Consider the following 57005-nt stretch of genomic DNA (forward strand, 5'->3'; position numbering starts at 1 on the left):
TTGCTTTAAGGCTTGTTTTACGGGGATATCATTAAAAGTTACCTTACCTCGGGTTGGGCGAACCATTCCCATAATACTTTTAAATAAAGTCGACTTGCCACTACCATTAACGCCGACTAAAGCACAGATAGTACCGCCATTTAAGCAAAAACTGGCATCATAAATTGCAGTGTGACCATTATTATAAGTCACGGTGATATCATCAACATTTAAGCAAATTTGAGTCATTATTGTTCGAATCCTTTAGCGATAGTTTCAACAGTCACTTTTAACAAATCAATATAAGTTGGCACGGGACCATTTTGTGTGGAAAGTGAATCAACATATAAAACTCCGCCATATTTAGCGCCAGTCTCTTTACTCACTTGTTTGGCGGGTTTGTCGGAAATGGTGCTTTCACTAAATATAACAGGAATACTATTTTTTCGTACAAGATCGATCAGGTTTTTAACTTGCTTTGGTGTGCCTTGTTGTTCTGCATTAATTGGCCATAAGTAAGCCTCTTTCAAATGATAATCTCTGGCTAAATAACTAAACGCGCCTTCACTTGTCACCAACCAACGTTTGCTTTCAGGGATCTTCGCTAAACGTTCACGCAGTGGGGCATCAAGTGCTTTAATTTTGGCAATATAATTGGCAGCATTTTTATTATAAATTTCTGCATTTTTAGGGTCATATTTAACAAACGCAGCACGAATATTTTCAATATAGGTTAATGCAAGCGTCGGTGACATCCAAGCATGAGGGTTTGGATTCCCTTTATAACTACCTTCTTGAATTGGCATGGGCTCAATGCCCTCAGTGACGATAACTGACGGAACATGTTTTACATCTTCAAAAAAACGCTTAAACCATAGTTCTAAATTTAACCCATTCCATAAAACTAAATCGGCTGAAAGCACTTTGGTAATATCTTGAGGTGTGGGATCGTATTCATGGATTTCAGCCCCTACTTTGGTAATAGATTCAACTATAGCTGCATCCCCAGCGATATTTTGCGCGATATCTTGAATCACAGTAAAGGTGGTAACCGCTTTGAATTTTTTTTCTTCTGCGTGAGCCGATTTAGACAGAGTGAGCAAAGCGATAAATGAAGTTAAAACAACCTTTAATAATGTTGTCTGTTTTTTCGATAACTTGAACTTCATTAGCGACTCCTTGGGATTAACAAATAATAAAATTGTCTAATTTTGTAAAAGTGATTCGTAAATCAAGAGCATTTTTAGTATTTGAATTAGTTGTATTACAAAACAAACATTAATGATAATTATTATCATTAACAAATGGAAGTCAAATTTTTAAAAAATCCACAGTACTTATCGTCATTGATTACTTATAGAACTATATTATTAGTTTATTCTATATAAAACTTAATTAAATAGTAGATACTTCCATCTATTTAAATAATAGCTAGAGCAAAAGATATAATTGATTAAATCACAACAATGTTGCTTTATTGAACATATCGAAAGGTATATTATTAAAAGAACCTTTGTTGTTATACCTTACCTTATTTTTAAAATCAAGCGAGGGGTTAGTATGAAATTACGTAAAGTGATGATTATCGGTGTGGGGAATGTGGGCTCAACCACTGCTTATACCTTTGTTAACCGAGGCATTTGTGAAGAAATTGCGCTTGTTGATCTCAATAAAGAGTTAGCCTATGGGCATGCGCAAGATTTGTTAGATGCTGCGGCTTATCGACAAAATATGGTTAAAGTGAGTTTGCGTGAATCAACGGATTGTGCTGATATTGATATCGCAATTATTACTGTTACATCAGGCATTGCGCAAAAAAGTCGATCCGAAGAACTCGCTGGCACCTCCAAAATTGTTGCCAGTATCGTGCCTAATATGATGAAAAACGGCTTTAAAGGTATTTTTGTCATTGCGACTAACCCTTGTGATGCCATAACCTATCAAGTTTGGAAACTCTCTGGCTTACCACGCCACCGCGTGATTGGCACTGGGGTGTGGCTTGATACGGTGCGATTGCGTCGCTTATTGGGCGAACAAATGGATATTGGTCCGCAAAGCATCGACGCATTTATTGTTGGTGAACATGGTGATTCACAATTTCCGGTCTGGTCACATTCATCCGTTTATGGAATAAACCTTAATCATCTAGAAAAAAATAAAATTGATTTTGCAGCAATAGGAACGCAAGCAAGAAAAATGGGGTTTGAAATTGCTAACCGAAAGCACTGTACTGAATATGGTATTGCTAGCACCATCACCGAAATTTGCCAGCACATATTCACTAATAGCCACCGTGCATTAGCACTTAGCTGTGTTTTAAATGGAGAATATGGTTATAAAAATGTCGCTATTGGTGTGCCTGCTATTTTAGATCAGCATGGAATAAAAAAAGTCATTGAACTTGATTTTACTGACAACGAAAAACAACTCTTTGAAAAAAGTATCAATATTGTAAAAGGGTATATTGATCATATCAAATTACCGTAGCAGCACTTATTTTTATTATTGCTCAATTAGAGTACTTGCTTATCGTCATCCATTCGTAGCGAAATTCTCATTCACGCCACGAATAGGAGGGAATTGTGATCATAAAATAAATAGATTTAGATCATAATGACTAATCTTTTAAGATGATGTTAAGTTGGTTTTCAAGTTTGTAGTATTCAGCATCACTTAAAAAGTGATAATGAGTATTTCTAATATAGTGAGCAATCTTTTTATAGGTATCCAGGTTTTCGGATACTGGATAACAAGCAATATAATCATTAAACGCTGCAACATCAGCAATATCTGCAAGCTGTGTTTTTATAAGTTGGTTTAAATAGTTTTTAAGGTCAAGGGTTTGGCAGTTTGGCGCATGTTCTTCTCGCCAAAATTGATTGTTTTTAAACTGGTAAGTTAAATTTATATCTTTTTCACGATGATAATTATTATCCTTAACATCAATAAAATACGGCAATGAATAATGGCTTTTTATATAGACATGAAATAAATTATCGAGAGCTAAAGCCGAATACAAAAACATATGATCTTCATGCCCAGTTTTCCCAGTTAAAATAAGCTCATCTAAATATTTTCCATTTTCATCAAAAGCATTTAATATAGTCAAATCTTCCATAATTCCTTCACCTTCACTATCAAAGGTAAAGCGATAGATCACAAATCGAATATTATCAATTTCAAAGCGTCCAATAGCGGTAAGCTTTTCTAAAGTAAAATAACGTCGTTCCTTATCAGAAGAATTATCATAATAACGATAATCTTCGTCATTAAAATGAAAAAACTTGCTATCTACAAATTTATCTTTCGCCAAAGCATGAGTATCAAATGGTAAGGTTAAGATGGGTAAACTTTGGTAAAAATCATCAAAAGTATCAAAGTGCTCTCTATGTTTATATTGAGATGATGCTTTTTGGGTATCGGCTAAAGAATAATGAGCATTAAACCAGTTAAATAACAATAGTGCTAATAACAATATTAATTTTTGCATGGCAAACGGTTTTCCAAGTTAATTTTTTTACCCGCAGGATATTACACGGTTTTTCTTATTTTAATATTGATTATATCAATGACTTGCATAATATAGCGTTAATAAAAGCAATTGCAAGCAGTGTATAACGTATAACCATTGATTGACATTGGGCAAGTGGTGCTTTCAATGTAAGCAGCATATTATGGTAAGCCTAGCGGAAAGTGGTGTTGATTCTCGCTGGAATGATGGCAATGGGTATTCCATATGTACCTAACCCTAACGTTGAGTATTGATAAAATACCCTAAGTTTGCAAAAAGTAATATAAAGTGAGTTTAAGTCAAGCAAGTAAAGCATCCTGTAGTAAGGTGGCGATTGAATTATGCTCCTTTAGTTAAAGGCTTTTGTAATAGCAATAAAAACGATTTTTAATCAAGAAGTTAACTTTAGTACTATGGATAAAAATCACGTTAAAAACACCAAGAAAAAATTCAATAAAATCAATGGGTTTTCTGAACTGTTTTTAAATACAAAAATATGCTTATTTCTAAAGCGTCTAACCTTTATAAATCTTAGCAAAAAAGTAGCGGTGCTATTAATTAACATTAAGCAAGTAAAAAGCTGCTAGCCGCTATATAGCAATTATTTCGATAAATTATATGACCCATATCACATAAATTATAAAAAAAGATTTGTTGGATACTAAATCAATATAATATCTATTGAATAGGTAAAGAAAAGGAAGGAATATTGTTATGAATAAAAGTAAATTAAAATTTGCCGCGATTATAAGTGGTATAATGCTCAGTACTTCAACGGCTTTTGCTGCACTTGATGATGTAAAACAATTAAAGATGATTAGCTATAATGCCTATAATGGCATGCAATTAGATCAATCAGAAGGAAAACAAAAGTTTATTCAATGGGCAAAAGCACAAGATGCCGATATTATTGCTTGGCAAGAAATGAATTTTTTTACTCGTGAAAAGCTTGAGAAATTTGCTGCCAGTTATGGACATAAATATGCTGTATTATTGAAAGAATCCCCCAAGGATGCTGCATTTTTCCCTGTTGCAATTACATCAAAATACCCAATTATTAATGTAAATAAAGTGATTGATAATATGTGGCATGGTGCTTTATATGCTGATATTGGCAAATATCATTTTGTTGTTACGCATATGAACCCATTTTGGACAGCAAAAAGAATAGATGAAATAAATCTTATTATTGATTCAATAAAATATAGCCATGATCCTCATGGCAAATGGATTATAGCGGGAGATTTAAATTCATTTTCACCTGCGGATAAAACCGAATATGACAAAAGTAATTTGCTTGAAGATATAAAAGAAAAACAAAAAAAGCGCCCAATTTTAGAAAACCTAGTTGATGGTCAGTTAAGTTATACCGTTCAGCAAAATCTTTTAGATGCTGGGTTTATTGATGCTTTGAAGTTAAAAAATAAAAATTTTGTTGCTACCGCGCCAACTAAAGTGTTTTATGATCAAGCATCAACACCATTACGCTATGATTATATTTATATTTCACCAATGCTTAAAAATGATGTCATGGATGTAAAAGTGTTAAAAGATGAGTTTACCGATAACTATTCTGATCACTACCCAGTACAAATGATTATAAAAAATAATTAGTTTTACATTAACCTTAACATAAAACTTTTTAATATAGTGCCGTTTTTTAGCTATCTTATTTTTGCTTATTGAACAATAACGAGCTTAGTTGTTTTGCCTTTATTTTAGCGAATAGCTTTGGCTAAATCACTATCCGACCTGATGGGGGGATAGTGATTATTGATTTTAATCTTGATTGATCAAAAATAGCTTAAGTGATGGATTATGCGTTTCGTTGTGAAAGCCATAACCCAGCTCGGCTAGGTGTTGATTGAATTGGTTAATGGTTGATTCGTCGATTTCGAATGCAGCAAGCACACGTCCGTAATCGGTGCCATGGCTACGATAATGGAACATTGAGATATTCCAATTGGTACCTAGCATTTGTAAAAATTTAAGTAATGCACCTTGTGATTCTGGAAATTCAAAACTGTAAACTTGCTCTTGAATAGGCTTGCAAGGTTTGCCACCAATCATGTAGCGCACATGTAGTTTTGCCATCTCATCTTCGGTTAAATCTACAACGGCATAATTTGCTGCAGTTAATTCTTGTATGATTTCGTCCTTTTCATTGCTTTGGGCAATTTTTACACCAACAAAAACACAAGCCGATTGGTCATCGTGATAGCGGTAATTAAATTCGGTTACCACCCGCCCACCTAGTAATTGGCAAAATTTTAAAAAACTGCCTTTCTTTTCGGGAATGGTGACTGCGAAAAGCGCTTCTCGTTTTTCACCTAGCTCACAACGCTCTGATACATAACGTAAATTGTGGAAGTTTAAATTAGCACCAGATAGTATATGCGCAAGGTTTTCACCACAGATGTTATGTTGATCTACATATTTTTTTAAACCAGCAAGAGCCACAGCGCCAGAGGGCTCGGCGATTGCCCGCACGTCATCAAATAAGTCTTTAACAGCAGCGCAAATTTCATCACTATCAACGGTGATGATGTCATCAATATATTGTTGACAAAGTCTAAATGTTTCATCGCCAATTCGTTTAACAGCGACACCTTCAGCAAATAGCCCAACACGTCTTAAATCAACGGGCTTACCTGCATCAAGTGCGGCCTTTAAGCAAGCGGCATCGGCTGGCTCAACGGCGATGACTTTTATTGTTGGCATGATTTGTTTAATTAATACCGCAATACCAGCAGCAAGCCCTCCACCGCCAACAGGTACAAAGATGCGATCAAGTTTAGCATTTTGTTGTAATAACTCCATGGCTATACTGCCTTGTCCTGCAATGACGAGTGGATGATCAAATGGTGGAATAAAAATGCGGTTTTGTTGGTTGGCAAGCTCCATTGCTTTGGTTTTGGCTTCGTCAAAATTGGCACCATAAAGGAGTACTTCACCACCAAAACTTTTAACGGCCTCGACTTTTATATCGGCGGTGGTTAATGGCATTACGATTAATGAATTTATACCAAGCTTACTTGCCGAAAATGCAACGCCTTGAGCATGATTACCTGCTGATGCAGCAATAACACCGCATTGGCGTTCTTCTTCGCTCAGGCTAGCTATCATGGCTTGGGCGCCACGAATTTTAAAGCTGTGGACTAATTGGCGATCTTCTCGTTTTACAAAAATTTGGTTTTTTAATCTGGTTGAGATTTTTTCCATTTTTTCAAGAGGCGTGACATCGGCCACATCGTATACGGCGCTACATAGTGTTGCTTTTAAGTAATCGGCACCAGTGAGCTTGTTGTTGTGTTGTTTCATATTAACCCCCTAGTTTGCTTTTATCACGAACAGCGCCTTTATCGGCACTCGTCGCTAAACTGGCGTAAGCTTTAAGCGCGTATGATACATAGCGATTGCGGTTATGCGGAGTAAAGGCTTTGTCGCCACGGGCAAGTTCGGCTACGCGACGGCGCTCAAGTTCATCAGCAGGCACATCTAATACTAATTTGCGATTTGGGATATCAATATCAATCATGTCGCCATCTCGTACCAGAGCGATTAATCCACCATTTGCCGCTTCTGGCGAGATATGACCAATGGATAAGCCCGATGAACCACCCGAAAATCTGCCATCGGTAATTAGTGCACAGGATTTGCCAAGCCCCATTGATTTTAAGTAGCTTGTTGGGTAGAGCATTTCTTGCATACCAGGTCCCCCTTTTGGACCTTCGTAAATAATGACAACCACATCGCCAGCTACGACTTTGCCACCTAAAATCGCATCGACGGCGTCTTCTTGGCTTTCAAACACTTTTGCTGGTCCTTTAAAAATGAGATTTTCAGCGGCAACCCCTGCGGTTTTTACAATAGCGCCATCAAGCGCAACGTTACCATAGAGTGTGGCAAGCCCGCCATCTTGGCTATAGGCATGCGCTTTGTTACGAATGCAACCATTTTGGCGATCATCATCAAGCGTATCCCAGTAGCAATCTTGTGAAAATGCTTTGGTGGTTCGAATGCCAGCAGGTCCACTACGATACATTTTTTTTATGGATTCATCGGTGGTTTGTGTGATGTCATATTTAGCAAAAGTTTCCTCTAACGAAAGCCCAAGTACATTATGAACATTACGGTTGAGTAACCCGGCTTTGTTTAATTCTGACATAATAGCTACAACGCCACCCGCACGGTGCACATCTTCCATATGATATAATTGCGTGCTTGGTGCCACTTTACATAAGTGAGGGACTTTGCGTGATAGTCTGTCAATGTCAGACATGGTAAAGTCAATTTCGCCTTCTTGCGCAGTTGCCAATAAATGTAATACTGTATTGGTTGAACCGCCCATGGCTATGTCAAGTGACATGGCGTTTTCGTATGCGGCTTTGGTGGCAATGGAACGAGGAAGATAAGATTCATCATCTTGTTCATAATAACGTTTGGTGATTTCAACAATACGTTTAGCTGCGTTTAAAAAGAGTTGCTCACGTTGTTTGTGTGTCGCAACCAGCGAGCCATTACCAGGTAGTGAAAGCCCTAAAGCTTCGGTTAAGCAGTTCATGGAATTGGCGGTAAACATGCCGGAGCAAGAGCCACAGGTAGGGCAGGCTGACTCTTCAATGGCTTTGCTATCCTCATCGCTAACATTGGGATTGGCACTTTGGATCATGGCATCGACTAAGTCTAATTTGATGATTTGGTCAGATAATTTGGTTTTACCAGCCTCCATTGGTCCACCTGATACAAATACCGTTGGAATATTTAAGCGAAGTGAGGCCATTAACATACCCGGCGTGATTTTGTCGCAGTTTGAAATGCAGATCATGGCGTCAGCACAATGTGCGTTAACCATATATTCCACTGAATCAGCAATCAGTTCCCGTGATGGTAAGGAGTAAAGCATCCCACCATGCCCCATAGCGATGCCATCATCAACGGCAATAGTATTAAATTCTTTGGCAATGCCACCAGATGCTTCAATTTGCTTGGCGACCAGTTGTCCAATATCTTTTAAATGGACATGCCCAGGTACAAATTGTGTGAATGAGTTAACCACCGCAATGATGGGTTTACCAAAGTCTTCATTTTTAACGCCAGTTGCACGCCATAATGCGCGGGCGCCAGCCATATTTCGACCTTCGACCGAGGTTGCTGAACGATATTTAGGCATTTCTTGCTCCCAATTTTTATGCAAGTAACCGTGTGTAACGGTTTATAGTTCTTTAAAATCTATCATCAAGTTAACAGCTATCCGCCAAATGAATTGGCGGATTTTGTTTTTATAGTTTATTTAATTGGATCTAACCAACCGTATTTATCTTCAGTGCTACCATTAAATAACCCAAAAAATGCTTGTTGAATTTGTTTGGTAATTGGACCACAACGACCAATGCCAATTTGAATGCGGTCAACACTGCGCACAGGGGTGATTTCGGCAGCAGTACCTGTCATAAACACTTCGTCGGCTAGATAAAGTGATTCACGTGATAGTATTTGTTCGCGAACTTCAATACCAATATCACGTGCTAGCGTTAATACCGCGTCGCGCGTAATACCCGGTAGTGCTGAAGATGATAAAACAGGCGTATATAAAATACCGTCTTTAATAATAAATAGGTTTTCACCAGCCCCCTCAGATAAGTGACCATGCACATCTAATGCAATACCTTCTTGGAAGCCATTAGCGCGCGCTTCTGAGCCGATTAATAATGATGATAAATAGTTACCACCTGCTTTAGCGGCTGCTGGAATGGTATTTGATGCAACACGATTCCAAGAAGATACCATAGCATCAATACCTTGATCTAATGCTTCTTCACCTAAATAGGCGCCCCATGGAAATGCGGCAATCATAACATCAGTTTTATAGCCAGCAGGTGGGTTAACGCCCATGCCTACATCACCAATAAATACGAGTGGGCGAATGTAAGCGCTTTCTAAATTGTTTTTCTTGATGACTTGGCGAGTCGCTTCCATGATTTCTTCAAGTGAATAAGGAACAGGAAAACGATAAATTTTGGCTGAATTTAATAATCTTTGTGCGTGTTCTTTATGACGAAATATTGCAGGTCCTTTATGTGTATTATAACAACGAACACCTTCAAATACCGATGTACCATAATGTAAGGCATGCGACATCACATGTACTTTGGCGTCTGCCCATGGAACCATTTCACCATTTAACCAAATATAATCAGATTTTGTTGTCGAACTCATTGTGTTTTCCTCTTCAATTTTACTATTTGATAAGCATGTATTTTGCTTTAGATATTTTTGCTTTAACGGTCAAGCATTATACTATACTTTTTTGTTTATTTAACGGCTAAAATGTTTGCTACTTTATTTTAACTTATTGTTTAGTAATAAGTTGTTGTTGAAAGCTTTTATTCAATCGTTATCACATCCTCTAATTTTTCGACTTGCTTTTGTAATGTCGAAAGCCATCTTTCAGTTGTTAAAGTGATGTTTAGAATCAATAGGTTATTTTCAATAGTTTGCATTTGCATTGATGTAATGTGCCCACCACGATGACGGAGCACCCGTAATATACGCTCAAGCGATCCCAATTTGTCATAAGCTTTTATGGTCAATTGATGTTGTATTTGTTCGTTCATCACTTACTCCTTACCACTTTTATCTAACATGTTTTCGTTAGCCGCTCCTGGTGGTACTAAAGGCCATACGTTTTCTAATTCGTCTATGCATACATGCAAAAGGTAAGCACCGGTTGAATTGAACAAGTTATCAAGTGCTGTATTGATTTGTGATTTTTTACTGATACTTTGCCCCGGTATGTCAAACGCTTTGGCTAACATTAAAAAGTCTGGATTGTCTGATAAATTGGTTTCACTATATCTTTCGTTAAAAAATAACTCTTGCCACTGGCGAACCATGCCTAAGCGTTGGTTATCAATTAATACAATTTTTATTGGTAATTTTTTACGTTTAATCGTGGTTAATTCTTGGACATTCATCATAAAAGATCCATCACCTGATACGCAAATCACACAATCAGTTGGTCTTGCCATTTGTGCGCCAACTGCCGCAGGTAAACCAAAGCCCATTGTGCCAAGCCCACTTGATGTAATAAAGTTTTGTGGATGATTAAAACGCATATGCTGGGCTGTCCACATTTGGTGTTGCCCAACATCTGTTGTGATAATGGTGTTGGCCAATTTACGTTCCGAAATCATTTTTAATAATGTTGGGGCGTAAATAGCTTCACCTGGGTGATCGTAACGAGTTGGGTGTTGAGCTTTTAGTTCTTCAATCTTTTGGTGCCAAGCCTGTATCGATACGCTTTGATTAAGCAATGGTAATACCTGCTTTATGTCACCTTGTAATCCTAAGTGGCTTTGGCGTAATTTATTGATTTCGGCTTGATCAATATCGATATGAAGCACTTTAGCATGCCGCGCAAATTCATTAAGATTACCAGTCACCCTGTCATCAAATCGAACGCCTAGGGCAATTAATAAATCGCACTCTTGCACTGCTAAGTTCGCCGCTTTAGCTCCGTGCATACCAATTAATCCTAAATAATAAGGATTATTAATATCCGCAACACCAAGCCCTTTTAATGTTGATACACTTGGGATTTGTGTAAACGTCATAAAGTCTCTTAGCTCAGATATTGCACCAGACAGCCCAACACCGCCACCAATGTAAAGTACTGGCTTTTTGGCTTGGACAATCATTTCTTTAGCGTGTTTTATATCACTAGGCCAGATTGGGTATAGTTGAGTTTTATCTTGAGTGGTTTTTAATGAGTATGGTGTTAAATATTGTTGATAGTCAAGGTTGGCAAGCTGTATATCTTTGGGAATATCAATCAATATTGGCCCAGGCCTGCCTGAGCAGGCTAAATTAAACGCCTGTTCTAAGGTATTTGGTAAGTCTTTGGCGTCGTCAATTAAGTAACTGTGCTTGGTGCAGGCTAGCGATAATCCTAAAACATCAACTTCTTGAAAGGCATCGGTGCCAATTAATTTGGTCGGTACTTGTCCTGTTATAGCAACAACAGGAACCGAATCAATTAAGGCATCAGCAAGGCCTGTAATGATGTTAGTTGCACCAGGTCCCGATGTAGCGATGCAAACCCCGATTTTGCCAGTTGCACGCGCATAGCCAATGGCGGCCATAGCAGCTCCTTGCTCATGCCGACACAGTACATGTTCAATGCCGCCATCATAAAGTGCATCGTAAAGAGGCATAATTTGTCCACCAGGATACCCAAAAACGGTGGTTACGCCTTTTTCTTTTAAGGTTTTTACTATCCACTGTGTTCCTAACATTTATTCCTCACTTGTGCTTTTTTTGTTCAGTTGTTATTCATAAAAAAACCCCCGCTTTTGGGGAGCGGGGGTTTTTGAGTTATGTACGAACATATTTTTAATTCAAAAAACGCCCCCGCGTTGGAATAATGACCACGCTGACAATAATAATGTTGATGAGGACGAGTTTGAGTGAAAATTTCATAATGTTGTATAATTAACTTTTTTGGTCATTTTTAAAAACTATTTCTAACAAAATACTCGTTTTAAAAAAAAGTGCAACAGTTTTTTTAGCTTTTGTAATATGAAATGAAGAATTGATAAAAAAGTTTCAGTATTGAAAACAGCGATAGAGTAAAAGCGCTAAAAACATTTTCTTGATGGTGTTAACTATTGCTACGATATTAATTATAATAAAATCATTATAATTTAATTTAAATCAATTTGTTATCAATAAAAATAATTTGCTGTACTAAGCCTGTTATCACTAGCTTAATATATCGTAATTTGCTACACTTAATCAGGTGCAAGATTATGCAGCATTTATGGCTTTGGTATTAATGCTTTTATTGACCTCCACCAAGCCAATCATGGAAAGTCACCTTTTATCATTTAGTCGCCTAAAATTTTTATTCATTTAGTTTTTATGCATTTTGTTTTTATGCATTTAGTTTAAAAGTTTGGAGCAATGATATTGAGAAATACTATTAAGCTTTAAGAAATAAATATTCTAATTTTTTAGTATCGGTAAATATAATTTATTGAATTAGTTAGGTATTTTAAAGATATAAAATATGCTTAGCAATAGGATTTTGTGATCATTAATTAATTTTATTTAAGTTATATTGAATTTGTTTTCAAATACATGGTTAACTTAGGAGAAAATTATGAGCAAACACATCTATAATCCACTTACCAAATATCATCATACTAATTTCCCAAAACAAACACAGGCTGCCCCAGCTTTACAGTGCGAAATGACCCCAACTCCAGATTGTGGCGAAAAAAGTTATCAAGGTCACGGGCGCTTAGAGGGACGTAAGATACTTGTTACTGGTGGCGATTCAGGTATTGGTCGTGCAGCGGCAATTGCTTATGCTAAAGAAGGCGCTGATGTGGCAATAAACTACCTTCCAATTGAGCAAAAAGATGCAGAAGAAGTCGCCAAAGTTATTCAAGCATCTGGACGTAAAGCGGTGCTAATTCCTGGTGATTTAAGCGATGAAGCTTTTTGCAAAAAATTAGTTGATGAAGCGCACCATCAATTAGGTGGATTAGATAATTTAACCTTGGTTGCGGGTAAGCAAACTGCGGTTGAAGATATTATGGATCTCACAACTGAGCAAATTAAGAAAACCTTTGAAATTAATGTGTTTTCGCTTTTTTGGGTTACTAAAGCGGCGTTGGGTTATTTAAAACCAGGTTCAACAATTATTACTACTTCGTCCGTTCAAGCTTATCAGCCGAGTGGTAATTTATTAGATTATGCCGCCACCAAAACGGCCATTATCGCTTTTACTCGTGGTTTAGCTAAGCAATTAGCGCATAAGGGCATTCGTGTAAATAGCGTGGCACCAGGGCCTGTCTGGACTCCATTACAAATTTGTGGTGGTCAACCAAGTGATGTCATTCCAGAGTTTGGTCAACAAACCCCATTACAAAGAGCAGGTCAGCCAGTTGAACTTGCTGGTGTTTATGTACATTTAGCATCGGAAGAGTCAAGTTATACCACTGGCGAAACCTATGGCGTTACAGGTGGTATGCATATTAACTAATTGATATTTTTTACTGCAAAAGGGCGGACTTAAGTCCTTTTGCTATTAATGCTATATAATTAATGATTTAAAATCAACAGACTATTATGTATAAAATCATTATAGTCACAATATAAAAATAGAAAACCAAAAGGGAAATAAAATGAAAATTTTAAAAGTGATTACGCTAGCAATGTTAGGCTTTTTTTTAGTTAATTGTGATAATTCAAACTCAACAACTGATGATGTTAAACAAAAAAGTGAGCAAACAGGCTCAGAAATGAGTGATAAGGCAGGGCAATTAGGCAGTGAAATGAGTGATAAAGCTGGGCAATTAGGTAGTGAAATTAGTGATAAAGCTAGTAAATTAGGTTCGCAAATTGAAGAGAAAGCCGAGCAATTAAGCTCACAAGTTAGTGATAAGACCAGCCAATTAAGTTCAAAAGTAAGCGAGCAAGCTAAGCAAGTTAGTTCAGCAGTTATTGATAAAGCTCAAGATTTGTATGAACAAACAAAATCTGAAAAAGATGATATGCTCAATAAGGTAAGAGACGGTCATTATGGCGTTGCTCAAGATTTAATGCTTAAAGCGATCAAAACAAAATTACCGGCCACTATTGATACAAGTACCACTTTAGTTGATGTATCAGCTGAGAATAATACCATTAATTATAAATATAATGTGAATAATATCACTAAGGATGCATTACAAAATGAAAGCAATCAAAAAGAGGTAAAAAATAACTTAATTGAGTTTTATTGTGGTGATAGTGCAAGTATGAAGACACTACGATTAGTCTTTCCACGAGGCGCTAACCATAATTACTATATCAATAATGATAAAGTTTTTTCAGTAGATGTAAAACCAAGTGATTGTGAAGATGATTAAATATACTCTGATTAAATAAAAATATAGTAAAAATTGATACATCATAAAAGGGCTAACCAAGCCCTTTTTAAAATTCTTCACTAATTTCAAGATAATTCAGAATATAGCAAAAATAGCGCGCTAACAGGCGGCTATGGTAGAGTTGAAAAGCAGTATTATCTTAATCTTAATAACGTATTTATAGCATTTATAGTGACGAGTATTGTCTAATATTTTGACAAGAATCAATCACTCAAAAAAGTGAGTATTATGGATGATATGAGCAACTATCAATAGATTGCATTCTTTAGCTATGCATGGGGGAGTTCATCTGTTGCGTTATATCTGCTTTTATTCATTTATTATTTAATTTATTTTAGAATAAAAAAATCCAGTAATTTGATACTGGATTTGTAATTGTTTTAATATTTTTATAAGTTAATCAGTTAATTAACTGGGTAAAAATCATTTGTAACACCGCTGTTATCGTCACTTTCGTGATCGTGGCTACTTGATCCTGGTATCGCTCTAGAGCGTTCGATAGGCACATAACTACCGCTTGGTGTTTCAACTTGGCATTCCCCCAAAAAGATAGAATATTTGGTGTTGGCATGCATACTTTCACCTCTAAAATAGCAATGAGTTGCATTGTATAAATCAGTTCGGCAAAGCACAGCAATGGTTAACCAAACAATGAGTACAGCTAAAGATACCCATTTTAATTGTTTCCATATTAAAGACCAAAATCCAATTCCTCTAAAACGGCAGTAGCCTAAAATAAGTAATAGCGTTGCAATAAATCCTAAAAATTCGTATAACCAAAATAGCCACATAGTTGTCTCCCCACACTTTAGTGTGGTTGTTATTTTATACTAACTTTTCTTATACATCTATACACTTGCAATGATGTTTATTGTTACATCCATGATCCGTTACGGATGATACCAACAGCAAGTCCTTCAATGGCAAAGTTTTGTTGTTCTAAATCAACTTCAATTGGTGAAAACTCTTCATTTTCGGCAATTAAACGGACATGCTTACCTTTGCAAGATAAACGTTTAACGGTGACTTCGTCATCAATGCGAGCAACAACGATTTGACCATTTTTAACGTCTTGAGTTTTGTGTACAGCTAACAAGTCACCATCTAATATTCCGATATCTTTCATTGACATGCCATGCACTCTTAATAAAAAGTCGGCATGAGGTTTAAACAGTGAAGGATCGACTTGGTAATGGCTTTCGATATGCTCTTGCGCTAGTATTGGTGATCCTGCGGCAACTTGACCAATAAGCGGTAAACCTTCAAAATCATTTTGTTCAACAGGACTTTCAAGCAAAAGGCGGATACCTCGTGAAGATCCTGCAATCATTTCAATAGCTCCTTTTTTAGCTAAAGCTTTAAGGTGTTCTTCGGCCGCATTAGCGGATCGAAACCCTAATTTTTTAGCGATTTCGGCACGCGTTGGTGGCATACCTGTGGTTTGAATGTTGTCTTTTATTAGATCATAAATTTGTTGCTGACGTGCGGTTAGTGGCCTCATTATTTTTTCCTGTTTTTATATACAGATATATGTAATTATATACAGCTAGTGATATAAAACAACTGTTTTATTTAATTTATTTTATAATCGTGGATAAATTTTTCGAATTATAGCTATTATGTGCTATTTGGGTGAATAATTTTGTTAATTGAATTATTAACTCAAGCTTATGGTTTGAGTTACATAATCAATCTACTTGTATGCTATAATAACTTAATATTTTTGTTGGATTGGAATTGACTTTATGCCTTATGTTGTTGCTTTAAGTGGCGGTATTGCCAGTGGTAAAAGTACTATTGCCAATTTGTTTGCCAAATTAGGTGTGCCTGTTATCGATGCAGACATTATTGCAAGGCAAGTTGTGCAAGTTGGTAGCGATGCGCTTAACCAAATTGTTAAGCACTTTAGCCAAGAAATTTTGCTTGCCAATGGCGAACTCGATCGCAGTCAGTTACGTGAGATTATTTTTAATAATGATCATGAACGCCTTTGGCTTAATCATTTACTGCACCCCATAATTCAACAAGAAACTCAAAAACAAATTGCTAGGCAAAATTCAACATATGTTATTTGGGTTGTGCCACTATTGATTGAAAACAATTTACACACATTAGCAGACCGCGTATTAATAATCGATGCCCCAATCTCGTTACAATTGGCGCGATTAATAGAAAGGGATAATATTAGTCAATCACTAGCTAAAAAGATGATAGGATCGCAAGTATCTTTGCAAAAACGCTTATCTTATGCTGATGATATCATCGTTAATGATGATAATTTTACGTCGCTAACTGTGCAAGTTGATCAATTGCATCAACAATATTTACATAACTTTAATGGTAAGATTTAGATAGATGAATGACATTATTTTTGAACATCCATTAAATGAAAAAATGCGTACTTGGCTCCGTATTGAATTTTTATTAAATCAATTAAATACACATTGTCATTTTGATCAGAATAACGCATTGCTTTTTTTTCATGCATTGTCCGAACTGTTAGAAATTATTGAGCGTAATGATGTTAAAGGCGATTTGACTAAAGAACTTGAATCGCAAAAACAAAAGTTAACTTTGTGGCTAACTTTTGATTGTGTTGATCATGATCTCATTAATGAATTGATCCACCAGTTTGATTGTTTTTCAGCTAAATTTAATGAGATAGGACGCTTGGGACAGCCATTAAGAGATGATCGTTTTATTACTGCTATTCGCCAACGTTTGATGATTCCAGGTGGGTGTTGTAGTTTTGATTTGCCTTCGTTCCATTTGTGGCTCAAAATTTCACAAGAAAAGCGCGATATTCAAGTTAAAAGTTGGTTAGAGCACTTGTCAACGCTGGATAAATCTCTAACATGCTATATGCAACTAATTAGGCAAATGGGCGAATTTAAGCGATTTGTTTGTTTTAACAATTTTTTTCAAGAGACTAATGGTGATGTAAACTTGGTTCGGATTCGAATTTCGTTAGATAAAAATGTGTATCCACAAGTATCAGGTCATATGTCGCGCTTTAGTATTCGTTTTTTATCGCTAGATGTTTGCGATAACGTCAACACCGATGAGCTTGAATTTGAATTAGCTTGCTGTTAGTACTATTAAATACTGATTATTGAAAAAGAAAGAGTCGAAATGAATAAAAATACAGCTATATTTGTTAATTGCCCAACTTGTCAAAAAAAAGTGGAATGGAATAATGATAGTCTTTATCGCCCATTTTGCAGTAAACGCTGCCAGCTTATTGATTTAGGCGATTGGGCAACCGAAGAACATCGTATTGCCGATAAAGACATCACCGAACAAGATCTTTGGAGTGAAGAAGATCTTACCAATTTTGCAGGTAAACATTGATGAAGATTTTAGGTATTGAAACCTCGTGCGATGAAACTGGTATTGCCATTTATGATGATGCCAATGGTTTGCTTGCAAACCAGCTTTATTCGCAAATTAAGTTACATGCTGATTATGGTGGTGTAGTGCCTGAGCTTGCATCACGCGATCATATTCGTAAAACCGTACCCTTAATTCAAGCGGCATTAAAAGAAGCAAATTTGCTGCCAGCAGATATTGATGGTGTGGCTTATACAGCAGGTCCAGGCTTAATTGGTGCTTTAATGGTTGGTGCATCGATTGGGCGTTCGCTGGCTTATGCTTGGGACGTCCCCGCAGTTGCAGTCCATCATATGGAGGGGCATTTGTTAGCTCCTATGCTTGAAGATAATCCACCCGAATTTCCCTTTGTGGCATTATTAGTTTCGGGCGGACATACACAGCTTATTAGCGTTACAGGTATTGGTCAATATGAACTTATTGGTGAATCTATTGACGATGCAGCAGGAGAAGCTTTTGATAAAACAGCAAAATTGCTTGGTTTAGATTATCCCGGAGGAGCCAAATTGTCGAAATTAGCTGAGCAGGGTAATGGGAATCGGTTCCATTTTCCTCGGCCAATGACCGATCGTCCTGGGCTGGATTTTAGTTTTTCAGGTCTTAAAACAGCCGCTGCCAATATCATTCATCAACATAGTGATAATCATATGATTGATACGCAAACTCAAGCCGATATTGCTAGAGCCTTTGAAGATGCTTTGGTTGATACGTTAGTGATTAAATCGCGGCGAGCTCTTGATCAAACTGGATTTAAAAATTTAGTGATAGCTGGTGGAGTAAGCGCCAATCAAACACTGCGTAATAGGTTAACTGAGCTGATGCGTCAGCGTAAAGGACAAGTTTATTATCCACGACTCGAATTTTGTACCGATAATGGGGCTATGATTGCCTATGCGGGTATGATTCATTTAAAAGCGAGGCAGTATTCAGATTTAGCAATCAATGTTAGACCAAGGTGGCCAATTAGCGAGCTTAATGCTGGTTAACCGATATTTTGATTTAAAAACATGTTGATTAAAACAAAAGTAAAAAAATGCGGGACTCAGTTCCCGCTTTTTTAGCCTATATAGTTAAATCAATGATATTAATTAACAGTATTGGAGCTAGACGATTCTTCTTGTTTTTCGCAATCTGTGTTTTCGTTAGCTAATTTTTGAATATTGTGATTAATGTTAAATAGTACACAAATCAATTCAAAACCAATACGAGTTAAAATAAAGCCTACAATCAAGTTAATAATGCTAGTAAAAAAAGCAACTAAACCCATAGTGAAACTATGAGGAAATGCAGCAAAACTATCTAATATCATAGCGAGCGCATTAATGCCAATAAGAACTGATGCGATCCAATACGCGATAGTGATAAAAGAAGGTGTTAACATTTTATTAAAGAAGAAAAAATCTTTAATGGTAAGATCTTTAAAATCTATTTTTTTATATTTGCGTATAAAGTGATAAATTCTTGAAAGCGGTAAAGCGCAACAATTATAACATAAAATTATTTTGAGATTAACTTATGAAAACTTATATTCCGGGCAAAGATGCTGCCCTTGAAGATTCCATTAACTATTTTCAGCAACAATTAGCAAAATATGATTTAGACGTGAAAGAAGCTTCTTGGCTCAATCCTGTGCCCAATGTGTGGTCAGTACATATTCAAAATACAAAGTGCCCACTCTGTTTTGCTAATGGTAAAGGAGCAAGTAAAAAAGCGGCGTTAGCATCGGCCTTGGGAGAGTATTTTGAGCGATTATCAACCAATTACTTTTTTTCAGATTTTTATTTAGGTAAAAAGGCTGCAAATGCTGATTTTGTGCATTATCCGTCCGAAAAATGGTTTTCTATTCCTGAAGATAATTCCTTACCTAAAGGATTATTAACCCCAAACTTGCTGAAGTTTTATGATCCTGATAATGATCTATGTGCAACCGATTTAGTCGATTTACAATCGAGTCATAGTGAGCGGGGTATTTGTGCCTTACCATTTGAGCAACAATCTGATAAGCAAACGGTTTATGTGCCAGTTAATTTAATTGCTAATTTATATGCGTCTAACGGTATGTCAGCGGGCAATACTCGAAATGAAGCACGCGTGCAAGGGTTATCAGAAATTTTTGAACGTTATACCAAAAACAAAATCATAGCCGAAGCAATTAGCTTACCTCTAATTCCAACCGAAGTGATTAACCGATACCCAGCTGTTTTGGCAGCCATCAGCGCACTTGAAAGTGAAGGTTTTCCGCTTTATTGCTTTGACGCCTCATTGGGTGGTGAATTTCCCGTTATTTGTGTTGTGTTGTTTAATCCGCAAAATGGAACGTGTTATGCCTCATTTGGTGCACATCCTAATTTTGGGGTTGCCTTTGAACGAACCGTCACCGAGCTATTACAAGGGCGCAGTTTAAAAGATCTTGATGTGTTTTCTCCGCCAAGTTTTGATAATGATGAGATAGCGGATCTTAGTAATTTAGAAACACACTTTATCGATTCAAGTGGCTTGATTTCATGGGATCTATTTAAAGAGCAAGCCGATTATGAATTTGTGTATTGGGATTTTTCGGGTACCACAGATCAAGAGTTCACTAATTTAATGTCTATTTTCAATCGCCACAATACAGAAGTACTAATCATGGACTATGAGCATCTGGGCGTTTACGCTTGTCGTATTTTAGCTGTTGGCATGTCCGAAATTTACCCTCCTGAAGATCTATTACTTGCCAATAGCAACATGGCAATTGGCCTACGCGATCTTATTTTGTCATTACCTCATAAGAAATTTAGCACAAAACAGTATTTGGCAATGATTGAACAGCTTGATGATGAAGGTCTTGATGATTATGCACGCGTTCGTGAACTGCTTGGCATTGCAACGGGTAGCGATAATGCTTGGTTAACATTGCGAATTGGCGAATTAAAGGCGATGCTGGCCTTGGCAGGTAAAGACTTAGTGCAAGCACAACAATGGATTGATTGGACGGTTGAAATGAATGGTTCGATATTTACACCAGCACGTAATCATGCCTATCGTTGCTTGCAAACACTGGTTAATTTTATGATTGAGCGTGATCCTCAAGCATTTACTCAATACCAAAATGCATTTAGCAAAATGTATGGAAAAGATTGTGTTGATGAAATGTGGCAATATGCCAATGGTGAAAAAACATTTTTTGGCTTGGCGGATTTTGTCTCAGCCGATGAACTAGCCAATAACAATTTAGAGCAATTTGCAATGCATCAAAAGTTGTTAGCCGTGTATCATAAATTACATCAAGCGATGTTATAGCATCGCTATTAAAATTCCACCGAATCAATTCGGTGGAATAGTTAAATTTATCTGTTCATTTATCTAACTCGTTGATTTAACAAAAAAGCAGAAAAATAAAAACTTTAATAAAATCAATAGGTTTTCTGAACAATTTTTGGCTTAAAATTTAAGTACTAAAAACAAATCGAGATCTTCTGCTTGTGCTTTCGTTAAGCGATTAGTTCAACCTATTGAGATAAAAAGAAAAGAATAAAAAGCCTTGTTTACAGGTAGTTTTATAGATAGTTGCTCAACACATTGAGTTAACTAAAAAAATAGAATATAAAAACTCCAATAAAATCAATAGGTTTACTGAACGATTTTTGGCTTAAAATTTAAGTATTAAAAGCAAAATCGAAATCTTCCATTTGTGTTTTCGTTAAGTGATTAGTTCAACCAATTGGGATAAAAAGAAAAGAATAAAAAGCCTTGTTTACAGGTAGTTTTATAGATAGTTGCTCAACACATTGAGTTAACTAAAAAAATAGAATATAAAAACTCCAATAAAATCAATAGGTTTTCTGAACGATTTTTGGCTTAAAATTTAAGTATTAAAAGCAAAATCGAAATCTTCCGTTTGTGCTTTCGCTAAGTGATTAGTTCAACCTATTGGGATAAAAAGAAAGAATAAAAAGTCTTGTTTACAGGTAGTTTTACAGATAGTTGCTCAACACATTGAGTTAACTAAAAAAATAGAATATAAAAACTCCAATAAAATCAATAGGTTTTCTGAACGATTTTTGGCTTAAAATTTAAGTATTAAAAGCAAAATCGAAATCTTCCATTTGTGTTTTCGTTAAGTGATTAGCTCAACCTATTGAGATAAAAAGAAAAGGGTAAATAGTAGAAAACCACCAAGGTAATTTGCTGCCAACTGCTATAGCAATCCCCCCGTCCTTTAGGGGGGATATCAATTAAGCTTGTCTTGCGAACTCACTGGCTTGTTTAACCAGTTCTGCAGAAGGTGTTACGCCAGTGTATAGCACAAATTGTTCTAGTGCCTGTATTGTTGCAACATCTGCTCCAGAAATAATGATTTTATTTAGTTTTCTAGCATATTTTATCATGGGTGTTTCAACTGGCAATGCAACCACATCAAAAACAATATCGGCGTTGTTTATCATGGGTTGAGGAAAAGCTAATTCATCAGCTTCAACCCCACCAAGCATCCCAATTGGAGTGACGTTAATAATTAATTTCGCTTGCTGTGGTAATATGTCCTGCTCGTTTTTTACCCATGTGTAGTTGTATCGTTTGGCTAAAGCTTCACCTTTGAGTTGGTTACGCGCAACAATAATGCCATTTTTAAATCCTGCATCATAAAAAGCCCCAATCACCGCGTTAGCCATACCACCACTACCTTTTAAAACAAAGGGCGTAGTATGATCAATTTTATTGGCTGTAATAAGTTTAGCAACAGCAATATAATCTGTATTATAAGCTTTTAAGTGATAGTTGGTATTAACAATGGTATTCACCGATTGAATCGATTTTACCGAATCATCTAATTCATCAATAAACTCAATACAAGCTTCTTTATACGGCATTGAAATGGCGCAGCCTCGAATAGCTAAGGCCTTAATGCCATAAATTGCATCTTTTAAATTATTGGTAGTAAAGGCTTTATATAAGTAATTAAGATCAAGTTTTTCATATAAATAATTATGAAACCGAGTACCAAAATTGCTTGGCCTTGCTGAAAGTGACATACAAACCGTGGTATCTTTATTAATAATTCTTGCCATTTTTACTATTCCTTGTGATGATAAAGGTATGTTTTAGTTTTATTTTAACACTTTATTCAGTGGTTTTTTAGTTATGGTTGCCAATAATACCGGACCAAAGATTATTCAAGAGAAAAAAACGGTGAGTGCCATGCTCTATTTATATTGTCATAAACAGCATAATAGCAAAAATCATCAGTTATGTAATGAATGCAACGATCTGTTGCAATATGCTATGCAACGTTTAACAATGTGTCGTTTTGGTGAGAATAAAACGACGTGTGAACGATGTCCTAAGCATTGTTATCGTAAAGATTATAAACAAAAAATAAAGCAAGTCATGCGGTTTTCTGGTCCAAGAATGATGATTTATCATCCTATCATGGCATTGCGACATCTTTATAAAAATTTGTTGAGTAAGTAGTTTGTTAGCTAACAGTTACTATGCGGTAAATCGCATAGTAACAATTAGAGTAACCATTATGATATAAATAGTGCATATCGTGTTAAGTTTTCTATTTTTAAAATTTTATGCTAGCACTCACTATAGCGTGAAATTTTGCAGCGGGTATGCTTTCGTAGGCGGTTGTGTAGTTTTTATTTAATATATTGTTGATATCTAAACCAATTTTATATTGCCGATTATCGCCAAATGCCGTGCTGGTAGATAAATTTAATGTTGACCAACCACGATAACGATAAACTGATGAATCGCTACGCTGAGTTGCATTGCTGGCAAATCGCATAAATAGATCTGAATCAAGATCAAAGTGATCAAAATAGGCGTTGTGTTTTACGCCAACACTGCCAGTAAAGCGTGGGTTACCTGAATCATATGTAGTATATCGGTCAGTTTTAATCTGACGACGCAGATAATTGCCTTTAATATAAGGGATAAATGCAAAATCAAGGTATTCAATACTCAATTCTAAACCATGGGTTTTGGCTTTGTTGGCATTATTGTAATAATTAAAATTAGCCCCTGATGCGCCGTCGCAAATTGCAGTACCATTGCAGCTCATTTCTGTAATATAGTTTTTAGCTGCTGAATAGTAAATGGCCATATCAACTAACCATTTACTATTATTATAACGTAATCCAATTTCGTAATTATTTGACTTTTCAGCTTTTAATTTTGAGTTTCCATAAAGTGTTTGGCTTGCTGCTGAAGTTACAGCATAAAGATGAGAAAGCGTCGGGTAAACATAGCCTTGTGCAAAAGAGGCTCTTAATTGCGCATTTTTAATGCCAGAATAAGTTAACCCAGAAGACACAACAAAGTTATTATCACTGTCTTTCTTTTTACTATCAATTTTGTGTGTTACTAATGGTTGCCCGATTGTTGGTATTTTATTAATTGAGCTTGAACCACGTTTAAGTTTTGATGTTACCCAATATTGGCGAGCCCCTATATTCCATGATATATCATCAGTGATAGCCCAGTCGTTTTGAGCCAATAGCGAAAAGCTTGATTGTTGCCATTTATTGGCTAAATATTTGTGCTGACTATAACTGGCTCTTGGCGACGGCATTTTTGATACAACCGTATTATGTGAATGTTGATCAACATTGTCTTGTTGATATTGTGAGCCCATAATCAATCTCATATCTTTATGTAGAACAAAATCAGATTGGAATGTCATGCCATACGTTTTTTGTCCATCATTTGTGGCGGTATGGGGGGTGACATTCATTATCGGGCGTGGTGACACGACAACATGATTTATAAATTGTCGATTTAATTTTTGTACATAAGCATCGTAATGGATTTTTTTGAGGAATGAGTTATCAAGATCATAGTCATAAAATAGCCCCATTTTTTCACGTTGTAATTTAGGTAATTTAACAGAAAAATCCTTAATTGAAGGTGAATTATCATCTTTAGCAAAATAGGTTTTAGTATCAAGCTGGTAACTTTCAAGTGAAAGTCCAAATTTATGTTTGTCGATATTAAGCCCAAACCATGAACTTAAGTTCTCATTATCGAAATCAGTATTGTGCAATTTACCTTGATAGGCTTTACGATCGTTATTTTTAGCGTTAGAACCGCTAATTCTATAATCAAAAATACTATCGATGGTGCCATTAACGGTACCCATTTCGGTAAAGCCATCGGTGGATTTGTTATAAACAAGTTTAACATCGCCATTAAGCGGAGCGTTGTTTTTGCTCCCTTTACGTGTAATAAAGTTAACGACACCACCAATAGCCTGTGAGCCATAAAGAACGGAATGCGGACCTTTAATCACTTCTATTCGTTCAACGGATTCCATATCAATTAATACACCAGCACCAGAACCATGTCCTGAGCGGTGATATGTTACTTCTTGCCCATCAATTAACATTAAAATTCGCGCTGGAGCTTCGCCTCTGATCGTAATTTGCTTACGTCCAGCTAGTGAATTATCAGTAATTTCAACACCTGGAATATCACGTAACGCTTCGACAACAGAATCACCATTTTGTTTTTCGATATCATCACGATTAATTACGTTAACTGATACCGAACTATCCCATATGGTTTTTTCATTACGATCTGCGGTCACTATAATTGTGTCTTGTGGGGAAGTTCGGTTTTCTGCCGCAAAAGTATTTGTGCTTAGGTAAAGGCTTAGTAGTGTAATATATAATGTTGGCTTAATATAAATTTTTGAAGTAGCTAATTTCATTGTTTATTTTATCCTATACCAGCAAAAAGTTATTCAAATGATAATCTAAATAATAATTATTATCATTTGATATGTAAATAAAAAGCTTTTTAAATCAAAAAAGGCTTAACCTATTAATAGATATGTATAAAAATAAAAATTTGTTATTATTACAAACAGAATTTAAAATAGTCATTCAATCAAAATTCAGGTAAGTACATGTCTATTGCAGTTGTTGAAGTTAACCGTCAATCAGTTATTCATAATGTTGAATATCTTAAAAGTATAGCGCCTAATAGCCAGCTAGTTGCCATCATTAAAGCCAATGCTTATTCACACGGAATAAAAGAAATTGCACAGTTGTTATGTGATAAAGTCGATTATTTAGGGGTATCGAGAATTTCCGAAGCAATCGCGTTGCGCAATAATGGCATTAATGCGCCTATCGTGGCTTTGGAAGGTTTTTTCCCTCACGAAAGCATTGATGATTTGATTGATTTTAATATTCAACCTGTTATCCACAGTAAATGGCAAATCGATGCGCTGTGTTGCTCTCCTTTGAGTGAGCAAATTATTCCGTGGTTTAAACTTGATACAGGAATGCATCGGTTAGGATTTTGTATTGACGAGGCTAAAGCTGAATTTTATCGTTTAGCTCGTTGTTCAGTGGTTTGCAAGCCAATTAATATTATGAGTCATTTTAGTTCGGCCGATGATCTCACTTCTGAACAAACGTTAAAGCAAATAGCGCTATTTGATCAGTTTATTGCTTCAATTGATGACAAATCACTGATTGGAAAGCGTTCGCTTGCTGCATCAGGTGGTACATTGGCTTGGTCAAAAGCACATTATGAGGTGGTTCGCCCTGGAATTGCTTTATATGGCGTCTCGCCCTTTGAGGCGCCAGTTGCGGGGCTTAAACCAGCCATGACATTTAAATCTGAATTAATTGCAGTACGAAAACACAAAAAAGGGGAATCTGTTGGTTATGGGCAAATTTGGCGTAGTCAGCAAGATACCTTTCTTGGCGTCGTTGCGATGGGTTATGGCGACGGTTATCCTCGAAGTATTCCACAAAATACCCCAGTTTTGATTAATGGACGGAAAGTCCCCATTGTTGGCCGAGTCTCAATGGATATGATTGTGGTTGATTTGGGAATAAATAGCAGTGAAAAACCTGGTGACGAAGTCATATTTTGGGGACCTGAACTCCCTGTCGAGGAAATCGCTGAGCATACAGGTATAAGTGCTTACGAGTTAATAACACGCTTAACTTCACGCGCAAAAATTCATTATAGTAGATAAATAAGTTATGATTAAAAAAATATTTTTATACACTCTACTCCCCCTAGTATTAATTGTGGGAGGCTCAATTACTATTGGCTATTATTTTTTACACCAGTTTTCTCAACAGCAAATGCAAGTAAATGATGAAAATCAGATGTTTATTTTGAAGAAAGGCACATCTATGCATCAATTAGTTGCCCAAGTAAAAGAAAGCAAGTTAATGCAACAAGCTTATTTGTTACCTTATTTGTGTAAGCTAAATCCGTCATTAAAATCAATTAAAGCAGGCTCTTATCAATTACATCCACATATGACTGTTGAGGAGTTTTTGAGATTGTTAGTGTCTGGCAAAGAAAGTAATTTTTCAATTCAATTCATTGAAGGTAAACGCGCTAAAGACTGGTTGAAAGTAATTCAAAATACACCCTATATTCAGCAAACTTTAGTAGGTAAAACCGATGAAGAAATCGCGAAGTTGTTAGGCATTGACGGATCTATTGAGGGTTGGTTATCGCCCGATACTTACCGTTATACGGCAGACACGTTAGATATCAATATTCTCAAACGTGCGCATATGACGATGAAAAGTAATCTACAAAAAATTTGGGATAATCGAGATAGCAATTTACCGTATCAAACACCTTATGAATTATTGATTATTGCATCAATAATTGAAAAAGAAACAGGCGTCAGTTCTGAGCGAGCTAATGTGGCTTCAGTATTTGTTAATCGCTTAAATGCCAAAATGAAGTTACAAACTGATCCAACAATTATTTATGGTTTAGGTGATAACTATAAAGGAACTATTAGACGTGTCGATTTGACTGATACTGAAAATCCTTATAATACTTATGTTATTGAAGGATTACCGCCAACGCCAATCGCCATGCCAAGTCTTGCCTCGCTTGAAGCTGCGGCACACCCAGCTAAAACTAATTATCTGTTTTTTGTTGCTAATGGAACAGGTGGGCATACGTTTTCAAGTACTTACAGCAATCACCAGCAGGCAGTGAATGAGTATCGCCGAATGACTAGCGGTGGGAATTAGCGTTTTAAAAACAGCGTTAAATATAATTAACTCTGTAAAAGTATTTTATTTAAATACGTTCACTTTAACCATTACCGCATATTAATGCGGTAACTTTTTATGATTAAATCAATATAATTCATCAAGTTGCTTAATTAGAGAAAGTAGATGATTAACATTTTGTTTTTGCTCTTTTAGCGCTTCTTCAAAATAAGGATGTAAGGCAAATTGAGGTAAATTAGCTTTGGCATCAATTAGTGCTTGCATGCGTGGAATAAAAACCCATTGTAACCATTCGTGTGGTTGCATTGTGTCTAGAGCAAAGGGTTCTTGACTTAAAAAGGCATCTGGGTTTGGTGGCATTGTTTGCCATAAATTGATTTTTTGTAATTCTTTAGTTATTTTTTGAAGTTGATTCAGTAGCATATACTCTTGTGATTGTTGCATTAGCAAACTTTGATAATATTGCCAATCGAAACAAGGCCCTGGATCTGTTTTACGATCAGGGGCAATATCGCTATGCCCAGCAATATTTTCAATAGCATAGTGTTGTTGAAGTAATAAAGTGATTTTTGCGAGCTGTTGATATTGTATGCTAGTAAAGCTATCGGTATCGCATCCTTCCATTTCAATACCAATTGAAAAATCATTACAATTTTCTTGGCCTTCAAATACTGATTTTCCTGCATGCCAAGCGCGTTTATTGAATGGAACAAATTGAATAATTTCACCATCACGCCGAATAAATAGATGACTTGACACTTTAAGTTGATAAATCGAAGCAAAGTACGGGTGCTCCTCAGGATTAAGTTGTCCTGTAAATAGCTGTTCAACATAAGGTCCGCCATATTCATTGGGCGGTAAGCTAATATTATGGATAACAAGTAGCGATATCGGCTTATTGATTGGTCGTTCATCATAAAAAGGTGAAATAACTTGCTTAACACCCTGTAACCAACCATTAACAATTTTTAAGGACATATTGACTCCAACTTATCTGATCCGATGCCTAAATATTTTTGCGATCAGCTTCTCATAGCTTGCACATTTAAAGTAATAACTCATTGTGTTATGGATTTTATTTTCCACGCTTAACACTTCGTTATTATTCCACTTTTTTGTTTTGCTATAAAGACTCTTTCTATTGAATCATTCATTGATATTTTGAGGTATTTATGTCTAAACAAGCGGGTTTTACTTTATTTGAACTGATGATTGCTATTATTGTGATTGCTATTTTAACGGCTATTGGTGTGCCTGCTTATCAAGGATATGTAAAAAAAGCCGCGTTGACAGATATGTTGCAAATCATGACATCATATAAAACAGCCGTCGAAATCTGCGCAGTAGAACAAGGCAGTTTAACCAACTGTAGTAGTGGTAATAATGGTATACCGGCAAGCCGAACGTCTAATTATGTCACATCAATTACGGTCAATAACGGCGTTATTACCTTAGTTGGAACCAGTGCTTTAACTGGATTAACGGCCACATTAACACCAACAGTAAGTGCTACCCACGGTAATTTAGATTGGCACCGAGTTTGTACGACATCGCCAGCCGATGCTAGTTTAACCAGTGCTTGTGAAGATATTTTCAAATTTTGATGTTAACTCTTTAATCTTTTATGGATAAGGAAGCGCTTTTATGCAAGAAGATCAGCTCATTGAAAGTATTGACAAATTATTGCTTGAAGCATTAGATAAGCGAGCTTCGGATATTCATTTTGAGCCTTACCAGCATAGTTATCGTATTCGCATGCGTATTGATGGGGTTTTACATGATATGTTGTCACCACCTCTTGCGTTGGCTAAACAAATAACCGCAAGATTAAAAATTATGTCTAAGCTAAATATTGCCGAGCACAGATTACCGCAAGATGGTCAATTGAACATTGGTCGTTATACTATGCGTATTGCCACCTTACCGGTAATGAATGGTGAAAAAATAGTTTTAAGAGTTATGGATAATCATGAATCTGAACTAACCATTAATGATTTGGGATTAACAGATGAAGATCTTTTTCTATTCAAACAAATTTTAGACTATCCACAAGGATTGATATTGGTGACTGGACCAACTGGAAGCGGAAAAACGGTCACGTTATATAGTGCACTAAAGCAATTAAATAAAATTGAGCGTAACCTTTGTAGTGTTGAAGACCCTATAGAAATTCCTCTTGAAGGTATTAATCAAACGGCAATTAATCCCAAAGCTGGATTGACATTTGGTATCGTATTACGAGCCTTATTGCGACAAGATCCTGATGTGATGATGATAGGTGAAATTCGCGATCGTGAAACTGCCGAAATTGCTATTCAAGCTGCGCAGACAGGGCATTTAGTTCTATCAACTTTGCATACTAATTCAAGTGTCGAGGCAATAACTCGCTTAAATCAAATGGGTATTGAAAATTATCTACTTTCATCAAGTTTAAAATTAGTCATCGCCCAGCGGCTAGTACGGAAATTGTGTCCTCACTGCAAGGTGGTGGCAAGAGAACTAATTAAGTTAGACAACGAACAAGTGCCACATTATGTAGCTTCGGGCTGTCTAAGGTGTATTGGTGGATATAAAGGACGGGTTGGATTATACGAACTTTTAGTCATTACGCCTGACATGCAAAAGCAAATATTAGCTAATCAAGTTGTTTTGCCGGCGAATATGACTTCGTTAAAAACGGCTGGGCAAAAATTAGTTAAACAGGGCATGACAACACTAGCTGAATTAAACCGTGTATTAGGTGATACATAATGAAAAGGCTTTATTATTGGTATGATTTAGATTTTAACCAGCACAAAATCATCGCTAAATCGTCACAAGCTGTTAAACGGCAGTTATTGTTGCAAGGTAAAATTGCCATTAAAATTAAAGCAGGCGCAATTATTACCGCACGCAGTTTTAACTGTGCTGATTTGCTAATAATTACCAAACAATTAGCTACTATGTTAAAAGCGGGATTATCTATTATTGATACATTACATTTGCTAGTCCAAGAACAACCTAAACCGCATTGGCAATATTTGTTATCTGATATCAAGCAACAAATCGCTAAAGGTGAAGCATTGTCCCATGCACTACACCAACATCATTCGGTGTTTTCTCCTTTATATTGTGAAATTATTGCAGTTGGCGAGTTAACAGGACAACTTGATGAGAGTTTTGAACAGCTAGCATTATTGCTTGAAAAATCAATCAAATTACAAAAAAGTTTTAAAAAAGCAGTGCGCTACCCTTTGTTTTTATTATCTGTTGCGATGATCGTCAGTTTAGTGATGTTGTTATTTGTGTTGCCAAAATTTTCAGATATTTATCAAGATTTCGATGCTGAATTACCTGCTTTTACTCAATGTATTATTGATTTTTCCAACAATTTGCAACAAAGTTGGTTAGTGTGGTGTATAGGAATTATGATCAGTTATTTTTGTTATCAACGCTATTTTAAAATGCGTTATCGACTTCAAATTGAAGCGATGATAATAAAATGCCCTATTGTTGGTAAGGTGGTTCAAACTAGTTGTTTAACCCAGATTTTTCAAACCATTGCTATCACCCAAAAAGCAGGTATACCATTATTAACAGGTTTAGCTGCAACAACGAATATCACTTATTACAGCCTTTATCGTAATAGTATTTTACAGATCATTGCGGGTATTGAACAAGGTTATTCATTTAGTCGTGTTTTACACCAGCAATTATATTTTCCTAATTTATGCTCACAATTAATTCACGTAGGTGAAGAGTCAGGCACATTGGATTTAATGCTTGATAAGCTAGCAACCTATTATCAAGAGCAAAATCAGACCTTAACTGATAACTTATCGCAAGCTTTTGAACCATTATTAATGCTAGTGTTAGCCTTGATTATTGGCAGTTTAATTGTGGCGATGTATTTGCCTATTTTTCAAATGGGCGAGGTGATTCACTAATGCTAATGTTTATGATCACCTGTTTGGGGCTTTGCATGGGTAGTTTTGTTTATGTTGCTTATTGTCGTTATTTGCCATCAATGTCTACATTTCAGTATTTATGTTGTATTAGCGTTCAGCGATCCGCTTGTCCACATTGTCATAATAAACTTGAGTTTTGGCAATTGTTGCCAGTTGTTTCTTGGTTTATCTTAAGAAGTCGTTGTTATAATTGCAATGCCAAGATTTCGTTACGCTATGTTAGTGTCGAATTATTTGTCGCTGGTTTATTTACTATAATCTATGTCGATAAAGGTATGCATTTTCAAAGTTACATCTTAATGTTTCTTGGCTGCTATTTTTTACTGCTGGCGTTGATTGATTTTAAATATTATTTATTACCTGATATGTTTACACAACCGTTGATGTGGGTAGGTGTTATGCTTGCCTATTTTAACATCACAAACCTTGAGTTAGCCGATGCTTTACTGGGCATTTTTTGGGGATATTTATTATTAAAAATACCTGCTACATTATTTTATTTAATCTCTAAAAAAGAGGGATTAGGTGGTGGGGATATCAAACTACTTGCCGCATTGGGAGCTTGGTTACCTTATACATTATTACCCCTGCTGTTATTTTTTGCTTCATCATTGGGGGTTGTGTATTATCTTTTTTTGCGATATGCATTCAATCAAAATCTTACAAAGATTATTCCATTTGGTCCTTTTTTATTAATATCGGGTTATGTGAACTATTATTATTTGTAGGGAAACATCGGCTGGTTTACATTTTATGATTACAATAACCTACTAAAAACTTATAAGGCGCTTTGTCGAAAATCGTTTAACCTTTTTGTCTTTTGAATCGCTAACTATGTGCTGATTATGCTATATCGCCATTTAAAGCATATATCACTCTTTCAGCTTACCCATTCATTTGAGCGCTGGCAGTTTTCGTGAATGTTTGATTGATACAATAGTCATCATACGTTATTCAACAAATAAATATAGTGGAGTCTCAATTAATCACCAAACGGTATAGAATCCTGAATATTTTTTACAAAAAATAGAGCCTAAAATGTAAATAGTTGTGTAAATATCCCATAGCGAGCACACTACTCATGTAGAAAATTACGCAGCCTGCTTTCGTGTTTGATATGCAATGGCGTCAGGCTATTTAATTTCTATGAGATCTTTCAGCGTTATAAATGGACGACCAACATAAAACAGTTAGCCCAATTGGTGACGATGATTTTACTTTATGGATATAAAGACTATATTCCTTGTCTGAGAAGATGTGTGATGCCTATTCATTACAGCCGTTTCTTGAATTACTGTAAATAACACGAGTAATTCCAGCATATTATTGTTACTTGAAATTGTTGTTAAAAAGTTTCAGGAAATCTTACTTTTCAGTCAATTTTTGTTAATCAATATTGTGTTAAAAGTGCATAAAGTTATTATTTTGTTCAAAATATGCAACATATAACCAAAATTGATATTCATAGTAAAAATAGTTATTTTTATAAAAGTGGGAATCACGTTATAGTGTTGATAAAAACAGCGTGTTATGCTGTAAGTTAGTTACCCATTAAGGAATCACTCATGATATCAAATAGTATTAATGATCTAAAAAGTGAAATGATAGCATGGCGTCATCATATTCACGCTCACCCCGAAACGGCTTTTGAAGAAGTCAAAACTACGCAATTTATTATCGAAAAACTGCAATCATTTGGTATTACTCAATTATATACGGATTTTGCGCCAACTGGCGTAGTTGGTGTTATTAAAGGCAATAAAGAAGGGCGATGGATTGCTCTGCGAGCTGATATTGATGCATTAGATATTATTGAAGAGAATAATATCAATTATTGCTCCACTATCTCAGGCAAAATGCATGGCTGTGGTCATGATGGGCATACGGCAATATTATTAGGTACAGCCAAATATCTTAGTGAGCATCGTGATTTTTCTGGCACAGTTGTTGTTATTTTTCAACCCGCTGAAGAAAATGAGGGTGGCGCTCGAGTTATGGTTGAAAATGGTTTATTTGATAGGTTTCCTATTGAGGCTGTATATGGTATTCATAATCAACCTAATATGCAGTTAAATCACTTTTACATTAACCACGGTCCAATGATGGCATCATATGATGTATTTGAAATTAAAATAACGGGTATTGGCGCGCATGCAGCAGCTCCTCATTTAGGTAAAGATACTATTTTAACGGCTACTCAGATTGTGAATGGTTTACAGAGTATTGTTAGCCGTAATGCTGATCCACTTAGCTCATTAGTCGTTAGCGTGACGCAAATTCACAGCGGGGATACTTGGAATGTATTACCTCAGCACGCAGTGATTCGTGGAACGGTTAGGGCATTTAGTGCTCAAGTGCAAGATATGGCTGAAAGTCGCATTAAACAAATAGCAACAGGTATTGCCGCAACATTTGAAGCCAAAGCCGAAGTCGATTATCAGCGACGTTATCCTGCGACAATCAATCATGCTAAACAAGCCAAAATTGCAATGACAGCCGCTAAAAAAGTCGTCGGTGAAGATCACTTGATCATCGATCCCAATCCGTCTATGGGGGCTGAAGATTTTGCCTTTATGTTGCAAAAAATTCCCGGCGCTTATGTTTGGTTAGGTGCAGGTAGTGGTGCCAATTTGCATAATCCAGCATTTAATTTTAATGATGAAGTGTTAACAACGGGGGTAAGTTATTTTATAGCAGTTGTTAATCAGGAACTTGCAAGCTAATTTTAAAAGATAGGCATAAAGATAACTGGAATAAGCATTATCTTATTCCAGTTTATTGCTGAAAATAACTAAAAGGTCATTCGACTGTTATCATTTCCATAAACTCTAAATGGGGTATTTAAATCAATCCCATTATTAAGTACAACTTGGACACAAACGCCATTTTTTTCGTCTAATTTTGCAGCGGCTAAGACAATTCCACCTTCTCGCCAGCCACCAGCAAGCTTGTATTCAAGCGTGCTACCAATTTCAGGGAGGACATCACTGGTACCTTTTATTACATACATACCACGAGTATTAGCGCCGCGAAATTGCGCTCTTGCTACCATTTCTTGACCACAATAACAGCCTTTTTCAAAACTGATTGCATCATAAGATTGTAAGTTACAGGCTTGCGGTAATAACGTTGCCATATTGTTATCATCAATAATAGGATAGCCTGCTTGTAAATCAAGTTTTAACCACTCATCGCATGGTAGTAAATCATCTTGAATAGGCTCTGGCGTTACCATTATAACGCGCATTTGTGGTAAAGGAAGTTTGATATAGGTAATGTTATTTTCAGTAAAACAGTTGATATTACTTAATTTGTTTACAATTGTTGACGGAATCGCATTACCGACCAACCCAATTATATTCAAATCTTGGACTGGCTCAATAGTTACTTTAGAAAAAACAGCATATTTTGCTAGCTCAGCAATTTGTTTTTTTACAACGCTTTTACGCACGATATAGTAGATATCATCGCCTCGCTGAAATAACAGTAAAGTACTCCACATTCTGCCTTTATTATCACAATGAGCAGCATAGAGTGTTGCCTGTTCAGAAAGCCGATTAATGTCGTTAGTTATTTGCCCTTGCAGAAAAACTCGGTTATCTTGGCCTGAAACTTTAACTAATTGCCAATCAGCAAGGGAAGTTGGTTTAGAAAAAATATTGCTCATATTAGTACCTTTAGGTAATGAAGAATCCTAGTAACATGATGACTAGAAAAACTTAGGCTTTGAGTGTATATAAAAAATAAAAAATTAACAATCAAATCAACTAGCAATATTTAAATAAATAGGGATAGCTTATGAATATTATTCATGATATTGCAAAAATTAATTTTGTTAGCACCTAATTTTGCCTGTAATGTGCTTAGTTAATTGACTTTATTGATTTTGTTTACAAGTTGATGCAAAATGATTCAGAAAATGACAAATCAGTTACATTGGAGGCAACAACCATGGCAAAACTGTCAGGTGCAGAAATGGTTATTCAATCTTTGATTGACCAAGGCGTAAAGCAGATTTTTGGTTATCCCGGTGGTAGTGTTCTTGATATTTATGATGCAATTCACACGTTAGGCGGCATTGAACATATTTTAGTTCGTCATGAACAAGCAGCGGTACATATGGCTGACGGTTATGCTAGAGCAACAGGCGATGTCGGCGTTGTATTAGTTACATCAGGCCCTGGAGCAACCAATACAATTACTGGTATTGCAACCGCTTATATGGACTCTGTGCCATTAGTTATATTGTCTGGCCAAGTCGCCAGTAATCTAATTGGTAATGATGCATTCCAAGAATGTGATATGATCGGCATTTCACGCCCCATTGTTAAACATAGTTTTTTAATTCAAGACAGTAAAGATATTCCAGAAACTATCAAAAAAGCGTTTTATATCGCTTCGACTGGACGACCAGGTCCAGTGGTGATTGATTTGCCAAAAGATATTGTTAATCCAGCTAATAAATATCATTATCACTACCCAAAATCTGTCTTAATGCGATCTTATAATCCAACTATTCAAGGACATAAAAAGCAGATTAAAAAAGCATTAACGACGCTATTAACTGCAAAAAAACCAGTGTTGTTTATTGGTGGAGGCGCAATTGCCTCTGATGCAAGTCAGGAAATTAAAACGCTGGCTGAAAAACTCAATTTACCTGTTACTTCAACATTAATGGGGATTAGCGCTTTTCCTTGTACCGATAAACATTATCTTGGCATGATTGGTATGCATGGCGTCTATGAAGCCAATATGGCTATGCATAACGCTGATGTGATTTTTGCAATTGGTGCTCGTTTTGATGATCGAACTACCAACAATGTTGAAAAATATTGCCCAAAAGCCAAGATTATTCATATTGATATTGATCCTACTTCTATTTCTAAAACTATTTTGGCTTCGATCCCTGTGGTGGGCGATGCAAAAGTTGTTCTTGAAACGATGTTGTCAATGTTAGATGAATTAAATACTGCACGTGATCTTGATGCTTTGATTGATTGGTGGAAGCAGATCGAACACTGGCGCGCTCGTCACTGTCTAGCTTATAGTCATGAAGGGCAAAGCATCAAACCACAAGAAGCAATTGAAGTATTATATAAATTGACCAAAGGGGATGCCTTTGTGGCAACCGATGTAGGGCAACATCAAATGTTCACGGCACTTTATTACCCGTTTGATAAACCACGCCATTTTATTACCTCAGGTGGACTTGGCACGATGGGATTTGGTTTGCCAGCAGCGCTTGGTGTTAAGTTAGCATTTCCTAAAAAAACCGTTGTTTGTGTGACAGGTGACGGTAGTATTCAAATGAATATACAGGAGCTTTCAACGGCTTTGCAATATGGTTTGCCTGTACTAGTTTTAAATTTAAATAACCGTTTTTTAGGCATGGTTAAGCAGTGGCAAGATATGATTTATGCTGGACGACATTCGAGTTCTTATATGGAGTCCCTTCCTGATTTTGCTAAAATTGCAGAAGCTTATGGCCATGTAGGTATGGTAATAACTAAGCGTGAAGATCTTGAGCCTAAACTTAAACAAGCACTGGAAATTAAAAACCGTTTGGTTTTTGTTGATGTCATGACTGATGCTACTGAACATGTTTACCCAATGCAAGTGCGAGGTGGCGCAATGAACGAAATGTGGCTTAGTAAAACGGAGAGAACCTAATGCGTTATATATTATCAATTTTAACTGAAAACGAACCCGGCGCATTATCAAGAATAATTGGCTTATTTTCACAACGTGGTTTTAATATTGAAACAATTACCACCGCGCAAACTGAAGACCCAACTATGCATCGTATGACAATCCAAACCACAGGCGATGAGCATGTGCTTGAACAGATCCAAAAACAGTTGCATAAATTGGTTAATGTTTATCGCGTGCATGATTTAACCGAAGGACCACATGTCGAGCGAGAAATCATGCTAGTCAAAGTTGCCGCAAAAGGTGCTGATGCGCGTGACGAAGTAAAACGTTGTGCCGATATTTTTAGGGGATCGATCGTGGATGTCACCGCAACGCATTATATTGTGCAATTATCGGGCACCAGTGAAAAGCTAGACTCATTTTTAGCTTCAATTCGCGAAACATGTAATATTGTTGAAATGGTTCGATCTGGGATCATTGGTTTATCGCGTAGTGAAAGAACAATCAAATAACTGTATTTTTAGTTAATATATTTAATTAAGGCGCGTTGTGTGCCTTAATTTAAGCAAAAGAAAATTTGAAATCATTCATATAAAAAGAATAGGTGCTATTCATCTAGAATCGATAAGCCAGAAAAGGCTTATTTCATTGATATATTAAATAATATTCGTAATTTTACTTCTCGGCAAAATATTAGATAATACTCGACGTTATAAATATATTATTTAGGTAATGCTGCTTTTCATTTTATTTTGGCGATATTGAGCCATCAACTGAGTGTCGATAAACTTGATTATAATAGATTTAAATATATTCAAGGCGATAATTTTTACTGTTATCGGTTTACCTGCACCTGATTTTCCTCATCCCTTTATCAAGCATAATTTAGCAATAGTTAAATGGTTAAGGATTTCGGCTAACCAAAGACAGGTATTGATAAAGCATTGTCAACCGTCTGTTATCTGAACACTGTACTGACTTTTTTGGCCATAATGTTTTCCTCTGATTTTTATTTATATTATTGAGATGACTTTTACTTATTTTTTTCGATAATAATTTATGTCTATTCTTCGCCATAATTTTTCCAATCACTATAAACAATGTAAGCGTTTTTCCTGCAAATTGCTCAAAATTCATAAAATAAGTTGATAATGCAAATGATAATAGTTATCATTACTATTAATTTTTAGATTTGGTAAAACAATAAAAGATAGGAAAAATAATGAAATTCGTTAATCAATTAACCATATTCGGCTTATTGAGTACAGCATCGGTTATTGTTTGTGCTCAGGAAAATATTAAAGATGATACTAATATCGAGACCATGAAAGTTATCGCTAATGTTAAAGATAATAATGATCAGCGGATAAAAAAATCATCAACAGCGACAAAAATGCCTTTTGATATCAAAGATGTTCCGCAAACGATCAATTCAGTGAATCTTGAGCAACAGAAAATTTATGGGCAAAATGATTTAAATGTAATAGTAAATAAATTACCAGGGGTTGATACAACATATGATATGCGTGATGAGGGGGTAAAAATTCGCGGTTTTTCGGCAAGCTCTGGTGATATTTATCGTGATGGCGTTCGTGCTAGTGGGCAGGTTAGGCAAAGTACTGCAAATATAGAACGAATAGAAGTATTGAAAGGTCCTGCATCTGTGCTTTATGGACGTGGTTCGGGTGGTGGAATAATTAATATGATTAGTAAACAAGCTAATTTTGATTCACCAGCAACCTTAAGCTTACGTGGAGGTTCATGGGATAAATATGGCGGTATGATTGATATTAATCATATTTTGCATGATAAACTGGCGATGCGAATGACCATTGATCATCAATCAGATAAAAGTTTTCGTAAAGGGATTAAGCAAAGAGATACAATGGTGTCGCCAAGTCTACTTTATGATAATTTAGAGGGATTTAATTGGTTAGTTCAATACACGCATGATCATTTGTGGCGTAAACCTGATCGGGCGCCAGCTTATTATGATTTACCCAAAGGCGTATCAACTAAAACGTCTTATGCTCATCCAGATGATTATGTGAAAGATAATTTTAGTTCATTACGTTCGGTTATTGGATTTGAATTTAATCATGATTGGTTAATTAAATTAACGAATTTATACCGCCAAGCAGCTCAAAACTTCGATCACATTTATGCAGGTAGTTATTGCCATTTGGATGGAAAATTGAACAACGGTAAAGCTTGTGTTCATCCAGGGATGTTGCAATTTCGCCGCGCTTGGCAAGAGACAGCCAATAAAACCTATAGCAATACTGTCGATTTAATGGGAAAATTTAATACGGTCAGTATTGTTCATGATATGCTTATTGGTGTTGAATATAATATTGAAAAACGTCAGCCAAGATTAGCCTTAACAAGCGCTTATCCTGAGGCCGTTGATCCTTTTCATCCTCATTGGCATTCCCAAAAGCCTCATTACAATAAATTAAATACCAAAACTAACCATAAAGCAACATCGACAGGCTTTTATTGGCAAGATTTAATTAGTTTTACAACACAGTGGAAGTTACTCGCTGGATTACGTTATGACGATTATAAATTTGCATCAGACGATAAATTAAAACACCAAAATCGTTCATATGATGGACACACGTTAAGTCCTCGAGTTGGTTTAATTTGGCAACCTATAGAATCACAGAGTTTTTATGCTTCTTATAGTAAAAATTTTGCACCTTATGGCGGGCGTGGGCTTATTACTATATCTACTGACTCAAAAACAGTTTATGATGATAAACCCCAATATTCACGCCAGTATGAAGTTGGTGTCAAAAGTGATTGGTTAGATGATAAGCTTTCTTCTCAAATAGCCCTTTATGATCTTGAATTATACAACGTCCGTTATCAACCTGATGCTATTAACGATCCTTATAATTGGGCGGTTAAAGGTAGTGATCGTAGCCGAGGTATTGAGTTAAGCGTTATTGGTCAGTTGGCATCAAAATGGTATATAAATAGTGGTATTGGTTATCAACAAGCCAAAGTTCACAAAGATAAAAAAACACCAGCCAATCAAGGAAAATATTTGCCTAATACTGCTAAAAATAGTGGTTATTTAAGCATTCGTTATTTACCTTACGATAATTGGTTTACAGAATTGGAAGTCAATTATAAAGGAGCTATGTATAACGATGATAAAAATCAATTTAAACGTGCTGGTTATAGTGTATGGAATGCTGCGGTTGGTTATCAATTGCCATCCTTTGAGGTAACGTTGGCATTGACTAATTTGTTAGGTAAAGCATATTGGCGCTCAAGTAGTATGCCAGGCACTCCGAGAGCTTTCTTGCTGACTGCAAGTTATAAACTATAAAGTGATATAAAAAAACAAATACTGAATTATTTGAGGATTAAAATTGGTAAATAATTATAAGTAATATAATTCAGTATGTTGTTAATAAATTTAGGGCATTTAGACAAAAAATAAGTTAATTGGCATTTTTCTATACAGCACAAAAGCAAATAGTTTAATGTCGAATGTAGATGCTAATAATTTAGCAATTGAATTATTGTCTAAAAATTTCAAGTGAATAAAACATGAATTGAATAAAAATGTTTAAAAATTTTATTTTTTTCAATAAGATAAATTCCTTAATAGACTGTGTTATTCAAACAAAGGGTTTTTGCGAACATTAAAATGGTTAAAAATTGCTGATGAATGTATAAAATGCCACTAAAAAGAATAACTCGATTAATATAGGTATAATAAATTCTCAATGTATTAATAAAAAGTTGTTCCTTTAAAAAATAAATTTTGCTAACGCGCTTAAAGAAACAGTTAAAATTAATTATTCAATTGTGAGACAAAGTAGATTCTGTTATACTAATTTCCCGTCTGATTCATCGTATATTGCTTTGGTTTTTAAGGTTTAAAATCAGTGCGATATTATTCTATTAAATTAATAATGGTCTGGTATTAATGGTCACGAATTATATTTTTGTTACAGGCGGTGTCGTTTCTTCACTTGGTAAAGGCATTGCCGCAGCATCATTAGCTGCAATTTTAGAAGCCCGCAATTTAAAAGTCACCATGCTCAAACTTGATCCCTATATTAATGTCGATCCAGGCACAATGAGTCCTATTCAGCATGGTGAAGTATTTGTGACTGAAGACGGTGCCGAAACTGATCTTGATTTAGGGCATTATGAGCGCTTTATTCGCACTAAAATGACGCGAAAAAATAACTTCACGACTGGACGCATTTATTCTGATGTGTTACGTAAAGAGCGTCGCGGTGATTATTTAGGTGCGACGGTGCAAGTCATTCCACATATCACTAATGCAATTAAGTCACGAGTGATTGATGGCGCAAAAGGATTTGACGTTGCGATTGTCGAAATTGGCGGTACGGTAGGTGACATTGAATCACTGCCATTTTTAGAGGCGATCCGTCAATTAGCGGTTGATGTTGGTCGTGAGCATACCCTATTTATGCACCTAACGTTAGTGCCATATTTAGCTTCAGCAGGTGAAGTGAAAACTAAACCAACACAGCATTCAGTAAAAGAATTATTGTCAATTGGTATTCAACCCGATGTATTAATTTGTCGTTCCGATCGTATTATCCCTGCTCACGAACGCGCTAAAATAGCGTTATTTTGTAATGTGCCTGAGCGCGCTGTTATTTCGCTTAAAGATGTCGATTCTATCTATAAAATTCCGGCATTATTAAAATCGCAAAACTTGGATACCTTTGTTTGCAAACGATTTAATCTTGAATGTAAAGAAGCCGATCTTTCTGAGTGGGAGCAAGTCATTTATGAAGAAGCCAACCCTGTTGGTGAAGTCACTATTGGTATGGTGGGTAAATATATTGCTTTGCCAGATGCCTATAAATCTTTAAATGAAGCTTTAAAACATGGGGGATTAAAAAACCGTTTAACCGTTCATATCCGTTATATTGACTCAGAAGATCTTGAATCTCGAGGTGCAGAATTACTTCAAGGGTTAGATGCGATTTTAATCCCTGGAGGATTTGGTTATCGTGGTGTCGAAGGCAAAATTATGGCTGCTCGCTATGCGCGTGAAAACAAAATTCCATATTTAGGTATTTGCCTTGGCTTACAAGTGGCTATGATTGAGTATGCACGTAATGTTGCTGGTATTAAAGATGCTAACTCAACTGAGTTTGTTAAAGATTGTTCAAACCCAGTCATTGCTTTAATCACGGAATGGAGCGATAAATCAGGTAACGTTGTTCAACGCAGTGAAGATAGTGATTTAGGTGGTACGATGCGATTAGGCTCACAAATTTGTCATTTAGAACCAAATTCATTAGTATTTGATATGTATAAGAAAGAGTCAATTACTGAGCGCCACCGCCATCGTTACGAAGTGAACAATAATTTATTACCAGAAGTGGTTAAGGCAGGGTTAAAAGTCACTGGTCTTTCAACAGATAGGAAGTTGGTTGAAATCATTGAAATTCCAGATCATCCATGGTTTGTTGCTTGTCAGTTCCACCCTGAATTTACTTCAACACCACGAGATGGGCACCCACTGTTTAGTAGTTTTATAAAAGCTGCCAAAGCATATCAAGAGCAGCAACAAAAATAGTTTTGAATTAATATATATCAATATCTGTCATATAGAGGAAAATAACATGGCAAAAATCGTTAAAGTACATGGTCGTGAAGTCATCGACTCTCGTGGTAACCCAACTGTTGAAGCTGAAGTTCATTTGGAGGGCGGTTTTGTTGGTCTGGCAATTGTTCCATCAGGTGCATCAACAGGTTCTCGTGAAGCGCTAGAACTTCGCGATGGTGACAAATCTCGTTTCTTAGGAAAAGGCGTATTAAAAGCAGTTGAAAACGTAAATGGTCCAATTGCTAAAGCCGTTGTTGGTAAAGATGCGTTAGATCAAGCAGTAATCGACCAAATCATGCTTGACTTAGATGGCACCGATTTTAAATCTAACTTAGGTGCTAACTCAATTCTTGCTGTATCTTTAGCAACAGCTAAAGCAGCAGCAGCAGCTAAAGGTGTTCCACTTTATCAACACATTGCGGATCTTAATGGCACTCCAGGTCAATACTCAATGCCATTACCTATGATGAACATCATCAATGGCGGTGAGCACGCAGATAACAATATCGACCTTCAAGAATTCATGATTCAACCAGTTGGTGCTAAAACAGTACGTGAAGCAATCCGTATGGGTTCTGAAGTATTCCACAACTTAGCTAAAGTGCTTCACGCTAAAGGCATGAATACTGCTGTTGGTGACGAAGGTGGTTTTGCGCCTAACTTAGGTTCAAATGCTGAAGCTTTAGCTTGCATTAAAGAAGCAGTAGAAAAAGCTGGTTACGTATTAGGTAAAGATATTACTTTAGCGATGGACTGTGCAGCTTCTGAATTCTACAACAAAGAAACTGGTAAATACGTATTAAAAGGTGAAGGAAATAAAGAGTTCACATCTCAAGAATTCACTCACTACTTAGAAAGCTTAACTGAACAATATCCAATCGTATCAATTGAAGATGGTTTAGACGAAAGCGATTGGGATGGTTGGGCATACCAAACTAAAGCATTAGGTCACAAAATCCAATTAGTTGGTGACGATCTATTTGTTACTAACACTAAAATCTTCAAACAAGGTATTGAAAAAGGTATCGCTAACTCAATCTTAGTTAAAGTTAACCAAATCGGTACATTAACTGAATCTATCGCGGCAGTTAAGATGGCTAAAGATGCTGGTTATACTGCGGTTATTTCTCACCGTAGTGGTGAAACCGAAGATTCAACAATTGCTGATTTAGCTGTTGGTTTAGCTGCTGGTCAAATCAAAACTGGTTCAATGAGCCGTTCTGATCGTGTTGCTAAATACAACCAATTAATCCGTATTGAAGAAGCTTTAGGTTCAAAAGCACCATTTAACGGTTTAAAAGAAGTTAAGGGTCAATAATTAGTTTTTGATAAACTAAATTATCACTTATAAAAACGGTGACTAGTTCACCGTTTTTTATTTTCATATAATTTAATCCTGCTTAATGTAGGAATAGTTGCACCAACTAAGGTTGTGTTGTACTCTTACCGTTTGATTGTTTATGGCTTTTGAAAAATCAATATGTATTGATCAATGGCCTCCTAATAATTGATAAAATAACTAACTCGATTTAAAGCTCTACTTATGAATAATATTACGAATATGTCTCAGCCAAAAAGTAAATGGCAACTCTTTAACTGGCTTTATACTGGTAAACTACCGCTAAATGAATTATGGCTTAGCTCGACCTATCGTTATAAGTTTTTTTTAAGAACCTTGTTTTTAAGCCCAATAACGCTAAAATGGCTTGATAAATTAAGGCAGTACCCGCTACTTGGCTATTACTTTTCATGTCAAACAAATTTACCGTGTAAATTACAACGACCTTATTTAGCATCTTGCCTAAGTCAAAAAGCGCGGTATGATGCCTTAGTCTATCATTATGATTTTTTAGCAAAACAGCCTGATAGCTTGACTAAAGCATTTTACAACCCACAATCACCTTTTATACTGGCAGATATGTCGGTTAAAAATGAAACCAATATCCAAATTGCGGTTCAAGCTCGTAACAAATTTGCGAGGGAAGGTGAAATTAGCCTTTATTTTTATGATAGTGATGGAATTGATTTAGCAACATTAACATTTTCCATTATTGAATATCAAAACAAGCCCACTCTTTTCATTGCAGGATTACAAGGTACTGGCTACCCTGATGCACGCACGCGTGTACAAAAAGCAACTAAAGCATGTTATGGGTTATTTCCTAAGCGCGTTGTCGTCGAAGCGGCATTAATTGTTGCACGTTATTATCACTTAACACAAATTATTGCTGTAGGGAACAAAACTCACATATACAACAATTGGCGCTATAATAGTCGTCAGGAACGTATTTTGTCTGATTATGATGAATTTTGGTTAACTATTGATGGCAAACAAAATGCTCAAGGTTTATTTTTACTACCCAACCAAATTCATCGAAAATCAATTGAAGAAATCGCCAGTAAAAAACGTTCAGAATACCGTAACCGTTATACGCTGTTAGATCAACTTCAAACCAAAATAGAAGAACAATTAACGTCATTAAAATAAATTTGTTATTTTAATGCACTTAATTACTTCTAAAACGAATACAAATAAATCGCTTGTATTAAATTTACACAAGCGATGTTAAAATCCAATAAACCCATTTTTTATAGTATAAATACAAAAATAAACTGTTAAGGAATATAAAATGTATTTTGGTATTCTTATTGCGCTAGCGCCTTTATGTATAGGCTATCTGATTAAATTAAATGAACCGAATTGGATTACCAAAATTAACCAAACCTTAAGCTGGATGGTTTATTTTATTCTGTTTATTATGGGTAGCGAGCTTGCCCGCTTAGATAATCTTACTGCTAACTTACAAATTATTCTATTTTATACTGGTATTATTTTTCTATGCACATTTGGTGGCAATTTTATCTTTTTGATATTGATTGAGCGGTGTTTTCCTTCGCAAGCTTCAAGTACAGTTCAAACTTATGAATCTCGCTTTAAAATGATCTTAGAGTCATTACGTGTTTGCATTGCGCTAGCTCTTGGTTTTGTTGTGGGGTTATTGCCACTTTTTATTTGGCAATATAGCGAAGATATTACCAAGGTTGTACTCGTTTTTTTATTGCTATTAATTGGAATTCAACTACGTAGCAATAATATTTCACTAAAACAAATTTTGCTCAATAAAGTGGGGATCGTGACAACGGTTATAGTTGTCATTAGTGCATTTTTAGGTGGTATTATTGCTGCATTAATATTAGACCAGCCAATACATGTTGGGTTAGCAATGTCATCAGGATTTGGCTGGTATTCGTTATCGGGCATCTTAATGACTGAAGCTCATGGACCAATTATTGGTAGTACCACTTTTCTAAACGACATTTTGCGTGAACTATCTGCTATCATATTAATTCCAACTTTAATAAAACGCTATAAATTTACCGTACTTGGTTTATGTGGCGCCACCTCAATGGATTTCACATTACCAATGTTGCAAAAAGGAGCAGGGGTAACCATAGTGCCTCCAGCAATTGTTCAAGGCTTTTTATTAACATTGATTATGCCAATATTTATGACGCTATTTAATTATGGAATTTCTTAAAAAAATCAAATGTAATAAACAATATTAACCAACTGTTTTTATAAAAGATAGTTTAAAATATTCTCAATAGACCAAGGATCTGTGGCCTCTATCTATTTTGTGTAGGAGTGAACCTTTCAATTGCTTAAAATAGTATAATTTTAATACTGCTTTTCAAATAAAATTTGAAGCAAAATAGAGTGAAGAGACAAAATGATAACGATTAATACATTAACGCAAAATAAAAAACTATCCGATCCTGAAGAGATAATAGAATTTTTTGATAAGATTTGTGAATGCGTACCTTGTGAATCAGAACTACACATAAAACTGGAACGAAATGCTTTTTATGCCTTTGTTGTCATTAATACTATTTGCCACTGGCAAAGTGATGGTTGGTGTAATCTTTTATGGAATTTTTCTATAGCAAAATATATTGTGCCAGCAATGCAAGCTGTCAATTTATCAGCAATTGCGGAAGCTATTGAACAGGTCGAACAGACCTATCCTATTTCCTATACAGAATGTAAAGACCAAGCAGAATTATTGGGGTTAGCTAATTTTATTGAAAACCCTCGACGAAAGCGCAAATATATATATTCTGAAAGACTATTAGCTATTTCACAAGAACAACGCCAAATTTATTCACAAAATTTTAATACTAAACTGAAAATATTAGATGATTTAGTCACACCTTTATGGGATTATCAAGCGCCAGAACAAGAAATTTGGCAACCTGTCATTGATTTTATAAATCAACATAACACCCATTAAATCTTAAAACATGCAGTGTAATTTTTTTATGAATTTTTTAGGTCATGATAAAGTATTTGTCTAGTGATATTGCTTGTAATAGGAAAAATACAATATTAATTTAGGCTGTTGATGATGAATAAAGAGTGGAAACCATTATTTCAAATACAATTGATTCATGTCATTAATAAATTACGAATTCATGGGCTTCATATTGGTGCGCCTGATTCAGTTATTTATGAAATAATGGGAGAGCCAGAGTTGCCTACCACAAAACTAAATAAAAAATCAAAAATATATTGTCATATATATGGTAATGTTACTATTTATTCAGAAAATAACATTGTGATAGCGATAGATATTGATTTGCATGGTGTTAGAAAAAAAATAGTCGATTTTGGCGAAGTAGCTAACTGGAAACTTAATGATTGGCTGGCATTATCTAAACAAAAAGGCTGGCATGTTAATAACATATATGATGTGATACAGCTTGAAGGAAATGGCATCGTTATCGGTTTATCTCAAGAAGGTAAAGTAGGCGTGGTATCAATTAGATAATACGTATCAATCAAAATATATCATTTGATAAAGGCATGACTGCCACGGAAATTAAACATGCAGAAGAATATTATCAAATTACTTTTTCATCTGAATTAAAAGCATTTTTAATGGAAATATTGCCCACTTCGCCCGGTTTTTATTATTGGAATGATTATACGCTTGAAAAGCAAAACTACATTCGACAAGCCTTACATGCTCCTATCCATGCGCTTTTATTTGATATTTAATATAATCATTTATGGTTACCAAATTATTGGGGAACCGAGACAGAGAAACGAGAAGATAAATTAACAAGAGCGACACAACAATTGCAGAAAATACCTAAATTGATTCCTAGCTATTTACATCGCTATATTCCCCAATTATCAACGCAACAATTAGCCCCAGTTTTATCAGTGTAGCAAATTGATATTATTTATTATGGCACAAATCTTTAGAACTATTTTGATTTTCAATTTGGTAAAATAAATTGCTCAGATATTGATATTTTCAAATATAGCATCAGCACCTTTTTGATTAGAATTCATTGAATAACATTGCGTATATTTTTATGTGCGCATTTTTATTAAGCACATAGTTAAATTAAACACATAACATTAAGCATGTTATCACAAAAAATAAAGCTGTTGCTGTAGCCAATTTATTTATAGGAAAATTAAGATATGAATATTAGTTTAGTTATTAACGAGAAACCTCCTGAATTGGATGAATTTTTAGATCAGGATGAAATGGAGCTATCCTCTTTTGAATTTGCTCTTGTTGAGTTATCTCAATATATTAATGGATTGATACATATCACATTTAAAAATGGGTTAAACGTTACTTTAGATCTGTTTTCTGATTTTTTGATCTGTTTAGATGACATTATTAACTCAATAAATGCGGCCAAATTATCACACACTAAAAAAGAAACAATATGGTTTTGTGAACAAGGATCTGATTTTTATTTATACTATGAAGTGAAAGATGAAACGATCCTTTTATCATATAAACAAGGTAAATCTACTGGAATGCCGAATAAATTACTACATGATTTTTCTATAGAAGTTGATTCATTAGCATATATTAGAAATTGGGAAAACATTTTTCAGGCGTTAATAATCGTTTTTGAAGAAAAACTTCAAAAGAAAATAGCTATCCCTTTTTGAACATGAATAAATATAAACGTATTTTCTTTTCTATAAAAAGTTTAAATACAAAAATTGAATCGATAACACAATAAATAATTGAATAAAAATTTGGGAGCCAGATATGGTTAAAACAATACATATTGACGTTGATTTTAATGGGATAATTATTTTTGATTATCCAGGAATACTGACTCTTTTTGGCGGGAAAATAGAGAATGGAAAAAACATTCTTCAAGAATTTACAACCACAGATAAAGGTGATTTTGTGCTTGATGAAGGTATTGCCTTACCTATCATGGGGATTGATGATGGTGGCTATATCGTTCGATTGTTTTTAAATGAAATGCCCAGTAATGATGATAGGCGTGTAATATTCAGTGATAAATATTTTTATCTTAATATCACTGGCGATTTATATATTGCCGATATGGCAACTTTTTGGGAATGGGAAGAATATACTGGTTGGAATAAGGCTAATATTCCCAAAGGCACCTATAAAGTCAACTTAGAAGGCGTTCATTTAGAAAAAGACGGCGATATTCAATATTGTTATGATTTAATTTTAGAAAAAATAAATAAGCTTGGTATAAGAAAAATTGAACCGCGCTCAGATGCTAGACTAAGCAAGTGATTGATGATAGGGTAATTACTGCGCTAAAACAAGATGTAAGTATATTAATAATATTATTATTTACGATAAGATAAAAATAAAATTTATAAAAATTAATTAGATACTAATCCATATGTTAAATAGGGGTAACAATATAGACAGCTTAAGTGTTGATGTTAAAATTGACTGGAAGCCTATACAACAAGGTGGAAAAAAGGCAATTCCAATAAATATAAAATATTATGTAATTACTCAGCCAATGAAAGGTAAAAGTGGTGATATGTCATCTTGGTCATTAGTGTTAAATGTGCAACGTTGCGAACTATTAGAACCCGACCAAAGAGTTGGCTTTGGAAAAGCCTATTTTTTAGTAGAGGATGCACCAAGTTTTTTACTCGAAAAAGGATTTACAATGAATATTTATGAAGGTTATAAGCTAGTTGGCAAGGTTGAAGTGCTTCAACTTCTTCAACTTCTTCAACTTCTTCAGCTTTTAAACAATAATCGACAATATTATTATAAACGCTAAAATATTTAAGATGTTATCTGTATGGCAATGGTTAATAGCGGTCTTTAAATATTCGACTGCTGCCTTTTAATTAAAAATAGAGGGGATATGAATACAAAAGAAATACAAACAAAATACGGTATTATTTATACACGAAATGCATTAATTTTATCTGAGGTTAAATTAGAATGTTATCCATTTACCTTGGTTGTTGATACGTCATTGTCATTGGCAGGTTGCAAACCAGAGATTTTAAATGTTCCTGAAGTTAAAGTGACATTTATGTTTAATGATATTGACCGTTTGTCTATTTATGAAATAGATGAGTATCCCTACGAAAAATATTCAAAATCTAGTTTTGATTTAGTCGATGAAGTTCATAAAGCAGGTAAACAACGCATAATACTTAGCACTTATGATCATATTTTTGATGTAATTGGTAGGTATGAAATCAAATATTATTAATCTATAACATAAAACCGATTATTTACCTAAATCACCTTACTAAACATGGCAAAGCGCTGAAAATACAAGTATTCAGCATAACTAATCTAGGTTTATTGTTAAAAAAATAACAAAAATAGACTAAAAAAAGGTTACATAGAATAAAAAATAATCTTATCTTAGCTAAAAAATACCTTTATTTTTCGGTTTTTTAATACTTTCTAAAGGAATTTAGGTAAATATCATGGAGCTTGCTGTTAGTCGTATTGCTTTAATCATCAATCGCTTTATTCAATATCCCTTTTTTGTCTTTTATAAGTTAAACGGGTTTTTAGCTTTGTTGGTTTTATTGCGCAATGCAAGGAGCAGATTATGCTAGCTATGCCACTGTCTCAATGGCGCACGATTACCGCTACCTCTGCCATGCCTTTGTATGCCGTACTTTCTAACGTCAGTGATGCGCAAGCGGTTAAAAACTACTATATCACTGATGGCTCACAAACGCCCTATGGTCTTTATAGTGGTACTCCTTACGAGCACTGGTTTTCTGTTATGCCTATGCTAGTGAGACTTGATGAGCATAGCCCCTTTTTAGATTGGATTAATAACACTGAGCACAAAGACTGGGGCTGGCTGGCACGCTCTCATTTACCCTTTGCAGACATCTGCGCCCATTTACGGAGCTTAACCCAGGCCATTATGCCCGATGGTGAAACGGTATTTTTTCGCTACTGGGATGGCGAATATTTGTCAATCATGCTTGATTATTTTACTGATAGCTGGCAAGACGTGCTGCCTGCTTTTGCTTTTTACTGGATTAATCATCAATCACATGTAGTGCATGTACCCGTTGAGCAAGCGGTGCAAACTTCGCCTTGGTGGCAGGTGCCAGAATCATTAATAAAAAAATTGGTAACCGATAAAGAGGATCTGCTATTAGAGAATATCTTACAAACGTTACAAGAAAGTTATCCGAAAATATATTGGGCCTATCGACATGATATTTTAGAGAGAAAAGTTAAACGTTTATTACAATGTAATCAGGGTAAAAGTGACGTTTGGAATTTCATTTTACAACAACTTCAATCATAGGATAACAAAATGACAGAGGACATCATTGCTCCCCCCTTATCAGAGCCTGTTATCACACCCGATGTACAAGCAGAAGCCAATAAAGTCATAAATGAGGTTATTACTGATTTTAAAAATTGCCTTAATGACTACAAATCACTAACCGATACTAGATTTATCGGACGCTTTTTTGATATGGATCAGCAAATTAAGGTGGGTGATATGGAAATTATTCAAAATGTCCAAAGTCGCGCACGAATGGATGGGGTGACCACCTGCCCATTAAGCGGCGAGCTGGTTATCATACATACGTTTCAAACCGCAGGTAAAACCATTCCAATCCCGAAAACCAAATACCGGGTATATGAGGTGGAATCAGGTTATATATGGGATAGTGATAATTACGTCAGCGAAGGTAAATTAGATGATAATGGTAAAGCTGTCTTAAAATTAAAGCCAAATCAAAAATATAAAATTATGTTTTATCCCAATCTTACAAAAAAAGATTTAGACAAGCTCTATGCTTCTTATGATGGTTTAATCAGTCAATATGCAGATTGGTTAGAAAAAAACTGGAATAATCGGCAAAAGCAAGAATGGGAAGCTTATATTGCTAATGGTGCATCAATAGATTGGGTCGAGGCATGTAAAGAGTTTGCTGATGGTATCTGGACGACGTTAAAAGACATTTGGAATTTAGTGTGTAAATTATTTGATATATTTTGCCATCCTTTAGAAAATGCAAAAAAACTGAAACAACTTATCGGTGATGGCGCTGAAAAGTTAATTCAAATGTATAATGAACATAAAGATGAAATAGGCGATATGCTAATGATGCTTAAAGATGAAGCCATGCTATTTATCTTTTTTAATGCAACTTGGTGTCTTTTCAAATTGTTAACCCCCGAACAATTAGTTAACTTTAGTGCCAAAATTGTAGGGCAAGTATTAACCGAAGTGATTATTGCTATTATTTTACCGGGCGCAGTTCTAAAAAAAGGATTTGATATAGCAATGAACTTTGCTTGATAAGAAGGATTATAATAATGAAAAAAAAGGTAGCAAGCACATCAACTAAAGAGCTTATTGAAGCGCTAGAAGAGTTAACCGACATCGCTAAGCAAGCATGTAAAAAACATGTCAAAGATAACCATGAAATAATTCACAGTGGTGGCGTGGATGTTAATGCACACAAAACGGCAACAACCCATAGCAATGCAACGGGTGTAACTGAACATGGCAGCGTTGCTTCATCGGGGGGGAATCCACAGACAAAAATAGAAAATGCATCGTCACATATCACCGACACCCCAGAGGCCGGTAAAAATGCCAAAGGGCAGGCGGTTTCTTCTGATAAACAGACGCCTCATGATGGTGACCCCATATCGTTATTAACTGGCGAAGAGCTATTATCGGTTGAAGATGGTCACTTAACGGGTATCGTGCCTTTTATTTGGCAACGTTTTTATCGTACCAGTGCTGTTGAATTACAGCAAGGATTGGGCTATGGCTGGTCGCACTTTTTAAGTCAACATTTGGTATTTAACAACGATAGCATCACATGGTTAGACCATGAAAATCGCCAAGTTAGCTTTCCCTATCCAACCGAAAAATACACACAGAGATTAAATAGCTTATCAGAAGCCATGTTGTGCCAAGGTGAACAAGATAATGAGTTTATCATTGTTCAATCTAATCAACCTTTTTTAGTGTTTAAACGTGCAAAAGAGGGGACAACAGCTTGTTTGAAACGCATTATAGACAAGCATAACAATGCCATTAAGGTTATTTATAACGCCAATCGGCTACCTTCTGCCATTTTATCACCCGCAGAGCAACCGACGCGCAAGTTAGTCTTTATTTATGAAAATGAAATAGACGCAGCGACTAATGAAAATAACCCAAGCACCCCGAATACTAATATAAATTTAATCCAACAAGTTGAATTACACACCCGAGTCGCACAAGAATGGCAGCGTGTTTCGGTGCTAGCAAAGTACACTTATAACACGCTTTACCAACTTGTTGCGGTGACGAATGCCGCAAATGAGACCGAGCACTATACTTATGATGATAAGCATGTTATTCAATCACGGGTCATGGCGGGTGGGGCAACCTTTTATTGGGCATGGCAAAATGAAGGTAAGCAGGCACGCTGTTTACGGCAGTGGGCGAACTTTCCTCAATTGGATAGTCAGTATCAATGGAATGATGAAGAAAACAGTGTCACGATAATCCACCAAGATGGCAGTAAAAGTTATTATAAGCATAATACCCATGGTAAATTAATCCAAAAAATATCTGCGGCGGGTCATGTACAAAGCTACGAATATAATGATAAAGGGCAACTGACAGCTGAAATTGATGGCGAAGGTCATATTACCTATTATGATTATTCCCCCATCACTGGCGCGTTAGATACCATCACTTATCCCGATGGGCATAGTGTTCATTATGACTACTTGCATGGGGAAATTTATACCCTCACTCAGGGTGATAAAGAGACTTACCAACAATGGCGTTTTCGGCGTGATAGCCAAGGGAACTTACTGGAGCTAATCGACCCTCAAGAGCGCAGCACGGTATATCAATATAATGCTCAAGGTAAGCCCATTTTTATTCAATATCCTGACCAGAGTCACCAACGTTTAGTTTGGTCAGAGCAAGGGGAATTATTAGAGGATAACTCTTCAATTCAAGGTTTACGCCAATTTGGCTATGATGCTATTGGTCGCTTAGAATGGGAAAAACAACAAAACGGCAGTACCACACACTACCGTTATGATGCGTTAAATCGAATTACCCAAATTATCTTACCCAATAACACCACCCGTGAGTATCGGTATAATGCTTATGGTAAAGTGATTTGGTTTAAAGATGAAATGGGCAAAATCACTCAATATGATTACGCCGCACCGTTACACCTACTCACCCAATTACACCAACCTAATGGTGAAAAACTGGCTTTCCAATACGATAATGGGCATTTACAGATTAGCCAAATCACCAATCAAAAAGGGGAGCACTATCAATTTCGTTACACAGCTGATGGATTATTAAGTGAAGAAATTGGTTTTGATAATATAAAAACCACGTACCATTATAATAAAAACAACCAACTTATTGCCCGTTGTGAATACGGAGATGAACATCAATCTGAGCCATTTATTACCCGATATGAGCGTGACAGCCTTGGGCGATTAATTCAAAAAATATTACCGGATGGAAATATTGAGCACTATGAATATGATACTATCGGTCGCTTGATAGCGGTAAAAGATAACGAGAATGTATTAGGTTGGGAATATAACAAAAGTAATCAACTCACAGCCGAACACCAAAACTGGGCGACTATCCGTCATCGCTACGATGAAAACACCGGCTTACTCAATGGCACTAAACTGCCCGATGGGCAATGGTTAGAATATCATTACAATCAGGGTCAGCTACTGGGAATGACACTCGACCACCAGCCATTAGCCGCTTTTCGTTGGGATAAACAAGGGCGAGAGTGTGAACGTCGTCAGGGTAATGGGCTGGTTAACCGTTACCAGTATGACCCACTAGGGCAACTTATTGCCCATCAACGTTATCATGGTTATGATATTAGCACCCAGACCTCGCCAACGCCAATTTGGCAACAGCAATATCACTACAATCCTAACGGACAGCTTGCTGAAATTACCGGACATCAGCCACGCCGTTACCGTTATGATAACGCTGACCAGTTACACACCGTAACTTACCCTGAGGTCAATCCCGAGCAGCATCATGCTGAAAAAGTCGAGCAGTTTGATTATGACGCAACGGGCAATAAAATCAGTGAAACCCAAGCACTAGCCCCCACGCCTTTTCATGCCAATATCGCCAAAGGCAACCGATTAACCTTTTTTAGTGATAAACACTTTGAATATGACCGCTTTGGTAACCTAATTGCCGAAAAGCGCGGAAAAAACCACAGTCTAGTTACCCACTATGAGTACGACTGCCGGCACCGGTTAATCAAAGTGATTAAACCAACGGGGCTTATCATCACCTATACTTATGATGCCTTTAACCGTCGTACCAGTAAAACCGTAGATGGTAAAACTACCGAGTTTATCTGGCAAGGTAGTAAACTTATTGCCGAGACCGATAACGATAAACATTGGCAAAGCTACCTTTACGAGCTAGACTCTTACCGTCCCTTAGCCCTTGTGCACGGCAATGCCCAACAAGATAATATCAAACTCTACTGGTACCAAAACGACCACCTCGGCACACCCATTGCCCTTACCGGCAGCTTAGGTGACACGCTCTATGAATGCCAGTATAATGCTTATGGTCAGATAATAAACGAAACCTACCATCAGGACGATATAGATTCCCTGCCGAATAATCCGTTAAGGTTCCAAGGGCAATATTATGATGAGGAAACAGGACTTCATTACAACCTAAACCGCTATTACGACCCGTTTACCGGCAGATATATTACTCAAGACCCACTTGGTATACAGGGTGGCTTAAATAGTTATCAATATGCCGGTAGTGATCCGATAAATTGGATAGATCCGTTAGGATTGATTAAGGTTGAAAATAATGGGTTTGAGGAGGTTGCTGGAGAGGGAGCCAAAAGCTTACAACAATTAGCAAAAACAGAAATGGACAATCTAGCTGCTCTATATAACAATAAAAACATTCATCCTAAAGATTTTACCATTTCAGTAAATGGTAAAATACTCGTCGCCGATAAAAATGTCAGTATTGGAGCACCGGTATTCACTGGAGCATCTGAGGCTGATGTTATGGCTTATTTTAAACGTCTATCTGGTGTTGATACTATGCCAACAGCAAAAATTATTCCGGGGAAAGGAACGATATATTCAATTAAGATCACAGAAGGTCCCAATGCTGGTAGTAATATTACGTTAAGAAATTTTTCCGAATCTGTAGCACAAACTAAAGCAAAATGGACTATAGATATCAAAAACCCGAGTATTAATAAAGGAAACAGAGTGGAGATGAAATTTCAATGAATTTTAAAAAAATTTATAATTCTATTTTAGAAAGTGCTTTTGGTTATTCAATGGGCACAATGTGGCAACATTTAGATAATTACACGAAAGATATAAAAATACCCTACGAAATAAGAAAAGATTTATTTTTTAGAATATTAGAAAAATTAATAAAAGATGGACATATTAGATTAGCTAGAAATGGAATTTTTTTATCTGGCACAATTGAAGAACAAATTAATTCTATTAAGAATATTTGGCCTCCTTACCCTCCCGATAACGAGGATGATGATCTAGATGATGTAGGTATGTGGTTCTATGTGAAATTAAATTGCGGCATTGTTTGGATTACCAGTAATGGTCAAGAGGTTTGGACTTAAATTAAAAAATT

The 57005-nt window shown here is 35.9% G+C and carries 50 protein-coding genes and 1 pseudogene (1 of these 51 only partly in view); 35 read left to right on the plus strand and 16 right to left on the minus strand.

Annotated features, from left to right (window positions below):
• Together A9G40_RS03720 and A9G40_RS03725 are read right to left on the minus strand one after the other, a co-directional pair.
• Nucleotides 1-228: the start of a manganese/iron ABC transporter ATP-binding protein gene (locus tag A9G40_RS03720; RefSeq protein WP_065581956.1), read on the minus strand. 666 nt of this gene lie to the left of the window's left edge; 228 of the gene's 894 nt are visible here — the first part of the coding sequence; the start codon lies at nucleotides 226-228; its stop codon lies off the left edge, out of view.
• Entirely contained in the window at nucleotides 228-1148 is a 921-nt protein-coding gene (locus tag A9G40_RS03725) for a metal ABC transporter substrate-binding protein (RefSeq protein WP_065581957.1), read from the minus strand. The genes A9G40_RS03720 and A9G40_RS03725 overlap by 1 nt, the downstream gene beginning before the upstream one ends.
• Nucleotides 1149-1539: 391 nt before the next feature.
• On the opposite strand from A9G40_RS03725, the gene A9G40_RS03730 reads away from it, so the two are divergent.
• Nucleotides 1540-2466: an L-lactate dehydrogenase gene (locus A9G40_RS03730; protein WP_065581958.1), complete on the plus strand. Its 927-nt coding sequence runs from the start codon at nucleotides 1540-1542 to the stop codon at nucleotides 2464-2466.
• Nucleotides 2467-2596: 130 nt separating this feature from the next.
• Here A9G40_RS03730 and A9G40_RS03735 read toward each other — a convergent pair whose 3' ends face one another.
• Nucleotides 2597-3469 (minus strand): hypothetical protein, encoded by an 873-nt coding sequence (locus A9G40_RS03735; RefSeq protein ID WP_065581959.1) that lies wholly within the window; start codon nucleotides 3467-3469, stop codon nucleotides 2597-2599.
• A 735-nt stretch (nucleotides 3470-4204) separates the two neighbouring features.
• Here A9G40_RS03735 and A9G40_RS03740 point away from each other — a divergent pair.
• Nucleotides 4205-5104, plus strand: a complete 900-nt coding sequence (locus A9G40_RS03740) for an endonuclease/exonuclease/phosphatase family protein (RefSeq protein ID WP_081302137.1) — start codon at nucleotides 4205-4207, stop codon at nucleotides 5102-5104.
• A gap of 165 nt (nucleotides 5105-5269) precedes the next feature.
• Here A9G40_RS03740 and ilvA read toward each other — a convergent pair whose 3' ends face one another.
• The 5 genes from ilvA to ilvG form a co-directional block, all read right to left on the minus strand.
• Entirely contained in the window at nucleotides 5270-6811 is a 1542-nt protein-coding gene (gene ilvA, locus A9G40_RS03745) for a threonine ammonia-lyase, biosynthetic (protein ID WP_065581960.1), read from the minus strand.
• Nucleotide 6812: 1 nt separating this feature from the next.
• Complete coding sequence (gene ilvD / locus A9G40_RS03750) at nucleotides 6813-8663, minus strand: dihydroxy-acid dehydratase (protein ID WP_065581961.1); 1851 nt, start codon at nucleotides 8661-8663, stop codon at nucleotides 6813-6815.
• Between the two features lie 116 nt (nucleotides 8664-8779).
• Nucleotides 8780-9709 carry a branched-chain amino acid transaminase gene (locus A9G40_RS03755; RefSeq protein WP_065581962.1) on the minus strand — a complete coding sequence of 310 codons (930 nt, stop codon included), beginning with the start codon at nucleotides 9707-9709 and terminating at the stop codon, nucleotides 8780-8782.
• Between the two features lie 167 nt (nucleotides 9710-9876).
• On the minus strand, nucleotides 9877-10107 hold the full coding sequence (gene ilvM, locus A9G40_RS03760) for an acetolactate synthase 2 small subunit (protein WP_065581963.1): 231 nt from the start codon (nucleotides 10105-10107) through the stop codon (nucleotides 9877-9879).
• Nucleotides 10108-10110: 3 nt separating this feature from the next.
• Nucleotides 10111-11787, minus strand: coding sequence for an acetolactate synthase 2 catalytic subunit (gene ilvG / locus A9G40_RS03765; RefSeq protein WP_065581964.1), 1677 nt, complete (start codon nucleotides 11785-11787; stop codon nucleotides 10111-10113).
• Between the two features lie 866 nt (nucleotides 11788-12653).
• Between ilvG and A9G40_RS03770 the strand changes: the two genes are divergently transcribed.
• Together A9G40_RS03770 and A9G40_RS03775 are read left to right on the plus strand one after the other, a co-directional pair.
• A complete protein-coding gene (locus A9G40_RS03770) occupies nucleotides 12654-13541 on the plus strand; it encodes an SDR family oxidoreductase (protein WP_065581965.1) in 888 nt (295 codons plus the stop codon).
• A gap of 142 nt (nucleotides 13542-13683) precedes the next feature.
• Nucleotides 13684-14409: a hypothetical protein gene (locus A9G40_RS03775; RefSeq protein ID WP_065581966.1), complete on the plus strand. Its 726-nt coding sequence runs from the start codon at nucleotides 13684-13686 to the stop codon at nucleotides 14407-14409.
• A gap of 425 nt (nucleotides 14410-14834) precedes the next feature.
• Here the strand turns inward: A9G40_RS03775 and A9G40_RS03780 are convergent, their stop codons facing one another.
• Complete coding sequence (locus A9G40_RS03780) at nucleotides 14835-15221, minus strand: hypothetical protein (protein ID WP_065581967.1); 387 nt, start codon at nucleotides 15219-15221, stop codon at nucleotides 14835-14837.
• Nucleotides 15222-15304: 83 nt separating this feature from the next.
• Complete coding sequence (lexA, locus tag A9G40_RS03785; RefSeq protein ID WP_065566699.1) at nucleotides 15305-15931, minus strand: transcriptional repressor LexA; 627 nt, start codon at nucleotides 15929-15931, stop codon at nucleotides 15305-15307.
• 244 nt (nucleotides 15932-16175) lie between these two features.
• Here lexA and coaE point away from each other — a divergent pair, with 244 nt between their 5' ends.
• Genes coaE through tsaD form a run of 4 tightly spaced genes read left to right on the plus strand, consistent with a single transcriptional unit; the run spans nucleotide 16176 to nucleotide 18806 of the window.
• On the plus strand, nucleotides 16176-16781 hold the full coding sequence (gene coaE / locus A9G40_RS03790) for a dephospho-CoA kinase (protein ID WP_065581968.1): 606 nt from the start codon (nucleotides 16176-16178) through the stop codon (nucleotides 16779-16781).
• 4 nt (nucleotides 16782-16785) lie between these two features.
• A complete protein-coding gene (locus A9G40_RS03795; RefSeq protein WP_065581969.1) occupies nucleotides 16786-17523 on the plus strand; it encodes a cell division protein ZapD in 738 nt (245 codons plus the stop codon).
• Between the two features lie 39 nt (nucleotides 17524-17562).
• Nucleotides 17563-17781 (plus strand): DNA gyrase inhibitor YacG, encoded by a 219-nt coding sequence (yacG, locus tag A9G40_RS03800; RefSeq protein ID WP_065581970.1) that lies wholly within the window; start codon nucleotides 17563-17565, stop codon nucleotides 17779-17781.
• Nucleotides 17781-18806, plus strand: coding sequence for a tRNA (adenosine(37)-N6)-threonylcarbamoyltransferase complex transferase subunit TsaD (tsaD, locus tag A9G40_RS03805; protein ID WP_065581971.1), 1026 nt, complete (start codon nucleotides 17781-17783; stop codon nucleotides 18804-18806). Before yacG ends, tsaD begins: the two co-directional genes overlap by 1 nt.
• A gap of 98 nt (nucleotides 18807-18904) precedes the next feature.
• Here the strand turns inward: tsaD and A9G40_RS03810 are convergent, their stop codons facing one another.
• A complete protein-coding gene (locus A9G40_RS03810; protein WP_335340076.1) occupies nucleotides 18905-19321 on the minus strand; it encodes a DUF4282 domain-containing protein in 417 nt (138 codons plus the stop codon).
• A 14-nt stretch (nucleotides 19322-19335) separates the two neighbouring features.
• Between A9G40_RS03810 and ycaO the strand changes: the two genes are divergently transcribed.
• Nucleotides 19336-21102, plus strand: coding sequence for a 30S ribosomal protein S12 methylthiotransferase accessory factor YcaO (gene ycaO, locus A9G40_RS03815; protein ID WP_065581973.1), 1767 nt, complete (start codon nucleotides 19336-19338; stop codon nucleotides 21100-21102).
• 935 nt (nucleotides 21103-22037) lie between these two features.
• Here the strand turns inward: ycaO and A9G40_RS03820 are convergent.
• Nucleotides 22038-22868, minus strand: coding sequence for a shikimate 5-dehydrogenase (locus A9G40_RS03820; protein ID WP_065566694.1), 831 nt, complete (start codon nucleotides 22866-22868; stop codon nucleotides 22038-22040).
• 73 nt (nucleotides 22869-22941) lie between these two features.
• On the opposite strand from A9G40_RS03820, the gene A9G40_RS03825 reads away from it, so the two are divergent.
• Nucleotides 22942-23271: a nitrous oxide-stimulated promoter family protein gene (locus A9G40_RS03825; protein WP_065581974.1), complete on the plus strand. Its 330-nt coding sequence runs from the start codon at nucleotides 22942-22944 to the stop codon at nucleotides 23269-23271.
• 97 nt (nucleotides 23272-23368) lie between these two features.
• Here A9G40_RS03825 and A9G40_RS03830 read toward each other — a convergent pair whose 3' ends face one another.
• A complete protein-coding gene (locus A9G40_RS03830; RefSeq protein WP_065581975.1) occupies nucleotides 23369-25516 on the minus strand; it encodes a TonB-dependent receptor in 2148 nt (715 codons plus the stop codon).
• 198 nt (nucleotides 25517-25714) lie between these two features.
• Here A9G40_RS03830 and alr point away from each other — a divergent pair, with 198 nt between their 5' ends.
• Both alr and mltG read left to right on the plus strand, forming a co-directional pair.
• Complete coding sequence (alr, locus tag A9G40_RS03835; protein WP_065581976.1) at nucleotides 25715-26800, plus strand: alanine racemase; 1086 nt, start codon at nucleotides 25715-25717, stop codon at nucleotides 26798-26800.
• Nucleotides 26801-26807: 7 nt separating this feature from the next.
• Entirely contained in the window at nucleotides 26808-27830 is a 1023-nt protein-coding gene (mltG, locus tag A9G40_RS03840) for an endolytic transglycosylase MltG (protein WP_065581977.1), read from the plus strand.
• Between the two features lie 108 nt (nucleotides 27831-27938).
• Here mltG and A9G40_RS15710 read toward each other — a convergent pair whose 3' ends face one another.
• Entirely contained in the window at nucleotides 27939-28256 is a 318-nt protein-coding gene (locus A9G40_RS15710; protein ID WP_442902704.1) for a YqcC family protein, read from the minus strand.
• Nucleotides 28254-28790 (minus strand): annotated as a pseudogene (gene ampD, locus A9G40_RS15715) (1,6-anhydro-N-acetylmuramyl-L-alanine amidase AmpD); the annotation flags it as partial. The pseudogene ampD and the gene A9G40_RS15710, both read right to left, overlap by 3 nt.
• Before the next feature lie 194 nt (nucleotides 28791-28984).
• On the opposite strand from ampD, the gene ppdD reads away from it, so the two are divergent.
• From ppdD to A9G40_RS03870, 5 genes are all read left to right on the plus strand, one after another.
• Entirely contained in the window at nucleotides 28985-29416 is a 432-nt protein-coding gene (gene ppdD / locus A9G40_RS03850; protein WP_065581979.1) for a prepilin peptidase-dependent pilin, read from the plus strand.
• Between the two features lie 40 nt (nucleotides 29417-29456).
• On the plus strand, nucleotides 29457-30563 hold the full coding sequence (locus A9G40_RS03855) for an ATPase, T2SS/T4P/T4SS family (protein ID WP_065581980.1): 1107 nt from the start codon (nucleotides 29457-29459) through the stop codon (nucleotides 30561-30563).
• On the plus strand, nucleotides 30563-31738 hold the full coding sequence (hofC, locus tag A9G40_RS03860) for a protein transport protein HofC (RefSeq protein ID WP_065581981.1): 1176 nt from the start codon (nucleotides 30563-30565) through the stop codon (nucleotides 31736-31738). Before A9G40_RS03855 ends, hofC begins: the two co-directional genes overlap by 1 nt.
• Nucleotides 31738-32487: a prepilin peptidase gene (locus A9G40_RS03865; protein WP_065581982.1), complete on the plus strand. Its 750-nt coding sequence runs from the start codon at nucleotides 31738-31740 to the stop codon at nucleotides 32485-32487. The genes hofC and A9G40_RS03865 overlap by 1 nt, the downstream gene beginning before the upstream one ends.
• 837 nt (nucleotides 32488-33324) lie before the next feature.
• Complete coding sequence (locus A9G40_RS03870; RefSeq protein ID WP_065581983.1) at nucleotides 33325-34482, plus strand: M20 aminoacylase family protein; 1158 nt, start codon at nucleotides 33325-33327, stop codon at nucleotides 34480-34482.
• Nucleotides 34483-34550: 68 nt separating this feature from the next.
• Here A9G40_RS03870 and ygfZ read toward each other — a convergent pair whose 3' ends face one another.
• Nucleotides 34551-35426, minus strand: a complete 876-nt coding sequence (gene ygfZ, locus A9G40_RS03875) for a tRNA-modifying protein YgfZ (protein WP_065581984.1) — start codon at nucleotides 35424-35426, stop codon at nucleotides 34551-34553.
• Nucleotides 35427-35710: 284 nt separating this feature from the next.
• On the opposite strand from ygfZ, the gene ilvI reads away from it, so the two are divergent.
• The 18 genes from ilvI to A9G40_RS03965 all read left to right on the plus strand — a co-directional run bounded on the left by ilvI (nucleotide 35711) and on the right by A9G40_RS03965 (nucleotide 56994).
• Nucleotides 35711-37429, plus strand: a complete 1719-nt coding sequence (ilvI, locus tag A9G40_RS03880) for an acetolactate synthase 3 large subunit (RefSeq protein WP_065581985.1) — start codon at nucleotides 35711-35713, stop codon at nucleotides 37427-37429.
• Complete coding sequence (gene ilvN, locus A9G40_RS03885; RefSeq protein ID WP_065581986.1) at nucleotides 37429-37923, plus strand: acetolactate synthase small subunit; 495 nt, start codon at nucleotides 37429-37431, stop codon at nucleotides 37921-37923. The genes ilvI and ilvN overlap by 1 nt, the downstream gene beginning before the upstream one ends.
• A 710-nt stretch (nucleotides 37924-38633) precedes the next feature.
• The gene (locus A9G40_RS03890; RefSeq protein ID WP_065581987.1) at nucleotides 38634-40751 is read left to right on the plus strand and encodes a TonB-dependent receptor; all 2118 of its coding nucleotides are present in this window, start codon (nucleotides 38634-38636) and stop codon (nucleotides 40749-40751) included.
• Nucleotides 40752-41357: 606 nt separating this feature from the next.
• Complete coding sequence (gene pyrG, locus A9G40_RS03895; RefSeq protein WP_065581988.1) at nucleotides 41358-42995, plus strand: glutamine hydrolyzing CTP synthase; 1638 nt, start codon at nucleotides 41358-41360, stop codon at nucleotides 42993-42995.
• Between the two features lie 46 nt (nucleotides 42996-43041).
• Nucleotides 43042-44343, plus strand: coding sequence for a phosphopyruvate hydratase (eno, locus tag A9G40_RS03900; protein WP_065581989.1), 1302 nt, complete (start codon nucleotides 43042-43044; stop codon nucleotides 44341-44343).
• 225 nt (nucleotides 44344-44568) lie between these two features.
• On the plus strand, nucleotides 44569-45513 hold the full coding sequence (locus A9G40_RS03905) for a VirK/YbjX family protein (protein WP_065581990.1): 945 nt from the start codon (nucleotides 44569-44571) through the stop codon (nucleotides 45511-45513).
• Between the two features lie 142 nt (nucleotides 45514-45655).
• Entirely contained in the window at nucleotides 45656-46564 is a 909-nt protein-coding gene (locus tag A9G40_RS03910; protein WP_065581991.1) for a lysine exporter LysO family protein, read from the plus strand.
• Nucleotides 46565-46756: 192 nt separating this feature from the next.
• The gene (locus tag A9G40_RS03915; protein WP_065581992.1) at nucleotides 46757-47317 is read left to right on the plus strand and encodes a hypothetical protein; all 561 of its coding nucleotides are present in this window, start codon (nucleotides 46757-46759) and stop codon (nucleotides 47315-47317) included.
• 114 nt (nucleotides 47318-47431) lie between these two features.
• Nucleotides 47432-47854 carry a hypothetical protein gene (locus A9G40_RS03920; protein ID WP_081302138.1) on the plus strand — a complete coding sequence of 141 codons (423 nt, stop codon included), beginning with the start codon at nucleotides 47432-47434 and terminating at the stop codon, nucleotides 47852-47854.
• A gap of 35 nt (nucleotides 47855-47889) precedes the next feature.
• On the plus strand, nucleotides 47890-48084 hold the full coding sequence (locus A9G40_RS03925; protein WP_065581994.1) for a hypothetical protein: 195 nt from the start codon (nucleotides 47890-47892) through the stop codon (nucleotides 48082-48084).
• Nucleotides 48085-48519: 435 nt separating this feature from the next.
• Nucleotides 48520-49005, plus strand: a complete 486-nt coding sequence (locus A9G40_RS03930; protein WP_065581995.1) for a hypothetical protein — start codon at nucleotides 48520-48522, stop codon at nucleotides 49003-49005.
• Between the two features lie 103 nt (nucleotides 49006-49108).
• Entirely contained in the window at nucleotides 49109-49618 is a 510-nt protein-coding gene (locus tag A9G40_RS03935) for a hypothetical protein (RefSeq protein WP_065581996.1), read from the plus strand.
• A gap of 112 nt (nucleotides 49619-49730) precedes the next feature.
• A complete protein-coding gene (locus A9G40_RS03940; RefSeq protein WP_065581997.1) occupies nucleotides 49731-50126 on the plus strand; it encodes a hypothetical protein in 396 nt (131 codons plus the stop codon).
• An 87-nt stretch (nucleotides 50127-50213) separates the two neighbouring features.
• On the plus strand, nucleotides 50214-50570 hold the full coding sequence (locus A9G40_RS03945) for a hypothetical protein (protein ID WP_065581998.1): 357 nt from the start codon (nucleotides 50214-50216) through the stop codon (nucleotides 50568-50570).
• A 351-nt stretch (nucleotides 50571-50921) separates the two neighbouring features.
• The gene (locus A9G40_RS03950) at nucleotides 50922-51641 is read left to right on the plus strand and encodes a DUF4123 domain-containing protein (protein ID WP_065581999.1); all 720 of its coding nucleotides are present in this window, start codon (nucleotides 50922-50924) and stop codon (nucleotides 51639-51641) included.
• Between the two features lie 9 nt (nucleotides 51642-51650).
• The gene (locus A9G40_RS03955) at nucleotides 51651-52649 is read left to right on the plus strand and encodes a hypothetical protein (RefSeq protein WP_065582000.1); all 999 of its coding nucleotides are present in this window, start codon (nucleotides 51651-51653) and stop codon (nucleotides 52647-52649) included.
• A gap of 17 nt (nucleotides 52650-52666) precedes the next feature.
• Nucleotides 52667-56635, plus strand: a complete 3969-nt coding sequence (locus A9G40_RS03960) for an RHS repeat-associated core domain-containing protein (protein ID WP_065582001.1) — start codon at nucleotides 52667-52669, stop codon at nucleotides 56633-56635.
• Nucleotides 56632-56994 carry a DUF596 domain-containing protein gene (locus A9G40_RS03965; RefSeq protein WP_065582002.1) on the plus strand — a complete coding sequence of 121 codons (363 nt, stop codon included), beginning with the start codon at nucleotides 56632-56634 and terminating at the stop codon, nucleotides 56992-56994. Before A9G40_RS03960 ends, A9G40_RS03965 begins: the two co-directional genes overlap by 4 nt.
• The last annotated feature ends 11 nt before the right edge of the window (nucleotides 56995-57005 follow it).

This window comes from Gilliamella sp. Nev3-1 (assembly GCF_001690435.1).
Taxonomy (GTDB): Bacteria; Pseudomonadota; Gammaproteobacteria; order Enterobacterales; family Orbaceae; genus Gilliamella; species Gilliamella apicola_C.

What these genes read in the sequence shown, in the direction of transcription:
- A9G40_RS03725 (WP_065581957.1), bottom strand. Translation starts at nt 1,148, where the DNA reads ATGAAGTTCAAGTTATCGAAAAAACAGACAACATTATTAAAGGTTGTT.
- A9G40_RS03730 (WP_065581958.1), top strand. Translation starts at nt 1,540, where the DNA reads ATGAAATTACGTAAAGTGATGATTATCGGTGTGGGGAATGTGGGCTCA.
- A9G40_RS03735 (WP_065581959.1), bottom strand. Translation starts at nt 3,469, where the DNA reads ATGCAAAAATTAATATTGTTATTAGCACTATTGTTATTTAACTGGTTT.
- A9G40_RS03740 (WP_081302137.1), top strand. Translation starts at nt 4,205, where the DNA reads ATGAATAAAAGTAAATTAAAATTTGCCGCGATTATAAGTGGTATAATG.
- ilvA (WP_065581960.1), bottom strand. Translation starts at nt 6,811, where the DNA reads ATGAAACAACACAACAACAAGCTCACTGGTGCCGATTACTTAAAAGCA.
- ilvD (WP_065581961.1), bottom strand. Translation starts at nt 8,663, where the DNA reads ATGCCTAAATATCGTTCAGCAACCTCGGTCGAAGGTCGAAATATGGCT.
- A9G40_RS03755 (WP_065581962.1), bottom strand. Translation starts at nt 9,709, where the DNA reads ATGAGTTCGACAACAAAATCTGATTATATTTGGTTAAATGGTGAAATG.
- ilvM (WP_065581963.1), bottom strand. Translation starts at nt 10,107, where the DNA reads ATGAACGAACAAATACAACATCAATTGACCATAAAAGCTTATGACAAA.
- ilvG (WP_065581964.1), bottom strand. Translation starts at nt 11,787, where the DNA reads ATGTTAGGAACACAGTGGATAGTAAAAACCTTAAAAGAAAAAGGCGTA.
- A9G40_RS03770 (WP_065581965.1), top strand. Translation starts at nt 12,654, where the DNA reads ATGAGCAAACACATCTATAATCCACTTACCAAATATCATCATACTAAT.
- A9G40_RS03775 (WP_065581966.1), top strand. Translation starts at nt 13,684, where the DNA reads ATGAAAATTTTAAAAGTGATTACGCTAGCAATGTTAGGCTTTTTTTTA.
- A9G40_RS03780 (WP_065581967.1), bottom strand. Translation starts at nt 15,221, where the DNA reads ATGTGGCTATTTTGGTTATACGAATTTTTAGGATTTATTGCAACGCTA.
- lexA (WP_065566699.1), bottom strand. Translation starts at nt 15,931, where the DNA reads ATGAGGCCACTAACCGCACGTCAGCAACAAATTTATGATCTAATAAAA.
- coaE (WP_065581968.1), top strand. Translation starts at nt 16,176, where the DNA reads ATGCCTTATGTTGTTGCTTTAAGTGGCGGTATTGCCAGTGGTAAAAGT.
- A9G40_RS03795 (WP_065581969.1), top strand. Translation starts at nt 16,786, where the DNA reads ATGAATGACATTATTTTTGAACATCCATTAAATGAAAAAATGCGTACT.
- yacG (WP_065581970.1), top strand. Translation starts at nt 17,563, where the DNA reads ATGAATAAAAATACAGCTATATTTGTTAATTGCCCAACTTGTCAAAAA.
- tsaD (WP_065581971.1), top strand. Translation starts at nt 17,781, where the DNA reads ATGAAGATTTTAGGTATTGAAACCTCGTGCGATGAAACTGGTATTGCC.
- ycaO (WP_065581973.1), top strand. Translation starts at nt 19,336, where the DNA reads ATGAAAACTTATATTCCGGGCAAAGATGCTGCCCTTGAAGATTCCATT.
- A9G40_RS03820 (WP_065566694.1), bottom strand. Translation starts at nt 22,868, where the DNA reads ATGGCAAGAATTATTAATAAAGATACCACGGTTTGTATGTCACTTTCA.
- A9G40_RS03825 (WP_065581974.1), top strand. Translation starts at nt 22,942, where the DNA reads ATGGTTGCCAATAATACCGGACCAAAGATTATTCAAGAGAAAAAAACG.
- A9G40_RS03830 (WP_065581975.1), bottom strand. Translation starts at nt 25,516, where the DNA reads ATGAAATTAGCTACTTCAAAAATTTATATTAAGCCAACATTATATATT.
- alr (WP_065581976.1), top strand. Translation starts at nt 25,715, where the DNA reads ATGTCTATTGCAGTTGTTGAAGTTAACCGTCAATCAGTTATTCATAAT.
- mltG (WP_065581977.1), top strand. Translation starts at nt 26,808, where the DNA reads ATGATTAAAAAAATATTTTTATACACTCTACTCCCCCTAGTATTAATT.
- A9G40_RS15710 (WP_442902704.1), bottom strand. Translation starts at nt 28,256, where the DNA reads ATGCAACAATCACAAGAGTATATGCTACTGAATCAACTTCAAAAAATA.
- ppdD (WP_065581979.1), top strand. Translation starts at nt 28,985, where the DNA reads ATGTCTAAACAAGCGGGTTTTACTTTATTTGAACTGATGATTGCTATT.
- A9G40_RS03855 (WP_065581980.1), top strand. Translation starts at nt 29,457, where the DNA reads ATGCAAGAAGATCAGCTCATTGAAAGTATTGACAAATTATTGCTTGAA.
- hofC (WP_065581981.1), top strand. Translation starts at nt 30,563, where the DNA reads ATGAAAAGGCTTTATTATTGGTATGATTTAGATTTTAACCAGCACAAA.
- A9G40_RS03865 (WP_065581982.1), top strand. Translation starts at nt 31,738, where the DNA reads ATGCTAATGTTTATGATCACCTGTTTGGGGCTTTGCATGGGTAGTTTT.
- A9G40_RS03870 (WP_065581983.1), top strand. Translation starts at nt 33,325, where the DNA reads ATGATATCAAATAGTATTAATGATCTAAAAAGTGAAATGATAGCATGG.
- ygfZ (WP_065581984.1), bottom strand. Translation starts at nt 35,426, where the DNA reads ATGAGCAATATTTTTTCTAAACCAACTTCCCTTGCTGATTGGCAATTA.
- ilvI (WP_065581985.1), top strand. Translation starts at nt 35,711, where the DNA reads ATGGCAAAACTGTCAGGTGCAGAAATGGTTATTCAATCTTTGATTGAC.
- ilvN (WP_065581986.1), top strand. Translation starts at nt 37,429, where the DNA reads ATGCGTTATATATTATCAATTTTAACTGAAAACGAACCCGGCGCATTA.
- A9G40_RS03890 (WP_065581987.1), top strand. Translation starts at nt 38,634, where the DNA reads ATGAAATTCGTTAATCAATTAACCATATTCGGCTTATTGAGTACAGCA.
- pyrG (WP_065581988.1), top strand. Translation starts at nt 41,358, where the DNA reads ATGGTCACGAATTATATTTTTGTTACAGGCGGTGTCGTTTCTTCACTT.
- eno (WP_065581989.1), top strand. Translation starts at nt 43,042, where the DNA reads ATGGCAAAAATCGTTAAAGTACATGGTCGTGAAGTCATCGACTCTCGT.
- A9G40_RS03905 (WP_065581990.1), top strand. Translation starts at nt 44,569, where the DNA reads ATGAATAATATTACGAATATGTCTCAGCCAAAAAGTAAATGGCAACTC.
- A9G40_RS03910 (WP_065581991.1), top strand. Translation starts at nt 45,656, where the DNA reads ATGTATTTTGGTATTCTTATTGCGCTAGCGCCTTTATGTATAGGCTAT.
- A9G40_RS03915 (WP_065581992.1), top strand. Translation starts at nt 46,757, where the DNA reads ATGATAACGATTAATACATTAACGCAAAATAAAAAACTATCCGATCCT.
- A9G40_RS03920 (WP_081302138.1), top strand. Translation starts at nt 47,432, where the DNA reads ATGAATAAAGAGTGGAAACCATTATTTCAAATACAATTGATTCATGTC.
- A9G40_RS03925 (WP_065581994.1), top strand. Translation starts at nt 47,890, where the DNA reads ATGACTGCCACGGAAATTAAACATGCAGAAGAATATTATCAAATTACT.
- A9G40_RS03930 (WP_065581995.1), top strand. Translation starts at nt 48,520, where the DNA reads ATGAATATTAGTTTAGTTATTAACGAGAAACCTCCTGAATTGGATGAA.
- A9G40_RS03935 (WP_065581996.1), top strand. Translation starts at nt 49,109, where the DNA reads ATGGTTAAAACAATACATATTGACGTTGATTTTAATGGGATAATTATT.
- A9G40_RS03940 (WP_065581997.1), top strand. Translation starts at nt 49,731, where the DNA reads ATGTTAAATAGGGGTAACAATATAGACAGCTTAAGTGTTGATGTTAAA.
- A9G40_RS03945 (WP_065581998.1), top strand. Translation starts at nt 50,214, where the DNA reads ATGAATACAAAAGAAATACAAACAAAATACGGTATTATTTATACACGA.
- A9G40_RS03950 (WP_065581999.1), top strand. Translation starts at nt 50,922, where the DNA reads ATGCTAGCTATGCCACTGTCTCAATGGCGCACGATTACCGCTACCTCT.
- A9G40_RS03955 (WP_065582000.1), top strand. Translation starts at nt 51,651, where the DNA reads ATGACAGAGGACATCATTGCTCCCCCCTTATCAGAGCCTGTTATCACA.
- A9G40_RS03960 (WP_065582001.1), top strand. Translation starts at nt 52,667, where the DNA reads ATGAAAAAAAAGGTAGCAAGCACATCAACTAAAGAGCTTATTGAAGCG.
- A9G40_RS03965 (WP_065582002.1), top strand. Translation starts at nt 56,632, where the DNA reads ATGAATTTTAAAAAAATTTATAATTCTATTTTAGAAAGTGCTTTTGGT.